The following is a 57,671-nucleotide window of genomic DNA, read 5'->3' as shown; positions in this document are numbered from 1 at the left end:
AGAAGCCGGACTGGATCTCGTCGGCGACGAAGACGATGCCGTGGTCGGCGGCGAACTGGCGCACGGCCGGCAGGAAGCCCTTGGCCGGCTCGATGAAACCGCCCTCACCGAGCACCGGCTCGATGATGATCGCGGCCACGTTCTCCGCGCCGACCTGCTTGCTGATCTGGTCGATGGCCTGCTTGGCGGCCTCCGGGCCCGCGTTCTCCGGGCCGGTCGGCCAGCGGTAGCCGTAGGCCACCGGCACGCGGTACACCTCGGGCGCGAACGGACCGAAGCCGTGCTTGTACGGCATGTTCTTCGCGGTCAGCGCCATGGTGAGGTTCGTACGGCCGTGGTAGCCGTGGTCGAAGACGACGACGGCCGGGCGCTTCGTGTACGCGCGGGCGATCTTCACCGCGTTCTCGACGGCCTCGGCACCGCTGTTGAACAGCGCCGACTTCTTCTCGTGGTCACCCGGCGTCAGCTCGGCCAGCGCCTCGGCGACGGCCACGTAGCTCTCGTACGGGGTGACCATGAAACAGGTGTGGGTGAAGTCGGCGAGCTGCGCGGAGGCGCGGCGTACGACGGCCTCGGCGGACGCGCCGACGCTGGTCACGGCGATACCGGAACCGAAGTCGATGATGCGGTTGCCGTCGACGTCCTCGATGATGCCGCCGCCGGCGCGGGTGACGAAGACCGGCAGCGTCGAGCCCACACCCTGCGCGACCGCGGCGGTACGGCGGGCCTGCAGCTCCTGCGACTTCGGGCCGGGGATGGCGGTGACGACGCGGCGCTCCTGCTCAAGTGCGGTCATGGGGGCTCCCTGGAGAGATCTTGCGTGCGGGGGGCTTGGACGAGGACGGCGTTTTTATGGACGCTTTTCCTTCTTTTCTCGCAGGTTAGGACGGCAGAAGGGGGGTGGGCATGCTCCATGTGGGCGTTGTCGGCACTCGCCGTTGTCCGCGATGGATATAGAAGGGGTGCGGGCCCCGCGGCGCGGTGCGCGGCCACGGGACGGGCGGTTCACCGCACGGTCGGTGAACTCCCTTGGCACGGGCGCTAGATTGACTCGCTGATGGTGGACGGAACCGTGGACGCAACGGCTGGTCAGGGGGCAGGGCAGATGGACGACGGGACGCAGGACGCCCGGAGCGCGCAGCCACGGCACGCGAACCCGGTGCCGCGCCCGGCGGTACCGCGGGACACCCCCGCGCCGCCGCCCCGGCCCGCGCACCCCCCGACCGCGCCGTACGGCGCCCAGCCGCCCCCCGTGCTCCCGCCCCAGCACGCCCCCCGGCCCGCCGTGACCGAGTGGCTCGACACCCCCCGCCCGGCCGCCGCGCCCGGTGTCTGGCGCTTCGGCCACCGGCCGCCCAAGGGCGCCGACACCCCCGGCCGGCTGCCCTCCATCACCGTCGTCGGCCTGCTGATCCCGCTGGTCGTGGCCCTGCTCGTGTGGTCGCTGTGGCGGCAGGGCGCCGTGCCGTACGAGGGCGCGCCGCTCAAGCTGTTCACCCCGGACGACTGGTGGTGGGGCGGCACCGTCTCCCCCAAGGGGATGGAGGGCCGCGAGGCCCGGGTGGTCTACGACGGCCTGTTCTTCGCCGTGCTCGTCTACGCCGTCGGACGGCTGGGCGGCTGGCCCGAGGTGGTACGGCACTTCGTCGGCGGCCGCCCGCAGCCCAGCCGCGCCCTGTTCGCGGCGATCGGCGCCCTCGGTGCGCTCAGCCTCGTCTTCCCGGGCGCCTTCCCGGGCGTGGGCTGGGACCCGCTGCCGGTCGTCGCCCCGGTGTTCTCCCTGGTCGTCCTGGTCTCCGGCGGCTACGACCTGTTCGTCTCCCAGCTGTTCACCGACAGCCTGTACGCGCTGATCACCGCCCTGGTGGTGTGGCCGTTCGCCCGGGTCGGCGGCTGGTGGGCGTACGCGAAGGAGCTGGCCGACCGCCGCCGCGCCGCCGCCGGCCCGGCCACCGCCCCGCCCGCGGCCGACACCCCGCGCTCGCACTGGCCCGAGCTGCGCCAGGCGGGCCAGTACCAGGCCGCCGACCTGCTGACCGGCGAGGTGGCCGGCGGCCGGATGAACGACGTCGACTGCGCCCGCGTCGAGCGGGCCTGGGGCGAGGCCCGGCGCGAGGGGCGCCTGGCCGCCTTCACCGACACCGTGCTGCGGCAGGGCGCCGCCGCCTGGGTCCACCCCTCCGGCGACCGCGACCTGCCCGGCCGCACCGCCCGGCACGACCTGCTGGCCGGCCAGGTCCGGCTGGGCCGGTGGGCACCGGGGGAGCGGGCGCCGCGCGCCTACCACGGCGCCGGCGCGGCCCTCGGCCCCGAGCAGCTCGGCACCTCGCTGCTGCTGGTCGGACCGCCCGGCTCCGGCAAGACCCGGCATGTCGTCGAACCCGTCACCGAGGCGCTCGCCCTCCAGGCGCTGACCGGCCGGTGCGCGGTCGTCGCCGTCTGCGCCGCCGGTACGCCGCTGGGCCGGGACGGCGCGTACGACGTGGTGGTCCGGATCGGCGACCCGGCCTCCGCGCACGACCTCGACCCGTACGCGGAGTCCGAGGACCCCGACGAGGCCGCCGCCTTCCTCGCCGAGGCCCTGGCCGGAGACCTCGACACGGTCGGCAACCAGAGCGCCGCCACCGCGCTCGCCCAGCTCCTCGGCCCCTACCGGGCGGTGCACGGCCACTTCCCGCCGCTGCCGGTGCTGCGCGAACTGCTGGAGGGCGACCCGGGGGCGCTGGCCGCGCTGCGGGCGGGACTCGCGGGCGACGCGCACACCGTGATGCGCCGCGAACTGGACGCCCGGCTGCGGCAGGCCGGCGGCGCCGCCGACGCGGGCCCGGCCCTCGCCGACCGGCTCGCCCTGCTCGACCGGCCCGTCTTCGCCGACTTCTTCGGCAGCGCCGCCACCGGCGGCCATCCCTTCTCCCTGCGCGCCGTCGCCCACCACCCGCTGCGGGTCCGCGTCGACCTGCCCGAACGCGGACACGAGGAGGCGTCCCGGCTGATCACCCGGCTGATCCTGGCCCAGTTCCACACCGTCGTACGCGACACCCGGCGCCCCCACTTCACCTGCCTGGTCCTGGACGACGCCACCGGCACCGTCACCACCGAGTCGGTACGCCGTATCCAGCGGCTGCGCGCCCAGAACGCCGGGGTCGTCCTCGCGCTGCGCGCCATCGCGGACGTGCCCGAGGCGCTGCACGGGCCGCTGCTGGGCGCCGTCGGCTGCCGGATGGCGCTGTCCGGGGTGACCACCTGGGACGGCAGCCGGTTCGCGCACGCCTGGGGCACCGAATGGGTGGAGACCACCGAGGTGGCCAAGCACACCGTCTTCGCGGACCAGCCGATGACCCGGGCCCTCCACGCCCTGCGCAAACTGGTCACCGGCAAGGCCGTCACCACCGACGCGGTCACCACCCGGCAGGTCGAACGGGAGCGCTGGTCCGCCTCCCAGCTGGCCCACGAGCTGCCGCCCGGGCACGCGGTGCTGTCGCTGACCGGCGTGGACGGCGGGCACGCGCCGCCGCTCCTGGTGGACCTGCGGGGCTGAGGCGGCCCGGCGCGGGGGCGGGCGGGGTTCGGGTCTCGCGCGGATCCTCCAGTGAGGCAGAATCGGCAGTGGACGTTCATACGCGACGGCCAAAACAGCACCTCGTCCACCGGATCTCCGCAGACCTGAAGGCCCCATGCCCCCGACGCTCGCCTCGCTCGTCCATCACTCCGCGCTCAAGCTGACCGTGCGCGCCGGTGAGGACCGCCTCGACGTGCCCGTCCGCTGGGCACACGTCAGCGAGCTGGCCGACCCGGTGCCGTACATGGAGGGCGGGGAGCTGCTGCTGATCACCGCGCTCAAACTGGACGCGGAGGACCCCGAGGCCATGCGCCGCTATGTGAAGCGGCTGGTCGGCGCGGGCGTGGTCGGACTCGGCTTCGCCGTCGGGGTGAACTACGACGAGATCCCCGGGGCGCTGGTCGCCGCCGCCGGCGCGGAGGGCCTGCCGCTGCTCGAAGTGCCCCGGCGCACCCCGTTCCTCGCGATCAGCAAGGCGGTGTCGGCCGCGATCGCCGCCGACCAGTACCGGGCGGTCACGGCGGGCTTCGCCGCCCAGCGCGAGCTGACCAGGCAGACCCTGAACGCCGGCCCCGAAGGGCTGCTCGCCGCGCTCGCCGCCCAGGTCGACGGCTGGGCGGCCCTGTACGACGCCTCGGGCGCCGTGGTCGCCACCGCGCCCGAGTGGTCCCTGCGCCGGGCCGCCCGGCTCACCGCCGATGTCGAACGCCTGCGCGACCGGCCCGCGCCCGCCTCCGCCGTGGTCGGCGGCCCGGAGACCGAGGACCGCGTCGAACTCCACTCCATCGGCACCGGCCGCCGCCCCCGCGCCGCGCTCGCCGTCGGCACCGCCGCGACCCTGGGCACCGCCGAGCGCTACGCCGTGCACTCCGCCATCGCCCTGCTGACCCTCACCACGGAACGCTCCCGCTCGCTGCACGCCGCCGAGCAGCGGATCGGCGCCGCGGTGCTGCGCATGCTGCTCGCCGGGCAGCCCGACCACGCCCGGGGCGTCGCCGGGGACCTGTACGGCGGCCTGCTCGACGCGCCCTTCCGGGTGATCGTCGCGGAGTCCGCGTCGGCGTCCGCCGCGCGGGCGCACGCCGACGCGCACGCCCGCGTGCAGGCGGTCAAGCCCGCCTCGGCCGCGCCGCCCGCCGTGCTCGGCGTCGGCGGCGATCCGCTCGTCCGGCTCGCGGAGGTGGCCGAGGCCGCGGCCGCGCGGTCCGGGGAGGCGGTGCTGCTGGTGCCGGACGGGGAGCGCCTCGTGGTGCTGGCCGGGGACGGCAGCGCGGCCGTCACCGCCTGCGCGGAGCACGCCGCCGCCCTGGAGGCCGCCCGGGCCGCCGCCGTACCGGAGCAGCCGGCCGGCGAGACGGACGAACTGGTCGTGGGACTGTCCGCGCCGGCCGGTCCGGTGACCGCCGCCGCCGCGTACCGGCAGGCCGAGCAGGCGCTGTCGGTGGCCCGGCGGCGCGGCCGGGTGCTGGTCGAGCACGAGCAGCTGGCGTCCGGCTCGGTGCTGCCGCTGCTCGCGGACGACGCGGTCCGGGCGTTCGCGGACGGTCTCCTGCGGGCGCTGGTCGAGCACGACGCGACCGGGCGCGGCGATCTGGTGGCCTCGCTGCGGGCCTGGCTCTCGCGCCACGGCCAGTGGGACGCCGCCGCGGCCGACCTGGGCGTGCACCGGCACACCCTGCGCTACCGGATGCGCCGGGTCGAGGAGATCCTCGGCCGCTCACTGGACGACCCGGACGTACGCATGGAGCTGTGGCTCGCCCTGAAAACAACCTCGACCGACCCGGCCTGACCCGCACCGCCGCGCCCCCTTCCCGCGCGTACGACAAACCGGCGCACTCCCGCCCCCCGGCGCTCCACCACGGACAAGCGCCGGTCGGGCGGGCCCGTCCTACCGTTGTCGACGCAAGCACTCACCTCCTACGCGTCCTACGCGGAAGGGCCGGGACTCCTCAGATGACTTCCACCACCGCCTTCTGGCTCGCCGGCCGCCAGGCCACCGGCGAGGACACCTTCGACGTCACCTCCCCGTGGGACGGCCGGCTGGTCGGCAAGGTCAGCGTGCCGACCGACGCCCAGGTCGAGGAGGCCGTGGCCGCCGCGCACGCCGTGCTGGACGAGTTCGCCGCCGCCCCCGCGCACGTCCGCGCCGCCGCCCTGGACCACGTCGGCAAGCGGCTGACCGAGCGCACCGAGGAGATCGCGCAGCTGATCTCCGCCGAGAACGGCAAGCCGATCAAGTGGGCGCGCGGCGAGGTCGGCCGCGCGGTGTCGGTGTTCCGGTTCGCCGCGGAGGAGGCCCGCCGGTTCAACGGCGGCGAGGCCCAGCGCCTGGACACGGACGGCGGCGGCCAGGGCCGGCTCGCCCTCACCCGCCGCTTCCCCAAGGGTGTCGTCCTCGGCATCGCGCCGTTCAACTTCCCGCTGAACCTGTGCGCGCACAAGATCGCCCCGGCCATCGCCGCCGGCGTCCCGATCATCCTCAAGCCGGCCCCGGCCACCCCGCTGTCCGGCCTGATCCTCGGTGAGCTGCTCGCCGAGACGGACCTGCCGGCCGGTTCCTGGTCGGTCCTGCCGGTCGCCAACGACAAGATGCCCGCCCTGGTCCAGGACGAGCGGCTGCCGGTCATCTCCTTCACCGGTTCGGAGAAGGTCGGCTACGCGATCATGGACTCGGTGCCGCGCAAGCACTGCACCCTGGAGCTGGGCGGCAACGGCGCCGCCGTCGTCCTCGCCGACTGGGCGAGCGACGAGGACCTCGACCGGGCCGCGACCCGCATCGCGACCTTCTCCAACTACCAGGGCGGCCAGTCCTGCATCTCCGTGCAGCGCGTGATCGCGGACGCCGCGGTCTACGACCGGCTGCTGCCGCGCATCGTCGCCGCCGTCGAGGCGCAGGGCACCGGTGACCCGTCCGACGACAGCACCGACGTCGGCCCGCTGGTCAGCGAGGACGCCGCCAAGCGCGTGGAGTCCTGGGTGCGCGAGGCCGTCGACGCCGGCGCCGACCTGCTCACCGGCGGCAAGCGCGACGGCGCCTCCTTCGCGCCGACCGTCCTGGCCGGCGTACCGGCCGGTGCGACGCTCGCCTGCGAGGAGGTCTTCGGCCCGGTCCTCACCGTGCAGAAGGTGACCGGCGAGGCCGAGGCGTTCGCCGCGGTCAACGACTCCAAGTACGGCCTGCAGGCGGGCGTGTTCACCCACGACCTGCAGACCGCCTTCCGTGCCCACCGCGCCCTGGAGGTCGGCGGCGTCGTCATCGGCGACGTCCCCTCCTACCGCGCCGACCAGATGCCCTACGGCGGGGCCAAGCAGTCCGGCGTGGGCCGCGAGGGCGTCAAGTACGCGATGGACGACTACACCTACGAGCGTGTGCTGGTCCTGACGGGTCTCGCGCTCTGAGTCCTGTGTGAGTCCATCGGGCGGACCGGCGGCCGGAACCCACTGTGCGGGGGTTCCGGCCGCCGGTCCTTTCCCCGCGACCGCGACGGCGACCGCCACAGTCACCGCGGCCGGGATCGCGTCCGGCCGCGGTGGATCTCCCGTTCCGGGGTAGCCGCACCGCGCAGGACCCCGGCCCGCCACCCCGTGAGCGGTCACCCACACAGGGTGGTGAGGTCGCCCCGTATGGGGTACATACGAACCAGTAGCACCGGTCAGTAACGTACGTACCCGAGATCCCTATTCGCGAGATCCCTTCCTCGCGGGCGAGGTGAGGCCCATGACCGCACCAGCGACCAGCAAACCCACTGTCAGCGAGCGCGAGGCCCGGCAGGTCGCGGAGGCCGCCCGGGAACAGCACTGGCGCAAGCCCAGCTTCGCCAAGGAACTGTTCCTCGGCCGCTTCCGGCTCGACCTCATCCACCCGCACCCGCTGCCCGCCGACGACGACGTGCAGCGCGGCGAGGAGTTCCTGGCCAAGCTGCGCGACTTCTGCGAGACGAAGGTCGACTCCGCCCGGATCGAGCGCGACGCGCGGATACCCGACGACGTCATCACCGGTCTCAAGGAGATCGGCGCCCTCGGGATGAAGATCGACACCAAGTACGGCGGTCTCGGTCTCACCCAGCTGTACTACAACAAGGCGCTCGCCCTGGCCGGCTCCGCCAGCCCCGCGATCGGCGCCCTGCTCTCCGCGCATCAGTCGATCGGCGTACCGCAGCCGCTGAAGATGTTCGGCACCCAGGAGCAGAAGGACACCTTCCTGCCGCGCTGCGCCCGCACCGACATCTCCGCGTTCCTGCTCACCGAACCGGACGTCGGCTCCGACCCGGCCCGCCTGGCCACCACCGCCGTCCCGGACGGCGATGACTACCTGCTGGACGGCGTCAAGCTGTGGACGACCAACGGGGTGGTCGCCGACCTCCTGGTGGTCATGGCGCGCGTACCGAAGTCCGAGGGCCACCGGGGCGGCATCACCGCCTTCGTCGTCGAGGCCGCCGCCGAGGGCGTCACGGTCGAGCACCGCAACGCCTTCATGGGCCTGCGCGGCATCGAGAACGGCGTCACCCGCCTCCATCAGGTCCGCGTCCCGGCCGCGCACCGCATCGGTGAGGAGGGCCAGGGCCTGAAGATCGCCCTGACCACCCTGAACACCGGGCGGCTTTCCCTGCCCGCCATGTGCGCGGGCTCCGGCAAGTGGTGTCTGAAGATCGCCCGCGAGTGGTCGGCGGTCCGCGAGCAGTGGGGCAAGCCGGTCGCGCTGCACGAGGCGGTCGGCTCGAAGATCTCCTTCATCGCGGCCACCACCTTCGCCCTGGAGGCCGTGGTCGAACTGTCCTCCCAGATGGCCGACGAGGACCGCAACGACATCCGCATCGAGGCCGCCCTCGCCAAGCTGTACGGCTCCGAGATGGCCTGGAAGATGGCCGACGAACTGGTGCAGATCCGCGGCGGCCGCGGCTTCGAGACGGCCGCCTCCCTCGCCGCCCGCGGCGAACGCGCCGTCCCCGCCGAGCAGATGCTGCGCGACCTGCGCATCAACCGCATCTTCGAGGGCTCCACCGAGATCATGCACCTGCTGATCGCGCGGGAGGCCGTCGACGCCCACCTCTCGGTCGCCGGCGACCTCATCGACCCCGACAAGTCCCTGCCGGACAAGGCGAAGGCGGGCGCCAACGCCGGTGTCTTCTACGCCAAGTGGCTGCCCAAGCTGGTCGCCGGACCCGGCCAGCTGCCGCGCTCCTACGCCGACTTCCACCCGCGCGGGCACACCGACCTGTCCGGACACCTGCGGTACGTCGAGCGCCACGCCCGCAAGCTCGCCCGCTCCACCTTCTACGCCATGTCCCGCTGGCAGGGCCGGATGGAGACCAAGCAGGGCTTCCTCGGCCGGGTCGTGGACATCGGCGCCGAACTGTTCGCGATGAGCGCGGCCTGTGTGCGCGCCGAACTCCTGCGCGCCCGCGGCGAGAACGGCCGCGCGGCCTACCAGCTCGCCGACGCCTTCTGCCGCCAGTCCCGCATCCGCGTCGCCGAACTCTTCGACCGCCTGTGGACCAACACCGACGACCTCGACCACAAGGTGGTCAAGGGCGTCCTCGGCGGCGCCTACACCTGGCTGGAGGAGGGCGTCGTCGACCCCTCGGACGACGGCCCGTGGATCGCGGAGACACCCCCCGGCCCGAGCGAACAGGAGAACGTCCACCGCCCGATCCGCTAACCGCCCCACCACCGACCCCGGCCCGGCCACCAACCCGCAGGCCGGCCAGCCCGTAGGCCAGCCAGCCCGTGGGCCCGCCAGCCGCTGGGCCCGTCGGCCCCTCCGCCCCCGGCCGGGCGGCACCGCGATCCGTGCCGTCCGCCCCGGGCGGTCCGGCGTCTCGGGTCGCCCGGGCCCCGGCCGACACCCGCCCAGCTCCCATCCCGCACCCGCCCGGCACCCACCCGACTCCCATCCGGGTTCCGTCCGGCACCCACCCTGCACCCGCCCGGGGGACGCGCTGTCCGAAGAGTGGGCCGTTGCGGCCACAATGGGGGGATGAGCGACAGTCCAGCCCCTCTCGCCGACCCGCATCTCGTCTTCGACCCCGTCGCCGGGGACGGCCCCAAGGACGTGGTGGTGCTCGGGTCCACCGGGTCCATCGGCACCCAGGCCATCGACCTCGTGCTGCGCAACCCGGACCGCTTCCGGGTCACCGCGCTCTCCGCCAACGGCGGCCGGATCGGCCTCCTCGCCGAGCAGGCGTACCGGCTGCGCGTGCGCACCGTCGCCGTGGCCCGCGAGGACGTCGTACCGGCGCTGCGCGAGGCGCTGGCCGCGCAGTACGGCAGCGGCGAGGCACTGCCGGAGATCCTGGCCGGCCCCGACGCGGCCACCGAACTCGCCGCCTCCGCCTGCCACACCGTGCTCAACGGCATCACCGGCTCCATCGGCCTCGCCCCGACCCTCGCCGCCCTGGAGGCGGGCCGCACCCTCGCGCTCGCCAACAAGGAGTCGCTCATCGTCGGCGGCCCGCTGGTCAAGGCGCTGGCGAAGCCGGGGCAGATCATCCCGGTGGACTCCGAGCACGCCGCGCTCTTCCAGGCGCTCGCCGCCGGCACGCGCGCCGACGTCCGCAGACTCGTCGTCACCGCCTCCGGCGGCCCCTTCCGCGGCCGCACCCCGCAGGAGCTGGCGACCGTCACCGTCGAGGACGCCCTCGCCCACCCCACCTGGGCCATGGGCCCGGTGATCACGGTCAACTCCGCCACCCTCGTCAACAAGGGCCTGGAGGTCATCGAGGCCCACCTGCTGTACGACATCCCCTTCGACCGCATCGAGGTCGTCGTGCACCCGCAGTCGTACGTCCATTCGATGGTCGAGTTCACCGACGGCTCCACCCTCGCCCAGGCGACGCCCCCCGACATGCGCGGCCCCATCGCCATCGGCCTCGGCTGGCCCGAACGCGTCCCCGACGCCGCCCCCGCCTTCGACTGGAGCAAGGCGTCGACCTGGGAGTTCTTCCCGCTCGACACGGAAGCCTTCCCCTCGGTCGGCCTCGCCCGGCACGTCGGCCGGCTCGCGGGCACCGCCCCGGCCGTGTTCAACGCCGCCAACGAGGAGTGCGTCGACGCGTTCCTGCGCGGCGCACTGCCCTTCACCGGAATCATGGAGACCGTGACACAGGTGGTCGAGGAACACGGCACACCCCCCGCGGGAACTACCCTGACCCTGCCGGACGTCCTCGAAGCGGAGACCTGGGCCCGCTCCCGCGCCCGGGAACTGACAGCGCAGACGGCGACCGCGGAGGCGCGTGCATGACGTCCTTGATGATGATCCTCGGCATAGTCGTCTTCGTGATCGGCCTGCTGGTCTCCATCGCGTGGCACGAACTGGGGCACCTGTCCACCGCCAAGCTCTTCGGCATCCGCGTGCCGCAGTACATGGTCGGCTTCGGCCCGACGATCTTCTCGCGCAAGAAGGGCGAGACGGAGTACGGCATCAAGGCCATCCCGTTCGGCGGCTACATCCGCATGATCGGCATGTTCCCGCCGGGCGACGACGGCCGGATCACCGCCCGCTCCACCTCGCCCTGGCGCGGCATGATCGAGGACGCCCGCTCGGCCGCCTTCGAGGAGCTGCGGCCCGGCGACGAGGAGCGCCTCTTCTACACGCGCGCCCCGTGGAAGCGGGTCATCGTGATGTTCGCGGGCCCCTTCATGAACCTGATCCTCGCGGTCGGGCTGTTCCTCACCGTGCTGATGGGCTTCGGCATCTCGCAGCAGACGACCGCCGTCAGCTCCGTCTCCCAGTGCGTCATCGCCCAGAGCGAGAACCGCGACACCTGCAAGAAGACCGACGCCCCCTCCCCGGCCGCCGCCGCGGGCCTGCGGGCCGGCGACCGGATCGTCTCCTTCGACGGGACCAGGACCCACGACTGGGACCGGCTGTCCGACCTCATCCGCGCCAACCCCGGCAAGCAGGTGCCGATCGTCGTGCAGCGCGGGGGACAGGACGTCACCCTGCACGCGAAGATCGCCACCAATCAGGTCGCCAAGAAGGACGCGCACGGCCAGATCGTCCAGGGCCAGTACGTCAGCGCCGGCTTCCTCGGCTTCAGCGCCGCCACCGGCGTCGTGCGCCAGGACTTCGGCCAGTCCGTGACCTGGATGGGCGACCGGCTCGGCGAGGCCGTCGACTCCATCGCGAGCCTGCCCGGCAAGATCCCCGCCCTGTGGGACGCGGCCTTCGACGGCGCCCCCCGCCAGCCCGACTCCCCTATGGGCGTGGTCGGCGCGGCCCGCGTCGGCGGCGACATCTTCACCCTGGACATCCCGCCCACCCAGCAACTGGCCATGGCGATGATGCTGGTCGCCGGGTTCAACCTCTCCCTGTTCCTCTTCAACATGCTCCCGCTGCTCCCGCTGGACGGCGGCCACATCGCCGGCGCCCTGTGGGAGTCGCTGCGCCGCCACCTGGCCAAGGTGCTGCGCCGCCCCGACCCGGGCCCGTTCGACGTGGCGAAGCTCATGCCGGTGGCCTACGTGGTGGCGAGCGTCTTCGTCTGCTTCACCCTCCTCGTCCTCATCGCGGACGTCGTCAACCCCGTCAAAATCACCTAGCCACCCGCTGTTCAGGCGGCCGGACCCGAGGCCCGTCCGGCCGCCTTCCATCGAGTGGGTTTGCCGGGTGGGATGTGCCGATGATCGGGGCGGTGCCGTAATCTCGAAGCCTGGAGCCCGCCGCCAGAACGGGACCGGATCTTGATCCACGACTTGGGGTTGCACAGCAGATGACTGCGATTTCTCTCGGCATGCCGTCCGTTCCGACCAAGCTCGCCGAGCGCCGCAAGAGCCGGCAGATCCAGGTCGGAAGCGTGGCGGTCGGCGGAGACGCGCCCGTCTCGGTCCAGTCGATGACCACGACCCGTACGTCCGACATCGGCGCCACCCTCCAGCAGATCGCGGAGCTGACCGCGTCCGGCTGCCAGATCGTCCGGGTGGCCTGCCCCACCCAGGATGACGCCGACGCCCTCGCCACCATCGCCCGCAAGTCCCAGATCCCGGTCATCGCCGACATCCACTTCCAGCCGAAGTACGTCTTCGCGGCCATCGAGGCCGGCTGCGCCGCCGTCCGCGTGAATCCGGGCAACATCAAGCAGTTCGACGACAAGGTCAAGGAGATCGCGCGCGCCGCCAAGGACCACGGCACGCCGATCCGCATCGGTGTCAACGCCGGATCGCTGGACCGCCGCCTGCTCCAGAAGTACGGCAAGGCCACCCCCGAGGCGCTGGCCGAGTCGGCGCTGTGGGAAGCCTCCCTCTTCGAGGAGCACGACTTCCGCGACATCAAGATCTCCGTCAAGCACAACGACCCGGTCATCATGATCGAGGCCTACCGCCAGCTCGCCGCCCAGTGCGACTACCCGCTGCACCTCGGCGTCACCGAGGCGGGCCCCGCCTTCCAGGGGACCATCAAGTCCGCCGTCGCCTTCGGCGCCCTGCTCTCCCAGGGCATCGGCGACACCATCCGCGTCTCCCTCTCGGCCCCTCCGGTCGAGGAGATCAAGGTCGGCATCCAGATCCTGGAGTCGCTGAACCTGCGCCAACGTGGCCTGGAGATCGTCTCCTGCCCGTCCTGCGGCCGCGCCCAGGTCGACGTCTACAAGCTCGCCGAAGAGGTCACCGCGGGCCTCACCGGCATGGACGTCCCGCTGCGCGTCGCCGTCATGGGCTGCGTCGTCAACGGCCCCGGCGAGGCCCGCGAGGCCGACCTGGGCGTCGCCTCCGGCAACGGCAAGGGCCAGATCTTCGTCAAGGGCGAGGTCATCAAGACCGTCCCCGAGTCCAAGATCGTGGAGACCCTCATCGAGGAGGCCATGAAGCTGGCCGAACTGATGCAGGACGAGGGCGTGGAGTCCGGCGAGCCCTCGGTCTCCGTCGCGGGCTGACCGTACTGCCCGTACGAGATCACGAGTCCCGTCACCCCTCGGTGGCGGGACTCAGCCGTACCTCCGCCCAGACCGTCTTGCCGGGCCGCCGGGGCGCCACCCCCCACTTGTCGGCGAGCGCCTCCACCAGGATCAGCCCCCGCCCGCCCTCACCGCACGGCACCCGGCGCTCGGGCAGCCGTTCGCCCCGGGTGTCGGAGACCTCCAGGCGTACGACTCCGTCCTCCTGGGCGAGCCGCAGATGGAAGTCCCGCCCGGGCACCCGCCCGTGCCGTACGGCGTTGGCGGCGAACTCGGCGGCGATCAGCGTGACGGCCTCGTTGACCCGGCCGTCGTACGCGTGCCCCCACTCGTCCAGCCGCAGCGACACCAGCCGCCGGGCGAGCCGCGCGCCGCGCGGGGTGGAGGTGAAGCGCATGGCGAATTCCTGGGTGGAGATTTCTGATTTCACGCGGTTACGGTCCCGCACGCTCAGTAGCGTTGAACAGCGGCCGCACCACGACCACCAGGCGCTGTACAAGGGCGGGGTGCCGCTGTACACGAGCGCGCCGTGACCGAGGGTGGCGCAAAGGCATTGGGGGTGTACATGAGCGAGGAAGCACGGGAAGACCAGGATGGCCAGGAAGCGCCGGGCTCGGGCATTCCGCTCGTCTTCGGACGGGTACTGAAGCGGCTGCGCGTCCAAGCGCGCATGGACCGGGCCGAGTTGGGCCGCCGTACCGGTTATTCTGCCGCGACGATCACGTCGTACGAGGTGGGTCGGCGCATCCCGAACGCGAAGTTCATCCGGCAGGCGGACGAAGTGCTGGACGCGGGCGGAATGCTGATCGACTTCATCGAGGACATGGAGAGGGCGCAGTATCCGGCGTTCTTCCAGGATGCGGCGGCGCTGGAGAAACAGGCGGTCGCGTTGCACGTGTTCGCCGTACAGGCGGTACCGGGTCTGTTGCAGACGGAGGACTACGCGCGGGCCGTGTTCACCATGTGGCGGCCGGTGCTGAGCGCGGAGACGATCGAGCAGCGAGTGGCGGCACGACTGGCCCGACAGGAGATCTTCGCGCGTCAACCGGCGCCCACCGTGACCTTCGTACTGGAGGAGTCCGTTCTGTGTAGGCAGTTGGGTGGACTCGCGGTCTGGCGTGGCCAGTTGGAGCAGATCCTGCTGGACAGCCAACGGCGTAACGTTGAGATTCAGGTCATGCCGAACGACAGCGAGGAGCACGCCTCCCTCAACGGTCCGTTCACCTTGATCGAGACGGGGAAAGGACGCAGGATCGCCTATGTACCTGCCTACAAGGCCAGCCGCCTCTTCACCGACCGCGTGACGGTCAGGGAAGTGGAGGAGCAGTACGGTCTTCTGCGGGCCCAGGCCCTGACGCCACGCGAGTCGCTGGCATTCGTAGAGAAGTTGCTGGGAGAGACATGAACGTCGAGAAGCCGTCCAACCTGACGTGGTTCAAGAGCAGCTACAGCAGTGGCGGCGGCGGCGAATGCCTCGAAGTCGCCCTCACCTGGCACAAGTCGAGCTACAGCAGCGGCGATGGGGGCGAGTGCGTCGAGATCGCCACCTGCCCCACCACCATCCACATCCGAGACTCCAAGCAGCACCCCGCCACCGCCCCCACCCTCTCCGTGCCGACCACGGCGTGGCACGCGTTCCTGGGGCTTGTGCAGGCTTGAGAGGAGTACGGTGGCCCGCGCGGCTATAGTGCCAGGACCAGCGCAAACCCCAGGGTGAGGCCCCCGCACTTGTTGACTCAGACCACCTCACGCGTGCTCGAACCGAGCGACCTCGACGCCGCGCTCGCGGTCCTGGACCGCGAGCCGGTGACGAACGCCTTCGTGACCGCCCGCGTCCGGATCGCCGGGCTCGACCCCTGGCGGCTCGGCGGGGAGATGTGGGGCTGGTACGAGGGCGGCGTGCTCACGTCCCTGTGCTACGCGGGCGCCAATCTGGTCCCGATCTGCGCCACCCCCAGGGCCGTACGCGGCTTCGCCGACCGGGCCCGCAGGGCCGGCCGCCGCTGTTCCTCCATCGTGGGCCCGGCCGAGGCCACCGGCCTGCTGTGGAAACTGCTGGAACCACACTGGGGCCCGGCCCGCGAGGTCCGCGCCCACCAGCCGCTCATGGTCACCGACCGGATGCCCGGGGACATCGCTCCGGACCCCTACGTCCGCCGGGTCCGCAAGGACGAGATGGACACGATCATGCCGGCGTGCGTGGCGATGTTCACCGAGGAGGTCGGCATCTCCCCGCTGGCCGGCGACGGCGGCCTGCTCTATCAGGCCCGGGTCGCCGAACTCGTCGGCTCCGGCCGCTCCTTCGCCCGCATCGACGAGCACGGCAAGGTGATGTTCAAGGCGGAGATCGGCGCCGCCACCGACCGCGCCTGCCAGATCCAGGGCGTCTGGGTCGCCCCGGAGTACCGGGGCCGCGGCCTGGCCGCCCCCGGCATGGCGGCGGTCCTGCGGTACGCGCTGGCCGACGTCGCCCCGGTGGTCAGCCTGTACGTCAACGACTTCAACACCCCGGCCCGGCGCACCTACCAGCGGGTGGGCTTCCAGGAGGTCGGGGCGTTCACCAGCGTGCTGTTCTGAACGCGCCGCTCAGAACCGTGCCCCTCCGAACGCGCCGCTCCGGACGCGCTGCGCCGAGGTGACGTTCTGGGGCCGGTGCGGTCCGGGTAGTCTCCCCGGCATGGCGCTCTTTCCCGGTCACGGCCCCGGCGGCCGCTGCGACGACATCGTGATCGGCCCCCTGGACCTGGCGGCCCGGGTCGACGAGGCGCTCGCCGTGCAGGCCGTCGCCTTCGGACTGGGCGCCGAGGAGGTCGCCGTGCGCCGCCAGATCGTGCTGCGCCACATGACCACGCCGGGCGCCCGCGCGCTGGGCGCCACCACCGCCTCCGGACGGCTCGCCGGATTCGTCTACGGCATGCCCAACGACCGCACCCACTGGTGGTCCACCGTCGTCGAGCCCTACCTGCGCGCCGGCGGCCACGAGGACTGGCTCGACGGCTCCTTCGTGATCACCGAGCTGCACGTCCACCCCGGCCACCAGAACCGGGGCGTCGGACGCGCCCTGATCACCACTGTCACCGACGCCGCCGCCGAGACCCGCTCGATCCTCTCCGCGATCGACACCGACAGCCCGGCCCGCGGCCTCTACCACTCCCTCGGCTATGTGGACCTCGCCCGGCTGGTCCACTTCCCCAGCGCCCCCAAGCCGTACGCCGTGATGGGCGCCCCACTGCCGCTGCGCCGCCCCGCGCGACGCGGCCGTTAACCGATTTCCACCGGCCCAGCCCGCCCGGCTAACCTCCTAGCCAACACCTCCCCCCACCCGGTCTCCCCGGGCGCGGGGACCACCATCGGCAGGAGTACGAGAACCATGGCGAACGCACCGGTCCAGCGCATGTCCCAGTTGATGGCCAAGACACTGCGCGACGACCCGGCCGACGCCGAGGTCCTCAGTCACAAGCTGCTGGTCCGCGCCGGTTACGTCCGCCGCACCGCCGCGGGCATCTGGAGCTGGCTGCCGCTGGGCAGGAAGGTCCTCGCCAACGTCGAGCGGATCGTCCGCGAGGAGATGGACGCGATCGGCGCGCAGGAGGTGCTGCTGCCCGCGCTGCTGCCCAGGGAGCCGTACGAGGCGACCGGGCGCTGGGACGAGTACGGCGGCGAGCTGTTCCGCCTCAAGGACCGCAGGGGCGGCGACTACCTCCTCGGCCCCACCCACGAGGAGATCTTCACCCTGCTCGTGAAGGACCAGGCGACCTCCTACAAGGACCTGCCGGTCATCCTGTACCAGATCCAGACCAAGTACCGCGACGAGGCCCGGCCGCGCGCGGGCATCCTGCGCGGCCGCGAGTTCCTGATGAAGGACTCCTACTCCTTCGACACCGCCGACGAGGGCCTCGCCGAGTCCTACGCCCTGCACCGCCAGGCCTACCAGCGGATCTTCGAGCGCCTCGGCCTGGACTACCGCATCTGCGCGGCGACCGCGGGCGCGATGGGCGGTTCCAAGTCCGAGGAGTTCCTCGCCCCGGCCGAGGCCGGCGAGGACACCTTCGCCGACTGCCCGAACTGCGACTTCGCCGCCAACACCGAGGCGATCAGCTACGAGCCGGCCCCGGTGGACGGCTCCGCCGTACCGGCCGCCGAGGAGATCCCGACCCCCGACACCCCCACCATCGAGACCCTGGCCGCCTCCCTCGGCGTCCCGGCCTCCGCCACCCTGAAGAACCTCCTGGTCAAGGTGGACGGCGAGATCGTCGCCGTGGGCGTGCCCGGCGACCGCGAGGTGGACCTCGACAAGGTGGAGGCGCACTTCGCCCCGGCCGCCGTCGAACTGGTCACCGCCGAGGACTTCACCGGCCGCCCCGATCTGGTCCGCGGCTACGTCGGCCCGCAGGGCCTGGACAAGGTCACGTACATCGCCGACCCGCGGGTGGCCCCCGGCACGGCCTGGATCACCGGCGCAAACAAGGAGCACACGCACGCGAAGAACGTGGTCGCCGGCCGCGACTTCGAGGTCGACGCGTACGTCGACGTGGTCGTCGTGCAGGAGGGCGACCCCTGCCCCAAGTGCGGCACCGGCCTCAAGCTGGACCGCGCCATCGAGATCGGCCACATCTTCCAGCTCGGCCGCAAGTACGCCGACGCGCTCAAGCTGGACGTCCTCGGCCGGCACGGCAAGCCGGTCCGCGTCACCATGGGCTCCTACGGCATCGGCGTCTCCCGCGCGGTCGCCGCCCTCGCCGAGCAGCACGCCGACGAGCACGGCCTCATCTGGCCCGCGGAGGTCGCCCCGGCCGACGTGCACGTGGTCGCCGCGGGCAAGGCACTTCAGACCGAACTCGCCCTCGACGTCTCCGGCAAGCTGGCCGCCGCCGGGGTCCGCGTCCTCGTCGACGACCGCGCCGGCGTCTCCCCGGGCGTCAAGTTCACCGACGCCGAACTCATCGGCGTCCCCAAGATCCTCGTCGCCGGCCGCCGCGCCGCCGAGGGCATCGTCGAACTCAAGGACCGCCGCACCGGCGAACGCGAGGAACTGCCGGTCGAGGAAGCCCTCACCCGCCTCACGGCGTGATCCCCGGCCACCCCGCCCGACACACCACCGGCTCCGGCCGGTACCGCGCGGGCGGGGTGGTCCGTTTCCGGACCGGCAAGCGAGCGCGCCCGGAGGCCACCGGCCCCGCGGGACGAGCCCCCGCGGGACGAGCCCCCGCGGGACGAGCCCCCGCAGACAAGCCCCCGCAGGACAAGCCCCCCCCTCAGAGCCACCCGGCGAATTCCAGGAGGAGTTCCGCGTCCTGGGGGCGGCCCACGCGGCGGGCCCGGGTGCCGGATTCGACGGCGCGGAAGAGGGTCCAGCCGCGCAGCCGCTCGCGGTCGACCTCCAGGGACTCCGCGAGCCGTTTGACGCGGCGGCGGGTGGTGGCCGGGCCGGACGGGGAGGCGATGAGGTCCTCGACCCGGTCGCGGACCAGCCGGGCCAGGTCGAAGGCGGTCTCGCCGACCACCGGGTCGGGACCGACGGCCAGCCACGGCATCCGGTCGCCGGCGAGCACCTTGCTCTGCCGGAACGTGCCGTGCAGCAGCCGCCGCTCGGGCGGCGCCGCCAGCAGCTCGTCGCGGGCGGCGAGCGCCGCCTCCACCAGCGGTGCCGTCTCCGGATCGGCGTCGGCGGCCGCCCGCATCGCCTCGGCCTGCCGCCCGGTCCGCTCGGCGACCGTCTCGAAGGGATGCCCGTCCGGCGGCTCGACCCACAGCCGCCGCAGCGTGCCCGCCGCCTCCAGCAGCGCCCGCGCCTCCGGCAGCGAACGCACCGACACGTCCGGGTGCAGCCGCTCCAGCAGCAGCCCGCCCGCGTCCGGCCCGGCCGGCTCCAGCAGTTGTACGGCGCCCCGCCCGCCCCAGTGCGCGAGCGCCGCCCGCTCACCGGCCGGACGGGCCCGCGGCGGGGCCAGCTTGAGCACCGCCGGCGTGCCGTCCGCCGTCCGCACCAGCACCACCAGGCTGCTGCGCCCACCGGGCACCTGCACCCGCTCCACCGTCAGCTCGCGCGCCTCGACGGCCGCCGCGGCCAGTGCGGGCAGCCGCTCCAGCCACGCGGCACCGTCCGGTGCCGTCTCACCGAGCGCCCGCACCAGCCGCTGCGGCGGTTCGAAAGCCATGCGCGAGTCGTTCCTTCCTGGACGCGCGGACGCGTTCCCTGTCTGCGTGCGGCGTCCGAGTGCGGCGTCCGCGTACGGCCGAGCCCCGTCGCGCGGGCGGCCTACGCCGCCGGTGTCGCCGTGGGCGCCGCCGACGGCGTACCGGCACCGGACCGTTCGGCGAGACCAGGGAAGGCTACGCTCCCCCCGCGCCAGCGCACCGCCCGGACCGCCGCCTCGCGCAGCGCCCCGGCGGCCTCCTCGCGCCGCTGCCCGGCGCAGGCCCGCACCGCGTCGGAGTAGACCCCGGCCACCCGGTCCTCCAGTTCCGCGGCGAACCGCCCGGCGGCGGCCGCGTCCGGCACCGCGAACGGCAGCGCGTACCCCGCCGACGCGGCCACCGGCGTGCCGCCCAGGTCCCGTACCTCGCGCGCCAGGGCGTCGCGCCGGGCCCGGTGGGCGTCGTACGCCGCCCGGGCCTCGGCACGCCGCTCCGGGCGGACCCGCCCGCCCACGACGCCGTAGCCGTACACGGCCGCGTGCTCGGCCGCCAGCGCCGCCTGCAGCGCCTGGAGTTCCCGCTGTGCCGCCTCGCTCACTTGTCACCCTCCGTCAGCAGGTACGCGTGCGCCGCCCCGGCCGCCGCCACCGAGGCCAGCAGCCGCGCCAGTTCACCGGGCACCTGGAGCAGGGCGGCCGCGCGCCGGTCGGCGAGCGAGCGTTCCGCGGCGGCGAGCGCGGCGAGCGCGTCCTTCTCGGTCGCCGCGAGGCCGCCCGGTCCCGTCGCTCCGGGCGTCGCCCCGGAAGCCGCGCCGGGCGTCGCACCGGCCGCCGCGGTGGGAGCCGTGGCCGCCGGCGGCGTGGTGGAGGCGGCGGGCGACGCCGTGCCCGCGGCGCCGAACGCGGCCGCGTGCCGCACCACTTCGGCCCGCAGCGGCCCCAGCCGCGGCGCCAGCGCCGGATGCGCGGCGAGCACGGCGTCGTAGCGCCGTACCAGCTCCTGGCTGTCCCCGGCCGCCGCGGCGCGCACCCGGTCGGCGACCGGTGTACCGCCGCCGGCGCCGGAGTCGTCGGTTCCGGCGGAGCAGCCCGCGAGCAGGGCGGCCCCGGCCGCCGACGCGAGCAGACTTCTTCGGCGCGGGCCCGAGTCGGCCCGCGGGGAGGGGGGGAAGGGCACGGCAGACGTCCTCGGGTGCGGATGTACGGAGCGGAGGGGCGGCTCGCCCGTGATCACCGTACCCGCGCGCCCCCCGGACGCGACTCAGCGGCACCGTCCCCGACCAGGTGGACGGCAACACCCCCTGGGACCGGATACCCTTTGACCAGACACGCGAACCGTCCCACAACAGCACACGCGGCCGAGGAGTCACCCGGATGAGCACCACCCAGAGCGAGAGGCTGCGGGAACTGCTGGAACCGCTGGTCACCTCGGAGGGACTGGACCTCGAAGAGATCGCCGTGGACTCCGTCGGGCGCAAGCGCGTGCTGCGCGTCGTCGTCGAATCCGACGCCGGGGCCGACCTGGACGCGATCGCCGATGTGAGCCGCGCGCTCTCGGCGAAGCTCGACGAGACGGACGCGATGGGCGAGGGCGAGTACACCCTGGAGGTCGGCACCCCGGGTGCCGAGCGCCTCCTCACCCAGCACCGCCACTACGTGCGCGCCGTCGGCCGCCTGGTGCGGTTCCAGCTGGCCGAGGGCGGCGAGCTGGTGGCCAGGATCGTCGCGGTCGACGACGAAGGACTGGACCTCGAAGTACCGGGCGTCAAGGGCCGCAAGGCCACCGCCCGCCGGGTCGCCTTCCCGGACGTGGACCGGGCGCGCGTGCAGGTCGAGTTCAACCGCAAGGACAAGAAGGACATGAAGGAAGAGGAGGAGGCGTAGCCGTGGACATCGACATGAGCGCCCTGCGGGGTTTGGTCCGGGAGAAGGAGATCTCCTTCGACCTGCTGGTCGAGGCGATCGAGTCGGCCCTCCTCATCGCCTACCACCGCACCGAGGGAAGCCGCCGCCACGCGCGCGTGGAGCTGAACCGGGAGACCGGGCACGTGACCGTGTGGGCGAAGGAGGACCCCGAGGACCTCGACGAGGGCCAGGCGCCCCGCGAGTTCGACGACACCCCGTCCGGCTTCGGCCGTATCGCCGCCACCACCGCCAAGCAGGTCATCCTGCAGCGGCTGCGCGACGCCGAGGACGACGCGACGCTCGGTGAGTACGCCGGCCGCGAGGGCGACATCGTCACCGGCGTGGTCCAGCAGGGCCGCGACCCGAAGAACGTGCTCGTGGACATCGGCAAGCTGGAGGCCATCCTGCCGGTGCAGGAGCAGGTCCCCGGCGAGACGTACCCGCACGGCACCCGGCTGCGCTCGTACGTCGTCCGGGTGGCCAAGGGCGTGCGCGGTCCCTCCGTCACCCTTTCGCGCACCCACCCCAATCTGGTGAAGAAGCTCTTCGCCCTGGAGGTCCCGGAGATCGCGGACGGCTCGGTGGAGATCGCCGCGATCGCCCGTGAGGCCGGTCACCGTACGAAGATCGCCGTGCGCTCCACCCGTTCGGGCCTGAACGCCAAGGGCGCCTGCATCGGCCCCATGGGCGGCCGGGTGCGCAACGTCATGGGCGAGCTGAACGGCGAGAAGATCGACATCGTCGACTGGTCCGACGACCCGGCGGAGATGGTGGCGAACGCGCTGTCCCCGGCCCGTGTCTCCAAGGTCGAGGTCGTGGACCTGGCGGCCCGGTCGGCCCGGGTGACCGTGCCCGACTACCAGCTGTCGCTGGCGATCGGCAAGGAGGGCCAGAACGCCCGCCTGGCCGCCCGCCTCACCGGCTGGCGCATCGACATCCGCCCGGACACCGAGCAGGCCGGCGAGCAGGTCCGGGAGCGGGCGGGCGAGTAGTCCCGGGGTCGGTCCGGGAGCGGTCCGGGGGCGGTCCGGGGAATAGATCCGGACCGCGGGCCGCTCAGATCACGACAGGTTTGGGTACGGCGACTGTTCGCACCACGCCCCGAAGGGGTGAGGCGCGCGCGGGGAGGTAGACTTGACGGTGTCTGGCCGGACGCAGGCCCGAGCATGCCCTGAGCGCACCTGTGTGGGGTGCCGGGAGCGAGCGGCCAAGACGGATCTGCTGCGCATCGTGGCGATCGAGGGCGAGTGCGCCCCCGATCCTCGCGGTACGCTGCCCGGCCGGGGTGCGTACGTACACCCCGCCCTGGTCTGTCTCGACCAGGCGGTGCGGCGCCGGGCGTTCACGCGGGCGCTGCGCGCCCCGGGAGCGCTCGACACAAAGGCGTTGCGCCACCACGTCGAGCGGACGACAGTTGCCGAACAGGCGACACGGTAAGAAGCATGCCGCGCGGAACCCCCTGCGCGGCCTGGTACCTCGCGAGTCGAAAGCAGGTCGAGATTGCGATGAGCACTCGATGAGTACGCGATGAGTACGCCCATGAACTAGCGACGGTCCGGACGCAACCCGGACCTCAAAGGAGCGAAGTGGCTAAGGTCCGGGTATACGAACTCGCCAAGGAGTTCGGTGTGGAGAGCAAGGCCGTCATGGCCAAGCTCCAGGAACTCGGTGAATTCGTCCGATCGGCATCCTCGACGATCGAGGCGCCCGTAGTACGCAAACTGACAGACGCCTTCCAGCAGGGCAACGGCAGCGGCAGGTCCGCCAAGCCGGGTGCCCCGAAGAAGGCCGCCCCCAGGCCCGCGGCGCCCTCCCCGGCGCAGGCTGGGGGCACCTCCCACGGCGTCAAGCCGGTGGGGGACCGTCCGGCTGCTCCCAAGCCGCCGGCCGCCCCCAGGCCCGCCGCGGAGCAGACGCCCGCGGCTCCCTCGGCTCCCGCGCAGGCCGCTCCCGGCCCGCGTCCGGTGCCGGGTCCCAAGCCCGCCCCCCGTCCGGCCCCCGCGGCGCCGGCCACTCCGGAGTTCACCGCTCCGCCGTCGGCCCCGGCTCCGTCCCCGGCCGCCGGCCAGGGTCCGCGCCCCGGCGGCGCCCGTCCCGGTGCTCCCAAGCCCGGCGGCAGCCGTCCCGGCGGTCCCGGCCAGGGCCAGGCCCGTCCGGGCCAGGGTGCCCCGCGTCCCGGTGGCCAGGCCCCGCGTCCGGGTGCCCGTCCGGCCGGTCCGCGTCCGGGCAACAACCCCTTCACCTCCGGTGGCTCCACCGGCATGGCGCGCCCGCAGGCGCCCCGTCCGCAGGGCCAGCGGCCCGGCGGTCCCGGTGCTCCCGGCGGCGGCCCCCGTCCGCAGGCGCCCGGCGCCCAGGGCGGCGGTCCGCGTCCGCAGGGTCCCGGCGGCCCGCGCCCGACCCCGGGCTCGATGCCGCGTCCGCAGGGCGGTCCGGGCGGTCCCCGTCCCGGCGGCCCGCGTCCGAACCCCGGCATGATGCCGCAGCGTCCCGCTGCCGGCCCGCGTCCCGGCGGTGGCCCCGGCGGCCGCGGTCCGGGCGGCGCCGGCCGTCCCGGCGGTGCCGGTCGTCCCGGTGGCGGCGGCGGCTTCGCCGGCCGTCCGGGCGGTGGCGGCGGCGGTCGTCCCGGTGGCGGTGGCGGCTTCGCCGGCCGTCCCGGTGGCGGTGGCCCCGGTGGTGGCGGCGGCTTCGGTGGCGGCGGTGGCCGTCCCGGTTTTGGCGGCCGTCCCGGCGGTCCCGGTGGCCGTGGTGGCACGCAGGGTGCCTTCGGCCGTCCCGGCGGCCCGGCGCGTCGCGGTCGCAAGTCGAAGCGGCAGAGGCGCCAGGAGTACGAGGCCATGCAGGCCCCGTCGGTCGGCGGCGTGATGCTGCCTCGCGGCAACGGCGAGTCCATTCGCCTGTCGCGCGGTGCCTCGCTCACCGACTTCGCCGAGAAGATCAACGCCAACCCGGCGTCGCTCGTCGCGGTCATGATGAACCTGGGCGAGATGGTCACGGCCACGCAGTCCGTCTCCGACGAGACGCTGCACCTCCTGGCCGGCGAGATGAACTACACGGTTCAGATCGTCAGCCCGGAGGAGGAGGACCGCGAGCTGCTGGAGTCCTTCGACCTGGAGTTCGGCGAGGACGAGGGCACCGAGGAGGACCTGGTCGTCCGCCCGCCGGTCGTCACCGTCATGGGTCACGTCGACCACGGCAAGACCCGGCTGCTCGACGCCATCCGCAAGACGAACGTCATCGCGGGCGAGGCCGGCGGCATCACCCAGCACATCGGTGCCTACCAGGTCGCGACCGAGGTCAACGGCGAGGACCGCGCGATCACCTTCATCGACACCCCGGGTCACGAGGCGTTCACCGCCATGCGTGCCCGTGGTGCGAAGTCGACCGACATCGCGATCCTGGTCGTCGCGGCCAACGACGGCGTCATGCCGCAGACGGTCGAGGCGCTCAACCACGCCAAGGCGGCCGACGTGCCGATCGTGGTCGCGGTCAACAAGATCGACGTCGAGGGCGCCGACCCGACCAAGGTGCGCGGTCAGCTGACCGAGTACGGCCTGGTGGCCGAGGAGTACGGCGGCGACACCATGTTCGTCGACATCTCCGCCAAGCAGGGTCTGCACATCGACGACCTGCTGGAAGCGGTCATCCTGACCGCGGACGCCTCGCTCGACCTGCGGGCCAACCCGAACCAGGACGCGCAGGGCATCTCGATCGAGTCCCGCCTCGACCGCGGCCGCGGTGCGGTCGCCACGGTCCTGGTCCAGCGCGGCACGCTCCGCGTGGGCGACACGATGGTCGTCGGCGACGCCTACGGCCGCGTGCGCGCCATGCTCGACGACAACGGCAACAACGTCGCCGAGGCCGGCCCGTCGACGCCGGTCCAGGTCCTGGGCCTGACCAACGTCCCGGGCGCGGGTGACAACTTCATCGTGGTCGAGGAGGACCGTACGGCCCGCCAGATCGCGGAGAAGCGCGCCGCCCGCGAGCGCAACGCCGCGTTCGCCAAGCGCACGCGCCGCGTGTCCCTTGAGGACCTGGACAAGGTGCTCAAGGCCGGCGAGGTCCAGCAGCTGAACCTGATCATCAAGGGTGACGCTTCCGGTTCCGTCGAGGCCCTGGAGTCCTCGCTGCTCCAGCTCGACGTCGGCGAAGAGGTCGACATCCGGGTCCTGCACCGCGGCGTCGGTGCGGTCACGGAGTCCGACATCGACCTGGCGATGGGCTCCGACGCCATCGTGATCGGCTTCAACGTGCGCGCGGTCGGCCGTGCGCAGCAGATGGCCGAGCGCGAGGGTGTGGACGTCCGGTACTACTCGGTCATCTACCAGGCGATCGAGGAGATCGAGGCGGCCCTCAAGGGCATGCTCAAGCCGGAGTACGAAGAGGTCGAGCTGGGCACGGCGGAGATCCGCGAGGTCTTCAAGTCGTCCAAGCTGGGCAACATCGCGGGTGTCCTCATCCGCTCCGGCGAGGTCAAGCGCAACACCAAGGCGCGCCTGCTCCGCGACGGCAAGGTCATCGCGGAGAGCCTCAACATCGAGGGTCTGCGTCGCTTCAAGGACGACGTCACCGAGATCCGGGAAGGCTTCGAGGGCGGCATCAACCTCGGAAACTTCAACGACATCAAGGTCGACGACGTCATCGCGACGTACGAGATGCGCGAGAAGCCGCGGGTGTAACATCCCACGGCGGCTCGGCACCGGCCGGCGGGACTCTGGTCCCGCCGGCCGGTGCGGCGTGTGCCGGGGCGCGTACGGAGGAAACCCCGTCGAGCCACCGGCAGGATCGCGGTACCGTTCTTGATGTCCCTGCCCGTATCGACGGCAGGACCATCGATCCCGTACCGGCGGGCAACCCGGACACACATGTACGTGGGGACTCTGTCCTTCGACCTCCTCCTCGGCGACGTCCACTCGCTGAAGGAGAAGCGCTCCGTCGTCCGCCCCATCGTCGCCGAGCTCCAGCGCAAGTACGCGGTGAGCGCGGCCGAGGTGGACCACATGAACCTCCACCGGCGGGCCCTCATCGGCCTCGCCGCGGTGTCCGGTGACGCGGCGCACCTGACCGATGTGCTCGACCGGTGCGAACGGCTGGTCGCCGGCCGTCCCGAGGTGGAGCTGCTGTCCGTCAGACGGCGTTTCCACGGCGAGAACGATGACTGACGCGGACTGACGCGGACCGGCGCGGACCGGCACGCGGCGGACCGCGCCGCACCACACCACAGAACGTAGTAGCGAAAAGAACGGGAGACGGACCAGTGGCCGACAACGCGCGGGCGAAGAGGCTGGCGGACCTCATCCGAGAGGTGGTGGCCCAGAAGCTGCAGCGCGGGATCAAGGACCCGCGGCTCGGTTCGCACGTCACCATCACGGACACCAGGGTCACGGGCGACCTGCGGGAGGCGACGGTCTTCTACACGGTCTACGGGGACGACGAGGAGCGGCAGGCCGCGGCCGCCGGACTGGAGAGCGCCAAGGGCATCCTGCGCTCCGAGGTCGGCCGCGCGGCCGGGGTGAAGTTCACCCCGACCCTCGCCTTCGTCGCCGACGCCCTCCCGGACACCGCCCGGACCATCGAGGACCTCCTCGACAAGGCGCGCCAGTCCGACGCCCAGGTGCGCGAGGCGTCCGCGGGCGCCGCGTACGCCGGTGGCGCGGACCCGTACAGGAAGCCGGGTGCCGAGGACGGCGCCGAGGCCGAGGAGACGGACGACACCACCGAATGACCAGCAAGCCCACCCCGCCCGACGGCCTCGTCATCGTCGACAAGCCGTCGGGCTTCACTTCGCACGACGTCGTGGCCAAGATGCGCGGGATCGCCAAGACCCGGCGCGTCGGCCATGCCGGCACCCTGGACCCGATGGCGACCGGGGTCCTCGTCCTCGGTGTGGAGCGGGCCACCAAACTCCTCGGCCACCTCGCGCTGACCGAGAAGGAGTACGTCGGCACCGTCCGGCTCGGCCAGAACACGATCACCGACGACGCCGAGGGTGAGATCACCTCCTCCGCCGACGCCTCCGGGATCACCCGGCAGGCCGTGGACACCGCCGTCGCCAAGCTGACCGGCGACATCATGCAGGTGCCCTCCAAGGTCAGCGCCATCAAGATCAAGGGCGTGCGCTCGTACAAGCGGGCCCGGGAGGGCGAGGAGTTCGAGATCCCCGCCCGGCCGGTGAGCGTCTCCTCCTTCGCGGTGTACGACGTCCGGGAGGCCGTCGCCGAGAACGGCAGCCCCGTGCTCGACCTCGTCGTCTCGGTGGTCTGCTCCTCCGGCACCTACATCCGCGCCCTCGCCCGTGACCTGGGCGCCGACCTGGGCGTCGGCGGCCACCTCACGGCGCTGCGCCGCACCCGCGTCGGCCCCTACAAGCTGGACGCCGCCCGGACGCTGGACCAGCTCCAGCAGGAGCTGACGGTCATGCCGGTCGCCGAGGCCGCCTCCGCCGCCTTCCCGCGCTGGGACGTCGACGCCCGGCGCGCCCGGCTGCTCACCAACGGCGTACGCCTGGAGATGCCCGACGAGTACGCGGGCGCCGGCTCCGTCGCCGTCTTCGACCCGACGGGGCGCCTGCTCGCGCTGGTGGAGGCGGAGCGGGGCAAGGCCAAGAGCCTGGCCGTCTTCGCCTGACCGAGGCTGTCCGTGGAGCGGCGGCCACGGGGACTGCCCCATCCGCCGCTCCACGGTCCCCCCTCGGTTCCCCCACCCCCAGGGTCTATCCAGCCGCCGCCCGCCATTCACCCGACCGTGCGGGCGCTCGGAGTGAACCCGGGGGGCGTGAGGGGGCGCGTTGGCCCCGCGATCTTTCCCGCTGATCAACCCGCGCCTACCGTCGAGGACAGACGACAGAGAACGTCGACGGCAGACGACAGGCGACAGAGGACATGGCACGGCGGTACGGCGGTACGGCGGTGCGGTGCGGTACGCGGGGAGGTCCGGCCATGGCAGCACGGGACGCGCGGAAGCGCGCCGGGGCGGATGCCCGGGACCGCCGCCTGGACAGCGCCCTGGTCCGTGTCCGCGATCCGGCGGGACGCCCCCGCGGCACCGGTTTCGCTGCCGACCACGACGGCACGGTGATCACCAGCCACGAGGCCGTCGCCGGCCTCGCCCGGTTCGTGCTGCACGCGCCGGGCGCGGGCGGCGGCCGCACCTGCGTGGTGACCGCCGACGCGGTGACCCCGCTGCCCGCCCTCGACCTGGCCCTCGTACGCACCGAGGGCCTCGGCGTGGAGCCGCTGCCCGTCACCGCGCGCAACGGCGTGGCGCCGGGCGGCTACGTTCGGATCCCGGCCGGCGGCTGGCGCGAGGCCCGGGTGCTGGGCGAGGCCGCCGTGACCTACCCGGCCGCGGACGGCCACCACCAGCTGGACGGCGCCCTGGAGCTGGCGATCGGCACGGCGGGCCGCGAGGCCCTGCGGCCGGGCGGCGGGGCGGCCGGGGGACCGGTGCTGGACCCGTCGACCGGGGCCGTGGTCGCCGTCCTCGGCACGGCACTGCGGTGCGACGGGCGCGACGCGGCCTTCGCGGTGCCGCTGCCCGTCCCCGGCACCGTCCGGGAGGACTCCGGCCGCGCGGCGGACGCGTTGGCCGGCCTGCTCGTCCGCAACGCGGCCACGGTCCCCGCCTACGGCCCCGACCTCAACCTGGCCGGCGTCCTCGAACTCACCGCCACCGCACTGGCCCAGGACGGCCCCCGGGGAGCTTTGCCGGACCGTACGGCCCGCCCGGCGGCCGAGGCGCTCCGGCCTCTGCCTGTGCCCGCCGCCGGGGCTTCCGGCCCCACCGGCGTCGCGGCCTGTCCGTCCTCGGTCCCGGTTCCCGCCCTGGTCCCGGTGCCGCCGCGCGGCCGGGCCCACGCGGCGGGCCGGGTCCCGGCCGGCCTCACCGTGGTGCCTCCCACCGCCGTCCCCGCCCCCCGTCCCGTCCTTCGCCCGGTCGAACGGGCCGTCGTGGTGCGCGAGGCGGAGGCGTTCACCGAGGGCGGGGCGGCCGTGCTCGGCCTGGTGGGGGCGCCCGGCAGCGGACGTACCACCGAACTCGCGGCGCTGGCCGCCCGCCGCGCCCGGGGGAGCGCGCCCGCGCCCACCCTGTGGCTGCGCGGGGCCGACCTGGACGGCGCCGACGCCTCGGTCGCGGACGCGGCCGGCCGGGCGCTGGACCGGGCCGCCCGGATCGTGTCGGCCGCGCGGGAACCGCTGCCGACGGTCCTGGCCGACCTCACCCCGGAGCGTGCCGCCCGCCTCGCCCGCGCCCACGGCCGGCCGCTGCTGATCCTGGTCGACGGCCCCGAGGAGATGCCCCCCGCGCTCGCCCACCGGCTCGCCGAGTGGACCGAGGCGAGCGCGCGCTGGCTGCGCGGCACCGGGGCCCGGCTGGTGGTGGCGTGCCGGGAGGAGTACTGGGAGGGCGCGGGCGCGCTGTTCCCGCCCGAGCTGCTGCACACACCGGCCGCCTGCCGTTGCGCCGGCGCGCGCTCCTGCGCCCACGTTCGCGGCGCCCACCTGCCGCCCTGCCTGCGGCTGGGCGACCTCCCGCCCGAGGAGGCGCGCGAGGCCCGTGCCCGGTACGGCATCCCGGACGGCGTGCTGACCGACGCCGACGCCCGCCACCCCCTGACGCTCCGCCTCCTCGCGGAGGTGCGCGCGGCCCTGCCCGGGTCCTCCCGCCAGTTGCCCGTCCGTCCCGCGCCCGCGCTCCCGGCGGGCGACGGGAGCGCGACGACGGGCACCGGCGGGCCCGGTGATCCCGAGGGCCCCGGCGTTCCCGGGCGCCCCGGGCTCGACCGCTGCGACGTCCTCGCGGCCCACCTGGACCTGATGTGCCTGCGCGTCGCCGTGCGCCTCGCCGCCGAGAACGACCTGCGCGGCACCGCCGTACGCCGCCTCGCCGCCCGGGTCTGCGGACAGGTGCACGAGGCCGCCCGCCGCAGCCTGCGCCCCGGACGGGGAGAGCTGGACCGGGCGACCTTCGAGGAGGTGTTCCCCTGGGGACCCGCCCCCGCCCGCCTCGGCGGCGGCACCGGCTGGGCGCACGCCGTCCTCGCCGAGGGCCTGCTCGTCCCGGCCGGCGACGGCTACCGCTTCGCCCACGAGGAACTCGCCGACTGGCTCCAGGGCACCCACCTCGACCTGGACGAAGCCCTGCGCGTCCTGGTGCACCGGCGGCACGTCCCGGGCGAACCGCACCGGCCGCTGCCCGTCCCGCACCACCGCATCGGCCCCGTCGTGCACGCCCTGCTCCTGCTGGCCCGCCAGCACGGCACGCGCCGGCTCGCCGTCCGGCTGGAGGAGTTGATCTGCGCCCTGGACGGCGACCCGCACTCCTGGTGGGCGTCCCGGCTGCTCGCCGCCGTCCTGCTGCGGGTGCCCGACGCCCGGCCGTACGCGGGGGTGCTGCGGCTGCTCGCGGACCGCGTCGGCGTCTGGCGCGAGTGCGGCCTGCCCGTGCCGCACGGCTTCGGACCCGGTTTCTGGACCACGCTCCACCTGCCCGCCACCGACCGCTGCGACCTGCTGCGCCGCCTCCTCGTCACGGACGATCCGGCACAGGGGCCGGGAGACCTGGGAGACCTGGGAGACCTGGGAGACCCGGGAGACATGGGCGACCCGGGAGACATGGGCGGCCAAGGGGACCCGAGGGAAGCGGGGGAGCTGCGGGAACCAGGAAGCTCGCCGGACCTCGGCTCCGTACCGAGCCCCCTCGCGCCGCCGCTCCAGACCCGCACCCCGCTTCCGGCCCAGACCCGCGCCCCGCTTCCGGCCCAGACCCGCGCCCCGCTTCCGTCCCAGACCCGCACCCCGCTTCCCTCCCCGTCCCGCACCCCCCTTACCTCCCCGTCCCGCGCCCCGCGCCCGCCCCGGTACCTCGACGCCGTCGCGCAGCTTCTCCTCGCGGACCCCCGCGCCGTACAGCCGCACCTCACCGGCTGGTTCGACGACGAGCGGCCGCTGCCCGCCGCCCCGCACGCCACCATGGCCACCGCCGCGCAGGCCCTGCTCTACGCACACCGCGGTCACGCCCCCGACGACCTCGTCGAGACCCTGGCCGGCTGCCCGCACCCCCGGGCCGGAGAACTCCTGGCGGTGCTCGCCGAGGAGGAACCGGCCGCACTGTGCCGGGCCGTCCACCGGTGGGCGCACGACGAACGCCCCGAGCGCCGGGCCACGGCGATGGCGTACGCGCTGCGCACCACCCCGCACACCCGCGCCGAGACCGGCCGCGACCTGCTGCGCCGCGCCGCCGTCGCCGTGCTCGCCCGCCCCGCCGGCACCGCGGCGCACGGCGGCGCGCTCGCCCTCCTCGTCGCGGACCCGCACACCCGGGCCCACCATCTGCCGAGGGCCCTGCGCCACTTCGCGACCGGCGACGCCCACCTCCCGCCCACGGCCCTGGCCCCCGCCCTCACCACCCACCCCGAAGCGGTCCTCGCCGCCTTCGGTGAGCGGCTGTGGCGCGGCCCCGGCACCGCGCGGACCCTGCGCGTCCTCGTCGACGCCACCACCCCCGCGCTCGCCCGCCGGGTCGCCGCCGTCCTGGGCGCGGCGGTGGCGCGGCGGCCGGACACCGCCGCGGACCTGGCCGCGTGCACCGAACGGCGACTGCGCGACGCATCGGCCCGCGCGGTGCTGTTCCCCCTGGTCACCGGCCTGCTGGAGGGCGGTCCGGCGCAACTGCGGGCAGCGCTGGGCGGCCTGCTCGCCGCGCCCGGGTCCTGGGGGAGAGGACCCGCCCCGGTGGACGGCCCGGCCCCCGGCGCCGCCGCGTCCGCCCGCGCGCTGCGCCGCGAACTGCTCGACTTCCTGCTCGCCCGCGAGGAGGACCCGGCCGTCCTGGAGGCGGTGCTGCGCGCCGCCGCCCCCAGCGCCGACGAGGACCTGCGCCACCTCGTCCGCCGCGTCGGCCTGCGGCTCGCCCGTACCCCGGAAGGCACGGCCGCCTTCGACCGGCCCCTCGTGGAACTGGGCCGGCACCTCCCCGGCCTCGCCGCCCGCATGGCCGGCTGGCTGGCCGAGGCCCCGCACGAGTGGGCCGGAGTGGTGGGCCCCGGCGCCCGCCGCACCATCGAGAACCTGGCGGGCGCGCCGGTCCTCGTCTGACGCCCGCCCGCCTGACACGCCCGCCCGACGCGCGCCCGGGCGCCGCCCGCCGCCCGGCACTCCCCGCCCGGCGGCCTCCGCCCGCCGTCCGGCACGTGCGCCCGGTCACAGCTCCCATGCCGATGCGGGCGGCGCACGCGGGACATGGCACCCTTAGACCTGCGGACACAGCAGCAAGGCAACCAAGGCATACGGACACGGGTTCGACGAGGAGCGGTCACAGTGCAGCGCTGGCGTGGCTTGGAGGACATCCCCCAGGACTGGGGACGCAGCGTCGTCACCATCGGCTCCTACGACGGGGTCCACCGCGGGCACCAGCTCATCATCGAGCACGCCGTGAACCGCGCCCGTGAGCTGGGCGTCCCCGCCGTCGTCGTCACCTTCGACCCGCACCCCAGCGAGGTGGTCCGCCCCGGCAGCCACCCGCCGCTGCTCGCCCCGCACCACCGCCGCGCCGAACTCATGGGGGGCCTCGGCGTGGACGCGGTCCTCGTGCTGCCCTTCACCACCGAGTTCTCCAAGCTGTCTCCGGCCGAGTTCGTGGTCAAGGTCCTGGTGGACCGGCTGCACGCCAGGGCGGTCGTCGAGGGCCCCAACTTCCGCTTCGGCCACCGGGCCGCCGGGAACGTGGAGTTCCTCGCCGAGCAGGGCAAGCTCTACGACTTCGAGGTCGAGGTCGTCGACCTGTACGTCAGCGGTGAGGCGGGCGGCGGCGACCCGTTCTCCTCCACCCTGACCCGGCGGCTGGTCGCCGAGGGCGACGTCAAGGGCGCCCGCGAGATCCTCGGCCGCCCGCACCGCGTGGAGGGCGTGGTCGTCCGCGGCGCCCAGCGCGGCCGCGAGCTGGGCTTCCCCACGGCCAACGTCGAGACGCTCCCGCACACCGCGATCCCCGCCGACGGCGTCTACGCGGGCTATCTGCACGCCCAGGGCGAAATCATGCCCGCCGCGATCTCCGTCGGCACGAACCCGCAGTTCGACGGCACCGAGCGCACGGTCGAGGCGTACGCCATCGACCGTGTCGGCCTCGACCTGTACGGGCTGCACGTCGCCGTCGACTTCGTCGCCTTCGTGCGCGGCCAGGCCAAGTTCGACTCCCTGGACGCCCTCCTCGAAACGATGGCCGAGGACGTCAAGAAGTGCCGCGAGATCCTCGTGGCCGACATCCGGCACGCCTGACCCGCGCACCGCGCCTGTCCCGCGCACCGCGCCTGACACCGCGTATCGCGCGCGACACCGCGTACCGCGCGCGACACCGCGCACCCGAGCCGCTGGGTCCGTCGGCTCAGCCCGGCGGCACCGCCGCCGCACCCCCCGCTGCCCCCGTCCCCGTCCCCGCCTCCGCCTCCTGCTCCGTCAGGGCCCAGTGGCAGGCGACCTGGGCCTGGGCGCCGCCGTTCAGGACCGGCAGGTCCTGGCCGCGGCAGGCGTCCGCGACGCCCGCGCGCCCGGCCTCGCCGCTCGCCAGCACCTGGCAGCGGGCGTGGAAACGGCAGCCGCCCGGGATGCGGGACGGATCGGGCGGCTCACCGGTGAGGACGACCGGAGCGCCGGTGGCCTCCGGCAGGACCGACAGCAGGGCCCGGGTGTACGGATGCCGGGGCGCCGTCAGCACCTGCTCCACCTCGCCGGTCTCCACGATCCGGCCGAGATACATCACGGCGACCCGGTCGGCGATGTTCCAGGCCAGGCCCAGATCGTGGGTCACCACCAGCGCGGCCAGGCCGAGTTCGGTGCGCAGCCGCAGCAGCAGCGCCAGGATCTCGCCGCGCACCGACGCGTCCAGGGACGCCACCGGCTCGTCGGCGACGAGCAGTTCGGGTTCCAGGACCAGCGCGCCCGCGATGACGACCCGCTGGCGCTGACCGCCGGACAGTTCGTGCGGATAACGCAGGAAGAAGCGCTCGGGAGGGCGCAGCCCGGCGCGGGACAGCGCCCCGGCCACCGCCGCCCGCTCGTCGCCCGGGTACCCGTGGATGCGCAGGCCCTCGGCCACCGCGTCGTACACCGTGTGCCGCGGGTTGAGCGAGCCGCTGGGGTCCTGGAGGATCAGCTGGGCCCGCTTGCGGTACGCCTTCAGCGCGCGGGCGGAGCGGTTCAGCGGGGCCCCGTCGAAGGTGACGCGGCCCGCGGTCGGCGGGACCAGCCCGAGCAGCGAGCGGGCCAGCGTCGTCTTGCCGCACCCCGACTCGCCGACCAGCGCGACGATCTCGCCCGGCCGGATGTCGAGGTCCACCCCGTCCACGGCCCGGGCGGCCGGCCCGCCGTGCCGGCCGGGGAAGGTGACGTGCAGGCCCTCGACGCTCAGCAGCGGCGGCGTGGTGGTCGTCATGCGGTACTGCTCCCCACTTCCTCGTCCGGCGCGGACGCGATGCCACCGGACACGGCTCGGCCATGCTCCCCGTGGCTGTCTCCGCCTCCGCCCCCACCCCCGTCCCCGTCCACGTGCACGCACGCCGCCCGCCGGCCCGCGCCCGCCCCCCGCAGCACCTGGTCCTGGGCGGCGCACACGTCCAGCGCGACCGGGCAGCGCGGATGGAACGCGCACCCGGACGGCACCGCCGCCGGGTCCGGCGGATCACCCGGCAGCCCGCGCGGCGCGAACCGCGAGCCCGGGTCACCGATCCTCGGGAACGCCCCCGACAGCGCCCTGCCGTACGGGTGGCGGGCGTCCTCGTAGACCTGCCGCGCCGGGCCCTCCTCGACCACCCGGCCCGCGTACATCACCGCGAGCCGGTCACAGGTGTCGGCGAGGACGGCGAGGTCATGGCTGATCATGATCAGGCCCACGTCCTGCTCGCTCACCAGCGCCTCGATCAGCCGCAGGATCTGCGCCTGGATCATCACGTCCAGCGCGGTGGTGGGCTCGTCGGCGACGATCAGCCGCGGATCGCAGGCCAGCGCCATCGCGATCATCACCCGCTGCCGCTGCCCGCCCGACAGCTCGTGCGGATAGGCGGACGCCCGCGCGGCCGGCAGCCCGACCTGCTCCAGCAGCGCACCGGCCCGCTTCCGGGCGCCCGCCGGGGTCGCCCGGCGGTGCAGCAGAATCGGTTCCGCGATCTGGTCGCCGACGCGGTGCACGGCGTTGAGGGAGTGCATCGCGCCCTGGAAGACGATCGACGCCCCCGCCCAGCGCACCGCCCGCACCCGGCCCCACTTCATCGTCAGCACGTCCTCGCCGTCCAGCAGGATCTCCCCGCCGATCCGGGCCCCGGCCGGCAGCAGCCGCAGCAGCGCCAGCGCCAGCGTCGACTTGCCGCAGCCGGACTCGCCCGCGACACCCAGCTTCTCGCCCGCGGCGAGGGACAGGTCGACCCCGCGCACGGCCGCCGCGCCGCCGGGATAGGTCACTTCGAGGTTCCGTACGTCGAGCAGGCTCAACGCGCCACCCCCAGCCTCGGGTTGAGCACGGCCTCCACCGCACGCCCGCACAGCGTGAACGCCAGCGCGACCACCGCGATGGCGATGCCCGGCGGCACCAGATACCACCAGTCGCCGGAGCTGACCGCGCCCGCCTCCCGCGCGTCCTGGAGCAGGCCGCCCCAGGACACCACGGTCGGGTCCCCGAGCCCGAGGAAGGCGAGCGTCGCCTCGGCCAGGATCGCGGAGGAGATGATCAGGGTCGTCTGCGCGAGGACCAGCGGCATCACATTGGGCAGCACATGCCGGGACATGATGTGCCAGTGGCCGCCGCCGAGCGCCTTGGCGCGTTCGATGTACGGCCGTGACTCCACCGCCAGTGTCTGCGCCCGCACCAGGCGGGCCGTGGTGGGCCAGGTGGTCACGCCGATCGCCAGCACGACCGTGCCCAGCGAACGGGACAGGACGGTCGCCAGCGCGATGGCGAGCACCAGCGTCGGCATCACCAGGAACCAGTCGGTGACCCGCATCATCACCGTGGCGTACCAGCCGCGGAAGTGCCCGCACGTGATCCCGATGAGCGCCCCGATCGCCACCGACAGCACGGCCGCGAGCAGCCCCACGAGGAGCGAGACCCGCGAGCCCCAGATCACCAGCCCCAGCAGGTTCCGCCCGAACTGGTCGGTGCCCAGCGGGAAGTGCCCGCTGGGTCCCTGCAACGGCTGCCCCGGCGCGTCGGTCACGCTCGACACGTCGGAGCCGACGGTCAGCGGCGCGGTCAGCGCGACCAGCGCGAACAGCACCAGCGCGGCGAGCCCGAACACGCCTGCCCGATGCCGGCGGTACTCCCGCCAGAAACGCGCGGCGGAGGCCCGCCGCCGCTGCCACGCCAGAGCGCGTGGACCGGACGCACCGGGTCCCGCACCGGCACCGGGTCCCGCACCGGCACCGGGTCCCGCACCGGCCCCGGCGCCCTCGGCGGCCCCTGCGGCCCCTGCGGCCCCTGCGGCTCCGGCCGAGTCGGGCGAGTCAGCGGTGCCGGTGGTCTCGGCGGTCATCGGCCCACCCTCGGATCGAGCAGCGGATACAGCAGGTCGGCGAGGGTGTTCATGATGATCACCGCCGCGGCGAAGACGAAGAACAGCCCCTGCACCAGCGGCAGATCGGGCACGCTCAGCGCCTGGTAGAACAGCCCGCCGAGCCCCGGCCAGGAGAACACCGTCTCGACGAGGATCACCCCGGCGACCGTCCGCCCCAGATTGACGAAGATCAGGGTCACGGTGGGCAGCAGCGCGTTCGGCACGGCGTGCCGGCGCCGTACGAGATCGTCCCTGAGCCCCTTCGCGCGCGCGGTCGTCAGATAGTCGCCGCCCATCTCGTCCAGCAGCGCCGACCGCGTGACCAGCAGCGTCTGCCCGTACTCCACCGCCACCAGCGTCACCACCGGCAGGACCAGATGGTGGACGACGTCCAGGACGTACGCGAAGCCCTCCTTGCCGCCCGACTCCATGCCCCCGGTCGGGAACAGCCCCGGCACCGGGCCCACGCCGACCGACAGCACGACGATCAGCAGCAGGCCCAGCCAGAACGACGGGATGGAGTACAGCGTCAGCGCAAGCCCGGTGTTGAGCCGGTCACCGAGCCGGCCGTGCCGCCACGCCGAACGGGTGCCGAGGAAGATCCCCAGCGCCGTGTAGAGCACGAAGGCCGTACCGGTCAGCAGCAGCGTGTTCGGCAGCGCCTCGGTGATCTTGTCGAGGACGGGCACATGGAACTGGTACGAGGTGCCCAGGTCCCCGGTCAGCGCCTTGCCGCAGTACTGCGTGAACTGCCGCCACACCGGCAGGTCGAGGCCGAACTCCCGCCGGTACGCGGCGATCTGCTGGGCCGAGACCGGGCGGCCCCCGGTCATGAACTTCACCGGGTCGCCCGGGATCAGCCGGAACAGGAAGAAACTGGTGACGAGGACCGCGAGCAGCGAGACGGCCGCGCCGGCCAGCTTGCCCGCCACGTAGCGCGGATAGCCGGCCAGGGCGCGCGCCCGCGCCGACCGCCCCGCGCCCGCAGGGCCGGAGCCCGCGCCCGCGTCCGCCGGCTCGGACACCACCGGCCCGGCGGCCACGCCCGCCCTACTCACGGTCGTCGGCCGTCGACCGGCGGCGCACCGCGAAGAGCACCCCGAGACCGACCAGGACGACGACACCGGCGGCGATCCCGATCACCACCCCGGTCGACGACGCACCACCGGCGGAGCCGGAGTCCGCCGGGACGGCCGACCACCAGCTCCAGTAGCCGTCCTGCCCGTAGATGTTGCCCGCGGCCGACGGCATGGTGGTGATCGACTTGATCTGGTCCGTGCGGTAGGCCTCGACGGCGTTCGGATAGGCCATGACGTTCATGTATCCCAGGTCGTACAGCCGCGACTCCATCCGCCGGACGATGTCCGCCCGTTTGGCGGGGTCGTACTCGGCGAGCTGCTGGGCGTACAGCTGGTCGTACGTCCGGTCGCAGATGAAGTCGTCCGTGGCCCCGGTGTCCTTGGGGGTCTGCGGGCGGGCCGCGCAGGTGTGGATGGAGAGCACGAAGTCCGGGTCGGGGTTGACGGACCAGCCGTCGAAGGCGAGGTCGTACTTGCCCGCGAGCCACGGGTCGGTCACGTTGTCCAGGCAGTCGAGGCCGACCCCGATGCCGAGCTTGCCCCACCACTCCTGGAGGTACTTGCCGACCGCCTTGTCATTGGGATCGGTGGCGTGGCACAGCACCCGGTAGTCGAGCGGCCTGCCGTCCTTGCCCACCCGCTTGCCGTCGGCGTTCTTCCGGTAACCCGCCTGGTCGAGCAGCTGCCCCGCCTTCACCGGGTCGTACGCCAGCTCCTGGCCGGCCGACGGCTTGAAGAAGTACGGCGTGAAACGCGGCGGGACATACCCCTGGCCCTCGACCGCGTGGCCCTGGAACACCTTGTCGACGATCGTCTTGCGGTCCACCGCCATGAACAGCGCGTGCCGCACCCGCTCGTCCAGCAGGGACGGATCGCCGTCGCCGATCTTCGTGCCGTCCTTGGCCCGCGCGCCCGGGTTGGTGGCGAGGGCGTAGAAGCGGCGGCCCGGGGCGTCGTTGACGTGGATGTCCTTGTCGCCCTTGAGGGAGGCGGCCTGGGCGGGCGTCAGCGACGGCGACCCCGCCACGAACGACACCTCGCCCTTGCGCAGCGCGGCGACCGCGGCGTCCTGGTCCTTGTAATAGCGGAACACCAGCTCGTCGAACTTCGGCGCGCCCCGCCAGAAGCTCTTGTTGGCCTTCAGCCGCACATAGCTGTCCGGCTTGTAGCCGGTGAGGACGAACGGCCCGTTCCCGACGATCGGGAAGCTCTTGTCGTTGTTGAACTTCGAGAAGTCCCCGACCTTCTCCCAGACGTGCTTCGGCACGATCGGCACGTCGAGCGCGGTCATCGTGGCCTGCGGCTTCTTCAGCCGGATCACCAGCCGGGTGGGGCTGGGCGCGGTGACCTCCGCGAAGTTGCCGACGAAGCTGCCGTTCGCGGTGGCGGCGCCGGTGTCGGTCATCATCTTGTGGAACGTCCAGGCCGCGTCCTCGGCGGTGGCCTGCTGCCCGTCCGACCACTTGGAGTCGGTGCGGATGGTGTACGTCCAGGTCAGCTTGTCCGGCGACGACTCCCACCGGGTGGCCAGGCCCGGGACGACGTGGTTGTCCTTGGGGTCGTAGTTCGTCAGGTACTCGTACATCAGCCGGTGGATGCTCGTGCTGACCAGGCGGACCGCGAGGAAGGGGCTGAGCGAGTCGACGCTCTGCGCCACGGCGACGGTGAGGACCTTGTCGCTGTGCTTGCCGGTTCCCGCCGTGCTCTGCGCGGCCGCGGCGGCGGCCGCGGGCTGGGTTTGGGTCCGGGCCTGGGCCGCAGGCGCGGCGATCGCGGACGCGAGGAGCAGTGCGGCGGCGCCCGCGGCGGCGGCCAGCCGTGCGGTCGCCGGGCGGGGGCCGGTACGTCCTCTGCCGTGCTGATCTCGTGTGTTCATGACTCGGTGACCTCGCGTCGTCACGCCCGTGCGGCTGCTGTGCGCTCCGCGCGGAGCGGGCTTGAACAAAAGTGAACAGGCTGGAACGAGCTGGAAGGAGTGTGAACGGGCTTGAACGAGCTTGATCGGATGGCGCCGGCGGAATGAAAAGTGTGTCTATCAGCGGCAGTCTGCGCGCGTCAACGGTATGTCAAACGCCATGTGGCCTGCGGAAATAACAAGTGTGTCGCTCACGTGTCCCCATTGGTGGAGACCACTGACGCCTTCCTGGTGAGAGCGTGACGGCTGATTCCCACCGGTTCTGTCCGCGAACGCGCGAAGGCCCGCGCCGTCGGGGGACGGCGCGGGCCTGGAGTGCGGCGGGCTACTGCCCGCGGCTACTGCTGCGGCGGGGGAGGGGGCGGGGTGGCCTGACCCTCTCCCTGGCCCTGCGGGGGCTGGGGGTGGCCGGGCTGCGGGGGGTAGGGCTGTCCGGGGTGCGGCGGAGGCGCGTACTGACCCGGCTGTCCGGGATGGCCCGGCAGGGGCTGGCCGGGTGCCGGCGGCTGCGGGTAGGGCTGTCCCGGCGCGGGGGCGGGCTGTCCGTACAACTGGTCCGGTCGCGGCTGCGGCTGCGCCTGCGGCGGCTGCGGGGCGAACTGGCCCGGGAACGGCTGGCCTTGAACGGGCTGGCCCGGCTGCATCGGGTGGCCCGGGTCGCCCGGGTGGCCCGGCTGTCCGGGGTACGGCTGGCCCGGCATCGGCTGCCCCTGGGCGGGCCGGCCGGGGTACGGCTGCTGCTGGGCCGGTGCGCCAGGGTAGGGCTGTCCCGGCACGGGCTGCCCCGGGTAGGGCTGTCCCGGGTAGGGCTGTCCCGGCGCGGGCTGCCCCGGATACGGCTGGGCCGGGACGGGCTGGCCGGGCATCGGCGGGGCCGCCACCGGGGGCGGGTTGCCGTCGGAGGTCCACAGGCCGTGCGCCTGCTGGTGGCGGACGAAGTCCTCGGCGACCATGGCCGCGAGGTGGAAGTACGCCTCCCGCACCTTCGGCCGCATCATGTCGAGGTCGACCTCCGCACCGGCGGCGAGATGCTCGTCGAACGGCACCACGACGACACCGCGGCAGCGCGTCTCGAAGTGGGAGACGATGTCCTCCACCTTGATCATCTTCCCGGTCTCGCGCACCCCCGAGATCACGGTGAGGGACCGCGCGACCAGATCCGCGTACCCGTGCGCGGAGAGCCAGTCCAGCGTCGTACTGGCGCTGGAGGCACCGTCCACGGACGGCGTGGAGATGATGATGAGCTGGTCGGCGAGGTCCAGCACCCCGCGCATCGCGCTGTAGAGCAGACCGGTGCCGGAGTCCGTCAGGATGATCGGGTACTGGTTGCCCAGCACGTCGATCGCGCGCCGGTAGTCCTCGTCGTTGAACGTGGTGGACACGGCCGGGTCCACGTCGTTGGCGATGATCTCAAGGCCGGAGGGCGCCTGGGACGTGAACCGCCGGATGTCCATGTAGGAGTTGAGGTACGGGATCGCCTGCACGAGGTCGCGGATGGTGGCCCCGGTCTCCCGGCGCACCCGGCGGCCGAGGGTACCGGCGTCGGGATTGGCGTCGATGGCGAGGATCTTGTCCTGCCGTTCCGTGGCGAGCGTGGAACCCAGCGCGGTGGTGGTGGTCGTCTTGCCGACACCGCCCTTGAGGCTGATCACCGCGATCCGGTAGCAGGACAGCACCGGAGTCCGGATCAGGTCCAGCTTCCGCTGCCGCTCGGCCTCCTCCTTCTTGGCACCGATCCGGAACCGGGACCCGGCGGCGGCCGGACGTCCGCTGCGCGCCTTCTGCTTCTTGTTGTTCAGCAGCCGGTCCGAGGACAGCTCCACGGCCGCCGTGTAACCGAGCGGCGCGGCCCCCGGGTTGGTCGGCTGCCGCTGGTCGTGCTGTATGGGCTGCGGCCAGGCGGCCCCGAGCCGGGGATCGACGGGCTGCTGCGGCACAGCGGGCGCCGGGGCCGGGGCCGGGGCGGACGGCTGGGGTTGGGCCTGGGGCTGGGGCTGGGCGCCGTCCGGCTGCGCGGGCGGCGGCGGGAAGCCGTAACCGCCGGGCACACCCGAAGCGTTCGGTGCGGGCTGAGCCCCGGGCGCGCCCTGTGCCTCCGGTGCGCCGGGGGCCGGGACCTGGGACTGGACCTGGGGCCGCGGCTGCTCCGGGGGCGGCGGGAAGCCGTACCCGTGCTGCGGGGCGTCCGCGGCGGGGCCGGGGCCGCTCGGGGGCTGCTGGGCCTGGGGCGTCTGGGGGAAGCCGTACGCCGGTTGCGGGGCGTCCGTCGCGGGCGTGGGCCCGTTCGGGGGCTGCTGGACCGGGGGCTGCGGGAAGCCGTAGCCGGGCTGGGCGTTCGGCGCGGGGGCGGGGCCGCTCGGGGGCTGCTGGGCCGGGGGCGTCTGCGGGAAGCCGTACGCAGGCTGCGGGGCGGCCGGAGCAGGCGCCGGGGCGGGCGGCGGTGCCGGGGCGGCGGACGGCGCGTTCCAGGCGGTGGGCGCCGGCTGCGGGGGCTGCGGCTGGAAGGGCTGCGGCGGCTGCGGTCGCGTGGGCGGCGCCGGCTCGGGCTGCGGCTGCGCGGGCCACTGGGCCGCCGGTGCGGGCGCGGCAGGCTGGTACGACGGCGGCAGGGGCGGCACCGGTCCCTGGGGCATGGGCGGCGGGGGAGCCCAGGCCGCGGGGGAGCCCTGCGGGGGGCTCGCGGGGGCCGGGGCAGCCGGGGGCACGGCGTCCGACGGCACCGCGTCCTGCGGCTCCGCACCATGGGGTACGGCGTCCTGGGGCACGGCATCCCGGGGCTCGGCGGCAGGGGTGTCGTCCGCTACGGAGTCGTCGTGGACCCCGGCGGCCTCGGGCTGTGCGTCCGCGGCAGCGGGGTCCTCCGGCCTGTCGTCCGGGGCGTCGGTGTCGCCGCTGTCACCGTCCCCCTCACCTGCATCGCCGCCGACGCCCGCCGCCTGGGCCCCGGCCGCACCGGAGCCCGTGTCCGAGGCCGCCTCCGCGTCAGAACCGGTCGACTCGGCGTCGGCCGGAGCGTCGTCCGCCGGAGCGTCATCGACCGGAGTCCCCGCGCCGGTCTCCGCCGCGCCGGTCGGCTCGTCGTCCCCGGCGGTGGCGTCCCCTGCCCCGGCCGTATCCACGTCGGAGGACCCCGCCTCGGCGGCGTCCACATCCTCCGCGGCACCGTCCGCGTCGGCGGCCTCCCGAGCCCCGGCCGCGTGGGCGAGATCCGCCCCGTCCGAACCCTCGGCCGCCTCTTGCTGCGCCCCCTCCGGCGCCGGGTCCTGCTCCTCGGCCCCGGCCCCGGCCCCGGCCTCGGCCTCGGCGGACCCTTCGGCCCCTTCGGACCCTTCCGCGATCGCCCGCCTTAGCGCCACGGCGGAGAACCGCATGGTGGCACCGCTTTCGAGGTCACCGGCACCCCAGTTCGCGTCCTGCTCGGGCTCGGGTGCCGGCGCTTCGGGAGCGGCCGCGTCCGCAGTGGACGGCTCCGTACCCTGCCGCTGCGGCTCGAACCCGCTCCCCACCGGAAGTTTGGGTACGGCGACCGCGCTCCCCGCCACCGGCGGAGGCGGGAAGGCCGCACCGGGCGCGGGAGGAGAAGGCGGCGTGTACGGCGCCCCGGGCGCGGGCGCGGGAGGTGCCGCAGGGGGTGCGAAGGGCGCTCCCGGCGCGGGCGGCACGTAGGGCGCCCCGGGCGCGGGCGACGGCGCGTGCGGAGGCGGAGGGGGCGTGAAGGAAGGGCCCGCCGCCGGCGGCGGCGTGTACGGCGCACCGGTCGCGTGCGGCGGCGGAGTCAGCCCTGGCACCGGCCCACGAGGAGCGACCGGCGGAACAGCACCGGCGACGGGACCACCCGGCCCCGCCGGACTCCCCGCACCCGCCGCCCCGGCGCCACCCCCGGCTCCCGGAGTCTCAGAAGCCCCCGGAGTCCCGGAAGCGCCCGGCGCCCCCGAGCCGTCACTCGCGGCCCCCGAACCATCGCCCGAACCCCCCGGCCCGGCCGACGCGTTCTGCGTGTACCAGGCCGGCGGCGCGTAGTCGATGGTGAACTCGCCCGTCGTCTCCACGGCGGACGCCGCGTCGGGCTGGTCGTCGCCGGGCGTGGCCCAGCCCCCGCGGTTCCCGTCCCGATCGCTGCTCACAGAGTCCTCCTGGTGCGGTCGAGCCCCCTCAACGCCGTGTCGGGGCGACCTTTTCTCTTCGTCCTTGGTCGTTCGAGGTCGTCCGATGCACCGACTCCCCCCGGGACGGCGACACCCGGTCCACGGGTTCTGGCATCGCGCCCCCCTCCCAGCCTAATCACCAGGAGCCGCGCCCAGGCAGGCCCGTCCGCCTCCGAGCCCCTGCCCACTCCCGCACAACCCGGCAGGAATTGCGGCATACGGCACCGCAAGAGGGGCCAAACCGGGCGCATCCATGAGCAATTGGTGACGAAAGCGAGCACCGCCTGTCGGCGCCCGCCGAATGAGCCTTGCCCGCAGCCGCGTTGACCATCCCGGTCCGGACCCGATCCGTACCGCCCCGGAGCCGCCGTGCATAGTGAGGGGCCGTTCCGCCCGCCCCTGAAAGCTCCCTGAACACCTCTGAACACCTTCTGAAAACCTCGTGAACACCCCCTGAGCGCTCCACAGAAAGGGACCCTCCCGCGTGAGCTTCGGCCCACCGCCTTCCATGTACACGCAGTCCGCCCTGGCGGCGGACGGCCAGCGGAAGAAGCGCCGCAAGAACAGGCTGCTGGTACTCGCCTCGATCGTCGTCGTCGCGGCCCTGGCCGTGGCCGGCCTGCTCGCCGTGAACCACGGCAGGAGCCAGGCCGGGGACGACAAGCCGCCGTCCGCCGCCGGTCAGGACCGCCTCGACGTCCGGGAGACGGCCGAGAAGCGGCCCGCGAGCACCAACGGCGTCATGGCCTTCCGTTTCTCGCTCGACGACCTGGGCCCCGGCGAGCACGAGGAACTGCCGGGCATGTGGGCCACGGACAAGATCCTGGCCAAGGGCATCCAGAGCACGCTCGTCGGCCTGCGGATCGGTTCGGACGCCAAGCCGGGCGACGAGGTGTGGCGGCTCCGGCTCCCCGGCCTGATCTGCGGATACACCCGCCATGTGAGCGGCGACAACCGCACGGCCGTCCTGTCCCGGGCGCGCGCGAACGACGCCCAGGCCCCGTGCAGCCACCTGACCTGGGTCGACCTCGACGACGGGCGGAAGCTCTGGGAACAGGACTTCCCCGTCGCCAGGGCCGCCGGCAGCCAGGAGACCCCCAGCGTCACCCTCGCCCACGCCACGGTGGCCGTGAGCTGGGGCGGCGGCGCCGAGGCGTACGACATGGATCTCGGCAAGCGGCTGTGGCGCACCAAGGCGCCCGGGCGGTGCCAGGACATGGGCGTCGCGGGCGGGCAGGCGCTGCTCGACCGGCTCGGCTGCTGGAACGCCGGCGCGGACCCCACCTCGTGGCAGTCGTCCACCTACAAGGTGCGCAAGCTCGACCCGCGCACCGGCCGCGTCCTGTGGACGTACGCCGCCACCCCGGGCATCAGGGACCTGCGCGTGCCCTCCACCGAGCCGGCCGTCCTCGCCGTCGCGGCGGGCGAGACCGGCTACACCGAACTGCTCTCCCTCGACGACCGGGGCGAGAGCCGCGCCACCATGCGCCTCAACAGCGGCAACTACCTGGGCGAATGCTCGGACGACACCGACTACCTCGTCCTCGACGACTGCCCCACCATCGCGGTCGGCGCGGGCCAGGCGTTCGTGCGCAGCAAGGACGCGGGCGGCCTGGAGAACTCCAACTGGGTCATCGGCTTCGACCTGGCCACCGGCAACACGGTCAAGAAGTTCGAGTCCGGGCCGGGCGCCCTGCTGTACCCGGTCCGGATGAGCGGCGACCAGCTCCTCGCCCTGCGCCTGGACGACGACCACATCGCGCCCTCGGCCCTGGTGAGCCTGAACCCCCGGACGGGGGCCGAGACGCCGTACTTCTACTTCGACGTGGCCCAGGAGGCGCAACCGCTCACCGTGCTGGACGCGAGCGACGTCGTCGTGCAGAACGGACGCCTGTTCTTCGGCAGCCACGCCGCGGACGGCCCGTCCGGCAAGCAGAAGCGGTGGACCTGGCTGGTCCTCGGGATCGGCGGCGGCGCCGCCGGCAAGTGATCCGGGCCCCGGACGGCGGATGCCGGCCTCCGGTCTCCGGACGCGGCCTCCGGACGGCGCGGGGGGCGGCACGCGCGCGCGTGCCGCCCCCTTTCACCTGCGTACGCTCCCGTACGCCGGCGTGCGCTTCCGTACGCCCCTCAGCCCTGGTCCAGGCCCCCGTTGTGCGGGGCCGGCTCCAGGTCGAACTCCCCGTCCCGCGCGCCCAGCACGAACGCCCGCCACTCCGCCTCCGTATAGCGGAGCACGGTGTCGTGGTCGAGGGACGACCGCATGGCCACGGCGCCGTCCGGCAGGTAGGCGATCTCGACCCGCTCCTCGTGCTCCTCCGTGCCCGGCGCGCACTGCCACTCCACGCCGGAGATGTCCAGCGCGTACAGTTCGTCGCGCTCCCGCTCCTTGCGTGCCTTGATCTCCGCTTCCGTCTCCGCCATCTCGCAGCGACCCCTTCCCGACGTACGTACACGGTGCCGGGCCAGCGTAGTGGCACGGACGGTCCCGCGCGCGGGGCCCCGGAAACCCCGGGCGGACCGCCCGCCTCCGCCTGGTACCCTGAGTGACGGCCGTTCGTGTACGCACCCCCGGAGCACCGCAGGACACCCTGCGCACCCTGGAGGCCGCGCCCAGCGGATCCCCGCCTCCCGAGTAACGGAAGCTCCCCAGCGACGCAGACCTGGGGCACTCGGTGGCCAGTCACAGACCATGAGGAGTACGCGTGTCGCTCGACGCCGCTACGAAGAAGCAGATCATCTCCGAGTTCGGTACCAAGGAGGGCGACACCGGCTCCCCCGAGGTCCAGGTCGCCCTGCTGTCGCGTCGGATCTCCGACCTGACCGAGCACCTCAAGACCCACAAGCACGACCACCACTCCCGCCGTGGTCTGCTGATCCTGGTCGGTCAGCGCCGTCGCCTGCTGCAGTACCTGGCGAAGAAGGACATCCAGCGCTTCCGCGCGCTGGTCGACCGCCTCGGCATCCGCCGCGGTGCGGCCGGCGGCGCCAAGTAAGACGCCGTGAAGGGAGCGGTTCCCACAGGACTGGGGGCCGCTCCCTTCGCCGTATGCGCGTGCGGCGGCCGCGGAGAACACCGCGGAGTGTCCCGCCGTACGCGGGGAAACATGCGCAGTGTCACTGCCGCTTTGTAATGTGGTAGCAGGACGCATCGTAAATGACACAGCGTGATGGCCCCTGCCCTCGTGCGGACAGGGCCCTCGCGCACCACGAGGAACGAGGAGAAGCGCGCTTCGCCGCCGCCGGTCCTCGGTAGTGGCCCCCGGGCGAACAGGCCCCGGGTGCTTCGATCGAAGACCGGCCCGCACCAGACGAGGCGCTTCTCCACCACCGTCCCCCCGCCACACGGGCGAGGCGGGACGAAAGACGACAAGTAACGGAGAAAACGCTAGTGGAGAACGAGACCCACTACGCCGAAGCCGTCATCGACAACGGCTCCTTCGGCACCCGCACCATCCGCTTCGAGGCGGGCCGCCTGGCCAAGCAGGCCGCCGGCTCCGCCGTGGCGTACCTGGACGACGACACCATGGTGCTGTCGGCCACCACCGCCTCCAAGAACCCCAAGGACCAGCTCGACTTCTTCCCCCTCACGGTGGACGTCGAGGAGCGGATGTACGCCGCCGGCAAGATCCCCGGCAGCTTCTTCCGCCGTGAGGGCCGCCCCTCCGAGGACGCGATCCTCACCTGCCGCCTGATCGACCGCCCGCTGCGCCCCTCCTTCCGCAAGGGCCTGCGCAACGAGATCCAGGTCGTCTGCACGGTCATGGCCCTCAACCCCGACCACCTGTACGACGTCGTGGCGATCAACGCCGCGTCCGCGTCGACGCAGCTGGCCGGCCTGCCCTTCTCCGGCCCGATCGGCGGCGTCCGCGTCGCGCTGATCAACGGCCAGTGGGTCGCCTTCCCGACCCACAGCGAGCTGGAGGACGCCGTCTTCGACATGGTCGTCGCCGGCCGTGCCCTGGAGGACGGCGACGTCGCGATCATGATGGTCGAGGCCGAGGCCACCGAGCAGACCATCCAGCTGGTCAAGGGCGGTGCCGAGGCCCCCACCGAGGAGGTCGTCGCCGCCGGCCTGGAGGCCGCGAAGCCCTTCATCAAGGTGCTCTGCAAGGCCCAGTCGGACCTCGCCGCCAAGGCCGCCAAGCCGACCGGCGAGTTCCCGATCTTCCTCGACTACCAGGACGACGTCCTGGAGGCGCTGACCGCCGCGGTCCGCCCCGAGCTGGCCCAGGCGCTCACCATCGCCGGCAAGCAGGAGCGCGAGGCCGAGCTGGACCGCGTCAAGGGCCTGGCCGCCGAGAAGCTGCTGCCCGAGTTCGAGGGCCGCGAGAAGGAGATCTCCGCCGCGTACCGCTCGCTGACCAAGACCCTGGTCCGCGAGCGCGTCATCAAGGAGAAGAAGCGCATCGACGGCCGCGGCGTCACGGACATCCGTACGCTCGCCGCCGAGGTCGAGGCCATCCCGCGGGTGCACGGCTCGGCGCTGTTCGAGCGCGGCGAGACCCAGATCCTGGGCGTCACCACCCTCAACATGCTCCGCATGGAGCAGCAGCTGGACACTCTCTCCCCGGTGACCCGCAAGCGCTACATGCACAACTACAACTTCCCGCCGTACTCCACCGGCGAGACCGGCCGCGTCGGCTCCCCCAAGCGCCGCGAGATCGGCCACGGCGCCCTCGCCGAGCGCGCCCTGGTGCCGGTGCTGCCCGCGCGCGAGGACTTCCCCTACGCGATCCGCCAGGTGTCCGAGGCCCTCGGCTCCAACGGCTCGACGTCCATGGGCTCGGTCTGCGCCTCCACCATGTCCCTGCTGAACGCCGGTGTGCCCCTCAAGGCCCCGGTCGCCGGTATCGCCATGGGCCTGATCTCCCAGGAGATCGAGGGCGAGACGCACTACGTCACCCTCACCGACATCCTCGGTGCGGAGGACGCCTTCGGCGACATGGACTTCAAGGTCGCCGGCACCAAGGAGTTCGTGACCGCCCTTCAGCTCGACACCAAGCTGGACGGCATCCCCGCCTCCGTCCTGGCCGCCGCCCTCAAGCAGGCCCGTGACGCCCGCCTCCACATCCTCGACGTGATGATGGAAGCGATCGACACGCCGGACGAGATGTCCCCCAACGCGCCGCGGATCATCACCGTGAAGATCCCGGTCGACAAGATCGGCGAGGTCATCGGCCCCAAGGGCAAGATGATCAACCAGATCCAGGAGGACACCGGCGCCGAGATCACCATCGAGGACGACGGCACCATCTACATCGGTGCCGCCGACGGCCCGTCCGCCGAGGCCGCCCGCACCACGATCAACAGCATCGCCAACCCGACGATGCCCGAGGTCGGCGAGCGCTACCTGGGCACGGTCGTCAAGACGACCACCTTCGGCGCCTTCGTCTCCCTGCTGCCCGGCAAGGACGGCCTGCTGCACATCTCGCAGATCCGCAAGCTGGCCGGCGGCAAGCGCGTGGAGAACGTCGAGGACGTGCTCGGCGTGGGCCACAAGGTCCAGGTCGAGATCGCCGAGATCGACTCCCGCGGCAAGCTCTCCCTGATCCCCGTGATCGAGGGCGAAGAGGGCGGCGAAGAGCAGAAGGACGATGCCGCCAAGTGACGTCCCGTAGCTCGAAGGCGACGGCCCGCACCTCCTCGGAGGCGCGGGCCGTCGCCCGTACCCAAACCCTGATCAAGGGCACCGGCGGCATCGGCACCGTCCGCAGGACCACCCTCCCGGGCGGCCTGCGCATCGTCACCGAGACCCTGCCCTCCGTCCGCTCGGCCACCTTCGGCATCTGGGCGCACGTCGGCTCCCGCGACGAGACGCCCGCCCTGGGCGGCGCCACGCACTACCTGGAGCACCTGCTCTTCAAGGGCACCGAGCGCCGCTCCGCCCTGGACATCTCCGCGGCCCTGGACGCCGTCGGCGGCGAGATGAACGCGTTCACCGCCAAGGAGTACACGTGCTACTACGCACGCGTGCTCGACACCGACCTGCCGCTCGCCATCGACGTGGTCTGCGACATGCTCACCGGCTCGCTGATACGGGAGGAGGACGTCGACGTCGAACGCGGCGCCATCCTCGAAGAGATCGCGATGACCGAGGACGACCCGGGCGACTGCGTGCACGACCTGTTCGCGCACACCATGTTCGGCGACAACCCGCTGGGCCGCCCGGTCCTCGGCACCGTCGACACGGTCAACGCCCTCACCGCCGACCGCATCCGCCGCTTCTACAAGAAGCACTACGACCCGACCCACCTCGTGGTCGCCTGCGCCGGCAACGTCGACCACGCCAAGGTCGTACGCCAGGTCCGGGCCGCCTTCGAGAAGGCCGGCGCCCTGCGCGACGCCGCCGCCGTGCCCCTCGCCCCGCGCGACGGCCGCCGCGCCCTGCGCACCGCGGGCCGCCTGGAGGTGCAGAACCGCAAGACGGAACAGGCCCATGTCGTCCTCGGCATGCCCGGCCTGGCCCGCACCGACGACCGCCGCTGGGCCCTGGGCGTGCTCAACACCGCTCTTGGCGGCGGCATGTCCTCGCGCCTGTTCCAGGAGGTACGGGAGAAGCGCGGCCTCGCCTACAGCGTGTACTCCTACACCTCCGGCTTCGCCGACTGCGGCCTGTTCGGCGTCTACGCCGGCTGCCGCCCCAGCCAGGTGCACGACGTGCTGCGGATCTGCCGCGACGAACTCGACCACGTCGCCGAGCACGGCCTGAGCGACGACGAGATCGGCCGCGCCATCGGCCAGCTCCAGGGCTCCACCGTCCTCGGCCTGGAGGACACCGGCGCGCTGATGAACCGCATCGGCAAGAGCGAGCTGTGCTGGGGCGAGCAGATCTCCGTCGACGACATGCTGGCCCGGATGGCCGCGGTGACCCCGGACGAGGTCCGCGAGGTCGCCCGGGACATCCTGGGACAGCGCCCGTCGCTGTCGGTCATCGGCCCGCTCAAGGACAAGCAGGCCGCCCGCCTGCACGACGCGGTCGCGTAACCCCTCGGACGTATCCCCCCTCCGGTCTAAGGAAGCATGAGATGAGCAAGCTGCGCGTGGCGGTCCTCGGTGCCAAGGGCCGGATCGGCTCCGAGGCGGTACGGGCGGTGGAGGCCGCCGAGGACATGGAGCTGGTCGCCGCCCTCGGCCGCGGCGACCAGGTGGAGACCCTGACCGAGACCGGCGCCGAGGTGGCCGTCGAGCTGACCACCCCGGACTCGGTCATGGACAACCTCGACTACTGCGTGGGGCACGGCATCCACGCCGTCGTCGGCACCACCGGCTGGACCGACGAGCGCCTCGCACGGCTGACGGACCAGCTCTCCCGGTCCCCGCAGACCGGTGTGCTCATCGCCCCGAACTTCTCCATCGGGGCCGTGCTGACCATGAAGTTCGCGCAGCTCGCCGCGCCGTACTTCGAGTCCGTCGAGGTCGTCGAACTCCACCACCCCGACAAGGCCGACGCGCCCAGCGGCACGGCCACCCGCACCGCCCAGCTCATCGCCGAGGCCCGCCGCCAGGCCGGCACGGCCCCGGCGCCGGACGCCACCGTCACCGCCCTGGACGGCGCCCGCGGCGCCGACGTCGACGGCGTACCGGTGCACGCCGTGCGCCTGCGCGGCCTCCTCGCCCACCAGGAGGTCCTGCTGGGCGGCGAGGGCGAGACCCTCACCATCCGCCACGACTCGCTCCACCACAGCAGCTTCATGCCGGGCATCCTGCTCGGCGCCCGCCGCGTGGTGACCACTCCAGGCCTGACCTTCGGCCTGGAGCACTTCCTCGACCTGAACTGAGCCCCGACCCCCATGCGCGCGAAGATCACCTACCTCGTCACGGCCGCCGTCCTGGTCTTCTACTTCGTCCTGGTCGGCAGCCGCGGCGTGCTGCTCATCGAGTCCGGCACGCTCGTGACGGTCACCTTCGGCATCGCCGTCCTGATCCTGCCGGTGATCGGACTGTGGTTCCTGTGGAAGAACACCCAGTTCGTCCGCCGGGCCAACGCCCTGGCCACCGAACTCGACGCCGAGGGCGGGCTGCCCGTCGACGAGCTGGAGCGCACCCCCGGCGGACGCATCGACCGCGACTCGGCCGACGCGGTCTTCGCCCGGCGCAAGGCCGAGACCGAGGACGCCCCCGACGACTGGCGCACCTGGTTCCGGCTCGCCGTCGCCTACCACGACGCCCGCGACACCCCGCGCGCCCGCAAGGCGATGCAGCGGGCGATCGCCCTGCACGACGGCAGACCACTCCCGGCTCCCTGAGCCCCGCATCCCTCACACCGGTGGGTCCGGTCCGCACGCCGCGGACCGGACCCACCGGTGCGAGCGGCACCCGCGTCAGCGACCGAGCCGCGACCCGGCCGCCCGCCCCACCGAAGAGCGTTCGCCGGCGAGGAGGATTCTCAGCGCGGCGTGTTCTCCGCGGCCCACGCCTGCACCGCGTCCGCCGCCCGGTCGAACGCCGTGGCACGGCCCAGGAAATCGGCGCCGTGGGTGGTCAGCAGCGGCGGCACGGTCTCCGGGGCCCGGCCCCGGCGCACCATCAGCAGCGCCTGCCCCTGCACCGTGCGCGGCAGCCCGAGCCAGCGCACCGGCTGCTGCGCGGTGCGCAGGCTGACCACCTGCGCCCACGGCGTCGTACGGCTGACCAGGAAGCTCACCTGGCGCAGCCCCCGGGCGCCGACCCACACGCCCATGCGCAGCAGCCGCAGCGCCGCGGCGATGACGGCCACGCCCACCGCCAGGCAGACCGCGGCGGAGGCCGGCTCGCCGGTGAGCGCGATCACCACCCCCGCGAGCAGCACGAACGAGGCGAGCAGCAGGACGAGCGCCGCAGCGCCCACCCGCCACGGACCGGGCCGGTAGGGGCGCCGCCAGCGCTCACGGTCGTCGAAGGGCAGCGCGACGTCGTCCGCTGCGTCGAAGGCACGGTCGGCCGTCAGGAAGGGCAGGGGCACGGCGGGTCCTCACTCGTCCACGCAGGGGCTGTGCCCGGTGAGGCTATCCGTCTGTGTTCTCGCTCACCACTCGCGGGGGGCCGCCCGGGTGGCCGGGCGGTTGGCCGGGCGGTCAGTGCCCGTGCGAGGCCTGCTGCGTCTGCGTGGGGGAGTGCGTGAGCGACAGCGCGGGCATGCCCAGGACCAGGGCGCCCACGATCCCCGCGACGATGGTCAGGCCCAGCAGGCAGCGCCCGGCTATCTGACCGAAGGACGCCCGCCCGGACGGCGGGGGAGTGACATTGCTCCGGAACCGGTCGGCCTCGGCGACGAAGGCGAACGGGACGGGCTCACGCCTGCGGAACATCGCGGGTACGGCTCCCTTCGGGATCGAACGGGGGTGTCTCACCCATACAGACGCACGACTGTCCCGAAAGGTGCCCGCTTCCCCCGAATTCGCAGAACTTCACCGAAGATGTCGCGCCCGGGCACAGGACGCCCCGATGTCACAGGCGGCCCGTAGAGTGGGCGCCGCCCGTCAGACGTGAAGAAAGGGACCCCGCACACCGTGACCGACACCCCCGCCGACGACCAGAAGCCCAGCTTCCGCAGCGACGTCACCGTCGAGCTGGTCAAGCACACCGCGTCGGACGCCGACGTGCTGTTCGCGGCCCGCGTCTCGACCATCGGCGAGCAGTCCCTGGACGAGCTGGACAAGGACCCGGAGCGCTCCAAGGGCCTGATCAACTACCTGATGCGGGACCGGCACGGCAGCCCCTTCGAGCACAACTCGATGACGTTCTTCATCAGCGCCCCGATCTTCGTCTTCCGCGAGTTCATGCGCCACCGCGTCGGCTGGTCCTACAACGAGGAGTCCGGCCGCTACCGCGAGCTCCAGCCCGTCTTCTACGTCCCCGACGCCTCCCGCAAGCTGGTCCAGGAGGGCCGCCCGGGCAAGTACCGGTTCGTCGAGGGCACCCAGGCCCAGCAGGAGCTGGTCGGCCGGGTCATGGAGGACACCTACCGCGAGGCGTACGCGTCCTACCAGGAGATGCTGGCGGCCGGTGTCGCCCGCGAGGTCGCCCGCGCGGTGCTGCCGGTGGGCCTGTTCTCCTCGATGTACGCCACCTGCAACGCCCGCTCGCTGATGCACTTCCTCGGCCTGCGCACCCAGCACGAGCTGGCCAAGGTGCCGTCCTTCCCGCAGCGGGAGATCGAGATGGTGGGCGAGAAGATGGAGGCCGGGTGGGCGAAGCTCATGCCGCTCACCCACGCCGCCTTCAACGCCAACGGGCGAGTCGCGCCGTAACCCTTCTTCGCGCGGGCACCGCGGGGACAGATGTACGGATCAGCCGTGCGAAGTGTCCGTATTGCGGCATTTATGGAAGTTATCTAGCCTGATCGAACGGACCCGGCACTGCTTGAACCCCCGAGCAGGCAGTGCCGGGCTCCACCTTGTCCCCCTTTGTCGCCCGCCCCGAGGGCAGACCCCGCCTGGAGCAGCGAGTAGCGTGTTACCCATGGCTCCGACCTCGACTCCGCAGACCCCCTTCGGGCGGGTCCTCACCGCCATGGTCACGCCCTTCACGGCGGACGGCGCACTCGACCTCGACGGCGCGCAGCGGCTCGCCGCCCACCTGGTGGACGCAGGCAACGACGGCCTCGTCGTCAACGGCACCACCGGCGAGTCCCCCACCACCGGCGATGCGGAGAAAACCGACCTCGTACGCGCGGTCGTGGCGGCCGTCGGAGACCGCGCCCACGTCGTGGCCGGCGTCGGCACCAACGACACCCACCACAGCATCGAGCTGGCCCGCGCCGCCGAACAGGCCGGCGCGCACGGCCTGCTCACCGTCACGCCGTACTACAACAAGCCCCCGCAAGAGGGCCTGTACCGGCACTTCACGGCCATCGCCGACACGACCGGCCTGCCCGTCATGCTCTACGACATCCCCGGCCGCAGCGGCGTCCCGATCAACACGGAGACCATCGTCCGCCTCGCCGAGCACCCGCGGATCGTCGCGAACAAGGACGCCAAGGGCGATCTCGGCCGGGCCGGCTGGGCCATCGCGCGCTCCGGTCTCGCCTGGTACTCCGGCGACGACATGCTCAACCTGCCCCTGCTCTCGGTGGGCGCGGTCGGCTTCGTCTCGGTCGTCGGCCATGTCGTCACCCCGGACCTGCGTGCCCTCATCGACGCCTACACCTCCGGCGACGTCCAGAAGGCCACCGAGATCCACCAGAAGCTGCTCCCGGTCTACACCGGCATGTTCCGCACGCAGGGCGTCATGACCACCAAGGCCGCGCTCGCCCTGCTGGGCCTGCCCGGCGGACCGCTGCGGCTGCCCATGGTCGAGCTGACGTCCGAAGAGACCGAACAGCTCAAGATCGATCTTGCCGCCGGCGGGGTACAGCTCTGACAACGAGACTTCGCGAGATCCCTCGCACCGCCCGGCTCCACCCGGCACCCCGCCGGGCACCGGGCTCCACAACTGAACAAGCACGTCACCCGCGGGCCACCGGTGCCCGCATCCCATGACCGACAACTGCTTCTGCACGAACGTCACGCGCGCCACGTGCCCCACCGGTACGTGGCGCGTGTGGTGAGGAGGGTCTTTTGAGTCATCCGCATCCCGAACTCGCCCCGCCCCCGGCGCTGCCCGCCGGCGGCCTCCGCGTCACCCCGCTCGGTGGCCTCGGCGAGATCGGCCGCAACATGACCGTTTTCGAGTACGGCGGCCGCCTGCTGATCGTCGACTGCGGAGTACTCTTCCCCGAGGAGGAGCAGCCCGGAATCGACCTGATCCTGCCGGACTTCTCGTCCATCCGGGACCGCCTCGACGACATCGAGGGCATCGTCCTCACCCACGGTCACGAGGACCACATCGGCGGCGTCCCCTACCTCCTGCGGGAGAAGCCGGACATCCCGCTGATCGGCTCCAAGCTGACCCTGGCGCTCATCGAGGCGAAGCTCCAGGAGCACCGCATCCGCCCCTACACCCTTGAAGTCGCCGAGGGGAACCGGGAGCGCATCGGCCCCTTCGACTGCGAGTTCGTCGCGGTCAACCACTCCATCCCGGACGCGCTGGCCGTCGCCATCCGCACTCCGGCCGGCATGGTGGTGCACACCGGCGACTTCAAGATGGACCAGCTGCCGCTGGACAACCGCCTCACCGACCTGCACGCGTTCGCCCGGCTGAGCGAGGAGGGCATCGACCTCCTCCTGAGCGACTCCACGAACGCCGAGGTCCCCGGCTTCACCCCGCACGAGCGGGACATCTCCGGGGTGCTGCGCCAGGTCTTCGCCGGTGCCGGCAAGCGGATCATCGTGGCCAGCTTCGCCAGCCACGTCCACCGCATCCAGCAGATCCTGGACGCCGCCCACGAGTACGGCCGCCGGGTCGCCTTCGTCGGCCGCTCCATGGTCCGCAACATGGGCATCGCCCGGGACCTCGGCTACCTGAAGGTGCCGCCGGGCCTGGTGGTGGACGTCAGGACGCTGGACGACCTGCCCGACCACGAGGTGGTCCTGGTCTGCACCGGCTCCCAGGGCGAGCCCATGGCGGCCCTGTCGCGGATGGCGAACCGGGACCACCAGATCCGCATCGTCGAGGGCGACACGGTGATCCTCGCGTCGTCGCTGATCCCCGGCAACGAGAACGCGGTGTACCGGGTCATCAACGGCCTGACCCGTTGGGGCGCCAACGTCGTCCACAAGGGCAACGCCAAGGTGCACGTCTCGGGCCACGCCTCGGCCGGTGAGCTGCTGTACTTCTACAACATCTGCCGCCCGAAGAATCTGATGCCGGTGCACGGCGAGTGGCGCCATCTGCGCGCCAACGCCGAGCTGGGCGCGATGACCGGCGTCCCGCACGACCGGATCGTCATCGCCGAGGACGGCGTGACCGTCGACCTCGTCGAGGGCAAGGCCAGGATCTCCGGCAAGGTCCAGGCCGGCTACGTCTACGTGGACGGCCTCTCCGTCGGCGACGTGGGCGAGCCCGCGCTCAAGGACCGCAAGATCCTCGGCGACGAGGGCATCATCTCGGTCTTCGTGGTGGTCGACTCCACCACGGGCAAGGTCACCGGCGGCCCGCACATCCAGGCGCGCGGCTCCGGCATCGACGACTCCGCCTTCGGCGCGGTGATCCCCAAGATCGCCCAGTCCCTGGAGAAGTCCGCCCAGGAAGGCATCGCCGACTCCCACCAGCTGCAGCAGCTGATCCGCCGCACGCTGGGCAAGTGGGTCTCGGACACCTACCGGCGCCGGCCGATGATCCTCCCGGTCGTCGTGGAGGTCTGACCGGCCGGACGGCCGTCCTACGGCGGCTCGTCCGCACGAAGTGGCAGCGGGGCGCCTCGATTTGCATCGGGGCGCCCCGCTCCAGTACGTTTACGGCTCCGCCAGGACGGGAACCCGAACGCTTCATGCGTACGGAGGACACTCCCGGAGGGGCGGGAAATCCGACTCAGAATCTCTGATAAAGTCGGAACCGCCGGAAAGGGAAACGCGGAAGCGGGAACCTGGAAAGCACCGAGGAAATCGGATCGGAAAACGGTCTGATAGAGTCGGAAACGCA

Annotated in this window: 44 protein-coding genes (1 of these 44 running past the window's edge); 30 read left to right on the top strand and 14 right to left on the bottom strand. The window is 73.2% G+C overall.

The features are described from left to right. Nucleotides 1-796: the 5' portion of a 4-aminobutyrate--2-oxoglutarate transaminase gene (gene gabT / locus ABZ858_RS32595; protein ID WP_361386922.1), read on the bottom strand. Its footprint begins 539 nt before the window's first position; only the first 796 of its 1,335 coding nucleotides appear in the window; the start codon lies at nucleotides 794-796; the stop codon falls past the left edge of the window. Between the two features lie 309 nt (nucleotides 797-1,105). Between gabT and ABZ858_RS32590 the strand changes: the two genes are divergently transcribed. The 7 genes from ABZ858_RS32590 to ispG all read left to right on the top strand — a co-directional run bounded on the left by ABZ858_RS32590 (nucleotide 1,106) and on the right by ispG (nucleotide 13,428). After that, a complete protein-coding gene (locus ABZ858_RS32590) occupies nucleotides 1,106-3,538 on the top strand; it encodes an ATP/GTP-binding protein (RefSeq protein ID WP_361386919.1) in 2,433 nt (810 codons plus the stop codon). Nucleotides 3,539-3,674: 136 nt separating this feature from the next. Further along, nucleotides 3,675-5,348, top strand: coding sequence for a PucR family transcriptional regulator (locus ABZ858_RS32585; RefSeq protein WP_361386916.1), 1,674 nt, complete (start codon nucleotides 3,675-3,677; stop codon nucleotides 5,346-5,348). Between the two features lie 164 nt (nucleotides 5,349-5,512). Further along, entirely contained in the window at nucleotides 5,513-6,958 is a 1,446-nt protein-coding gene (locus ABZ858_RS32580; protein WP_361386913.1) for an aldehyde dehydrogenase family protein, read from the top strand. A gap of 319 nt (nucleotides 6,959-7,277) precedes the next feature. Beyond that, on the top strand, nucleotides 7,278-9,218 hold the full coding sequence (locus ABZ858_RS32575; protein ID WP_361386910.1) for an acyl-CoA dehydrogenase family protein: 1,941 nt from the start codon (nucleotides 7,278-7,280) through the stop codon (nucleotides 9,216-9,218). A 318-nt stretch (nucleotides 9,219-9,536) separates the two neighbouring features. Next, a complete protein-coding gene (gene dxr / locus ABZ858_RS32570; protein ID WP_361386907.1) occupies nucleotides 9,537-10,799 on the top strand; it encodes a 1-deoxy-D-xylulose-5-phosphate reductoisomerase in 1,263 nt (420 codons plus the stop codon). 8 nt (nucleotides 10,800-10,807) lie between these two features. After that, on the top strand, nucleotides 10,808-12,100 hold the full coding sequence (locus ABZ858_RS32565; protein ID WP_361387137.1) for a site-2 protease family protein: 1,293 nt from the start codon (nucleotides 10,808-10,810) through the stop codon (nucleotides 12,098-12,100). A gap of 170 nt (nucleotides 12,101-12,270) precedes the next feature. Beyond that, nucleotides 12,271-13,428, top strand: a complete 1,158-nt coding sequence (ispG, locus tag ABZ858_RS32560; protein ID WP_361386904.1) for a flavodoxin-dependent (E)-4-hydroxy-3-methylbut-2-enyl-diphosphate synthase — start codon at nucleotides 12,271-12,273, stop codon at nucleotides 13,426-13,428. A gap of 31 nt (nucleotides 13,429-13,459) precedes the next feature. Here the strand turns inward: ispG and ABZ858_RS32555 are convergent, their stop codons facing one another. After that, a complete protein-coding gene (locus ABZ858_RS32555; protein ID WP_361386901.1) occupies nucleotides 13,460-13,879 on the bottom strand; it encodes an ATP-binding protein in 420 nt (139 codons plus the stop codon). A 135-nt stretch (nucleotides 13,880-14,014) separates the two neighbouring features. On the opposite strand from ABZ858_RS32555, the gene ABZ858_RS32550 reads away from it, so the two are divergent. The 5 genes from ABZ858_RS32550 (at nucleotide 14,015) to ABZ858_RS32530 (ending at nucleotide 18,520) form a co-directional block, all read left to right on the top strand. After that, nucleotides 14,015-14,854 carry a helix-turn-helix transcriptional regulator gene (locus ABZ858_RS32550; protein ID WP_361386898.1) on the top strand — a complete coding sequence of 280 codons (840 nt, stop codon included), beginning with the start codon at nucleotides 14,015-14,017 and terminating at the stop codon, nucleotides 14,852-14,854. Continuing rightward, complete coding sequence (locus ABZ858_RS32545) at nucleotides 14,851-15,108, top strand: DUF397 domain-containing protein (protein WP_361386895.1); 258 nt, start codon at nucleotides 14,851-14,853, stop codon at nucleotides 15,106-15,108. The genes ABZ858_RS32550 and ABZ858_RS32545 overlap by 4 nt, the downstream gene beginning before the upstream one ends. A gap of 69 nt (nucleotides 15,109-15,177) precedes the next feature. Then, the gene (locus ABZ858_RS32540; RefSeq protein ID WP_361386892.1) at nucleotides 15,178-16,026 is read left to right on the top strand and encodes a GNAT family N-acetyltransferase; all 849 of its coding nucleotides are present in this window, start codon (nucleotides 15,178-15,180) and stop codon (nucleotides 16,024-16,026) included. Nucleotides 16,027-16,126: 100 nt separating this feature from the next. Further along, entirely contained in the window at nucleotides 16,127-16,714 is a 588-nt protein-coding gene (locus ABZ858_RS32535; RefSeq protein WP_361386889.1) for a GNAT family N-acetyltransferase, read from the top strand. 105 nt (nucleotides 16,715-16,819) lie between these two features. Continuing rightward, the gene (locus ABZ858_RS32530; RefSeq protein WP_361386886.1) at nucleotides 16,820-18,520 is read left to right on the top strand and encodes a proline--tRNA ligase; all 1,701 of its coding nucleotides are present in this window, start codon (nucleotides 16,820-16,822) and stop codon (nucleotides 18,518-18,520) included. 184 nt (nucleotides 18,521-18,704) lie between these two features. Here ABZ858_RS32530 and ABZ858_RS32525 read toward each other — a convergent pair whose 3' ends face one another. The 3 genes from ABZ858_RS32525 to ABZ858_RS32515 form a co-directional block, all read right to left on the bottom strand. Continuing rightward, entirely contained in the window at nucleotides 18,705-19,607 is a 903-nt protein-coding gene (locus ABZ858_RS32525; RefSeq protein WP_361386883.1) for an aminoglycoside phosphotransferase family protein, read from the bottom strand. A 101-nt stretch (nucleotides 19,608-19,708) separates the two neighbouring features. Then, entirely contained in the window at nucleotides 19,709-20,185 is a 477-nt protein-coding gene (locus tag ABZ858_RS32520) for a ferritin-like domain-containing protein (protein ID WP_361386880.1), read from the bottom strand. Beyond that, complete coding sequence (locus ABZ858_RS32515) at nucleotides 20,182-20,763, bottom strand: hypothetical protein (RefSeq protein ID WP_361386877.1); 582 nt, start codon at nucleotides 20,761-20,763, stop codon at nucleotides 20,182-20,184. Before ABZ858_RS32515 ends, ABZ858_RS32520 begins: the two co-directional genes overlap by 4 nt. 197 nt (nucleotides 20,764-20,960) lie before the next feature. Between ABZ858_RS32515 and rimP the strand changes: the two genes are divergently transcribed. From rimP to ABZ858_RS32470, 9 genes are all read left to right on the top strand, one after another. Further along, entirely contained in the window at nucleotides 20,961-21,470 is a 510-nt protein-coding gene (rimP, locus tag ABZ858_RS32510) for a ribosome maturation factor RimP (RefSeq protein ID WP_361386874.1), read from the top strand. A 2-nt stretch (nucleotides 21,471-21,472) separates the two neighbouring features. Then, nucleotides 21,473-22,483 carry a transcription termination factor NusA gene (gene nusA, locus ABZ858_RS32505; protein WP_361386871.1) on the top strand — a complete coding sequence of 337 codons (1,011 nt, stop codon included), beginning with the start codon at nucleotides 21,473-21,475 and terminating at the stop codon, nucleotides 22,481-22,483. A gap of 148 nt (nucleotides 22,484-22,631) precedes the next feature. Further along, nucleotides 22,632-22,928, top strand: a complete 297-nt coding sequence (locus ABZ858_RS32500) for a YlxR family protein (RefSeq protein ID WP_361387134.1) — start codon at nucleotides 22,632-22,634, stop codon at nucleotides 22,926-22,928. 149 nt (nucleotides 22,929-23,077) lie between these two features. Further along, nucleotides 23,078-26,170: a translation initiation factor IF-2 gene (gene infB / locus ABZ858_RS32495; protein WP_361386868.1), complete on the top strand. Its 3,093-nt coding sequence runs from the start codon at nucleotides 23,078-23,080 to the stop codon at nucleotides 26,168-26,170. A 186-nt stretch (nucleotides 26,171-26,356) separates the two neighbouring features. Beyond that, the gene (locus tag ABZ858_RS32490; RefSeq protein WP_361386865.1) at nucleotides 26,357-26,653 is read left to right on the top strand and encodes a DUF503 domain-containing protein; all 297 of its coding nucleotides are present in this window, start codon (nucleotides 26,357-26,359) and stop codon (nucleotides 26,651-26,653) included. 95 nt (nucleotides 26,654-26,748) lie between these two features. Beyond that, entirely contained in the window at nucleotides 26,749-27,216 is a 468-nt protein-coding gene (gene rbfA / locus ABZ858_RS32485) for a 30S ribosome-binding factor RbfA (RefSeq protein ID WP_361386862.1), read from the top strand. Continuing rightward, nucleotides 27,213-28,118 (top strand): tRNA pseudouridine(55) synthase TruB, encoded by a 906-nt coding sequence (gene truB / locus ABZ858_RS32480; RefSeq protein ID WP_361386859.1) that lies wholly within the window; start codon nucleotides 27,213-27,215, stop codon nucleotides 28,116-28,118. The genes rbfA and truB overlap by 4 nt, the downstream gene beginning before the upstream one ends. Nucleotides 28,119-28,429: 311 nt before the next feature. Continuing rightward, a complete protein-coding gene (locus ABZ858_RS32475) occupies nucleotides 28,430-32,587 on the top strand; it encodes a trypsin-like peptidase domain-containing protein (protein ID WP_361386856.1) in 4,158 nt (1,385 codons plus the stop codon). A gap of 222 nt (nucleotides 32,588-32,809) precedes the next feature. Then, nucleotides 32,810-33,766: a bifunctional riboflavin kinase/FAD synthetase gene (locus tag ABZ858_RS32470; RefSeq protein ID WP_361386853.1), complete on the top strand. Its 957-nt coding sequence runs from the start codon at nucleotides 32,810-32,812 to the stop codon at nucleotides 33,764-33,766. A 106-nt stretch (nucleotides 33,767-33,872) separates the two neighbouring features. Here ABZ858_RS32470 and ABZ858_RS32465 read toward each other — a convergent pair whose 3' ends face one another. From ABZ858_RS32465 to ABZ858_RS32440, 6 genes are all read right to left on the bottom strand, one after another. Then, nucleotides 33,873-34,919, bottom strand: coding sequence for an ABC transporter ATP-binding protein (locus ABZ858_RS32465; protein WP_361386850.1), 1,047 nt, complete (start codon nucleotides 34,917-34,919; stop codon nucleotides 33,873-33,875). Next, nucleotides 34,916-35,971 (bottom strand): ABC transporter ATP-binding protein, encoded by a 1,056-nt coding sequence (locus ABZ858_RS32460; protein WP_361386847.1) that lies wholly within the window; start codon nucleotides 35,969-35,971, stop codon nucleotides 34,916-34,918. The genes ABZ858_RS32465 and ABZ858_RS32460 overlap by 4 nt, the downstream gene beginning before the upstream one ends. Continuing rightward, nucleotides 35,968-37,008: an ABC transporter permease gene (locus tag ABZ858_RS32455; protein ID WP_361386844.1), complete on the bottom strand. Its 1,041-nt coding sequence runs from the start codon at nucleotides 37,006-37,008 to the stop codon at nucleotides 35,968-35,970. The genes ABZ858_RS32460 and ABZ858_RS32455 overlap by 4 nt, the downstream gene beginning before the upstream one ends. Continuing rightward, nucleotides 37,005-38,072, bottom strand: coding sequence for an ABC transporter permease (locus ABZ858_RS32450; RefSeq protein WP_361386841.1), 1,068 nt, complete (start codon nucleotides 38,070-38,072; stop codon nucleotides 37,005-37,007). Before ABZ858_RS32450 ends, ABZ858_RS32455 begins: the two co-directional genes overlap by 4 nt. A gap of 7 nt (nucleotides 38,073-38,079) precedes the next feature. Then, on the bottom strand, nucleotides 38,080-39,984 hold the full coding sequence (locus ABZ858_RS32445; RefSeq protein ID WP_361386838.1) for an ABC transporter substrate-binding protein: 1,905 nt from the start codon (nucleotides 39,982-39,984) through the stop codon (nucleotides 38,080-38,082). A 377-nt stretch (nucleotides 39,985-40,361) separates the two neighbouring features. Next, nucleotides 40,362-44,147, bottom strand: a complete 3,786-nt coding sequence (locus ABZ858_RS32440; protein WP_361386835.1) for an SCO5717 family growth-regulating ATPase — start codon at nucleotides 44,145-44,147, stop codon at nucleotides 40,362-40,364. Nucleotides 44,148-44,676: 529 nt separating this feature from the next. Between ABZ858_RS32440 and ABZ858_RS32435 the strand changes: the two genes are divergently transcribed. Then, complete coding sequence (locus tag ABZ858_RS32435; protein WP_361386832.1) at nucleotides 44,677-46,158, top strand: PQQ-binding-like beta-propeller repeat protein; 1,482 nt, start codon at nucleotides 44,677-44,679, stop codon at nucleotides 46,156-46,158. Between the two features lie 140 nt (nucleotides 46,159-46,298). Here the strand turns inward: ABZ858_RS32435 and ABZ858_RS32430 are convergent, their stop codons facing one another. Further along, a complete protein-coding gene (locus tag ABZ858_RS32430) occupies nucleotides 46,299-46,592 on the bottom strand; it encodes a DUF397 domain-containing protein (RefSeq protein WP_361386829.1) in 294 nt (97 codons plus the stop codon). Between the two features lie 281 nt (nucleotides 46,593-46,873). Between ABZ858_RS32430 and rpsO the strand changes: the two genes are divergently transcribed. The 5 genes from rpsO to ABZ858_RS32405 all read left to right on the top strand — a co-directional run bounded on the left by rpsO (nucleotide 46,874) and on the right by ABZ858_RS32405 (nucleotide 52,417). Then, nucleotides 46,874-47,164, top strand: a complete 291-nt coding sequence (gene rpsO, locus ABZ858_RS32425; RefSeq protein ID WP_009190990.1) for a 30S ribosomal protein S15 — start codon at nucleotides 46,874-46,876, stop codon at nucleotides 47,162-47,164. A 395-nt stretch (nucleotides 47,165-47,559) separates the two neighbouring features. Further along, complete coding sequence (locus tag ABZ858_RS32420; RefSeq protein ID WP_361386826.1) at nucleotides 47,560-49,779, top strand: polyribonucleotide nucleotidyltransferase; 2,220 nt, start codon at nucleotides 47,560-47,562, stop codon at nucleotides 49,777-49,779. Beyond that, a complete protein-coding gene (locus ABZ858_RS32415) occupies nucleotides 49,776-51,155 on the top strand; it encodes a pitrilysin family protein (RefSeq protein WP_361386824.1) in 1,380 nt (459 codons plus the stop codon). Before ABZ858_RS32420 ends, ABZ858_RS32415 begins: the two co-directional genes overlap by 4 nt. Nucleotides 51,156-51,196: 41 nt before the next feature. Beyond that, nucleotides 51,197-51,949, top strand: a complete 753-nt coding sequence (dapB, locus tag ABZ858_RS32410; RefSeq protein WP_361386822.1) for a 4-hydroxy-tetrahydrodipicolinate reductase — start codon at nucleotides 51,197-51,199, stop codon at nucleotides 51,947-51,949. 12 nt (nucleotides 51,950-51,961) lie between these two features. Continuing rightward, the gene (locus ABZ858_RS32405; protein ID WP_361386819.1) at nucleotides 51,962-52,417 is read left to right on the top strand and encodes a hypothetical protein; all 456 of its coding nucleotides are present in this window, start codon (nucleotides 51,962-51,964) and stop codon (nucleotides 52,415-52,417) included. Between the two features lie 140 nt (nucleotides 52,418-52,557). Here the strand turns inward: ABZ858_RS32405 and ABZ858_RS32400 are convergent, their stop codons facing one another. Together ABZ858_RS32400 and ABZ858_RS32395 are read right to left on the bottom strand one after the other, a co-directional pair. Then, nucleotides 52,558-53,112: a hypothetical protein gene (locus tag ABZ858_RS32400; protein ID WP_361386816.1), complete on the bottom strand. Its 555-nt coding sequence runs from the start codon at nucleotides 53,110-53,112 to the stop codon at nucleotides 52,558-52,560. A gap of 112 nt (nucleotides 53,113-53,224) precedes the next feature. After that, nucleotides 53,225-53,458, bottom strand: a complete 234-nt coding sequence (locus ABZ858_RS32395) for a hypothetical protein (protein ID WP_361386813.1) — start codon at nucleotides 53,456-53,458, stop codon at nucleotides 53,225-53,227. A gap of 201 nt (nucleotides 53,459-53,659) precedes the next feature. Here ABZ858_RS32395 and thyX point away from each other — a divergent pair, with 201 nt between their 5' ends. From thyX to ABZ858_RS32380, 3 genes are all read left to right on the top strand, one after another. Next, the gene (gene thyX, locus ABZ858_RS32390) at nucleotides 53,660-54,400 is read left to right on the top strand and encodes an FAD-dependent thymidylate synthase (RefSeq protein WP_361386810.1); all 741 of its coding nucleotides are present in this window, start codon (nucleotides 53,660-53,662) and stop codon (nucleotides 54,398-54,400) included. Nucleotides 54,401-54,611: 211 nt separating this feature from the next. Next, nucleotides 54,612-55,511 carry a 4-hydroxy-tetrahydrodipicolinate synthase gene (gene dapA, locus ABZ858_RS32385; protein ID WP_361386807.1) on the top strand — a complete coding sequence of 300 codons (900 nt, stop codon included), beginning with the start codon at nucleotides 54,612-54,614 and terminating at the stop codon, nucleotides 55,509-55,511. Nucleotides 55,512-55,708: 197 nt separating this feature from the next. Next, complete coding sequence (locus tag ABZ858_RS32380; protein ID WP_361386804.1) at nucleotides 55,709-57,394, top strand: ribonuclease J; 1,686 nt, start codon at nucleotides 55,709-55,711, stop codon at nucleotides 57,392-57,394. Nucleotides 57,395-57,671: the final 277 nt, after the last annotated feature.

It is taken from the genome of Streptomyces sp. NPDC047017 (assembly GCF_040644175.1).
GTDB lineage: Bacteria > Actinomycetota > Actinomycetes > Streptomycetales > Streptomycetaceae > Streptomyces.
Note: the sequence above shows the minus strand (reverse complement) of the source record. Positions and strands in the feature narration are given on the sequence as shown.

Excerpts from the sequence above, each read along its gene's own strand:
- ABZ858_RS32575 (WP_361386910.1), top strand. The coding sequence starts at position 7,278 with ATGACCGCACCAGCGACCAGCAAACCCACTGTCAGCGAGCGCGAGGCC.
- ABZ858_RS32430 (WP_361386829.1), bottom strand. The coding sequence starts at position 46,592 with ATGGCGGAGACGGAAGCGGAGATCAAGGCACGCAAGGAGCGGGAGCGC.
- ABZ858_RS32550 (WP_361386898.1), top strand. The coding sequence starts at position 14,015 with ATGAGCGAGGAAGCACGGGAAGACCAGGATGGCCAGGAAGCGCCGGGC.
- ABZ858_RS32395 (WP_361386813.1), bottom strand. The coding sequence starts at position 53,458 with ATGTTCCGCAGGCGTGAGCCCGTCCCGTTCGCCTTCGTCGCCGAGGCC.
- ABZ858_RS32525 (WP_361386883.1), bottom strand. The coding sequence starts at position 19,607 with ATGGCTTTCGAACCGCCGCAGCGGCTGGTGCGGGCGCTCGGTGAGACG.
- ABZ858_RS32490 (WP_361386865.1), top strand. The coding sequence starts at position 26,357 with ATGTACGTGGGGACTCTGTCCTTCGACCTCCTCCTCGGCGACGTCCAC.
- ABZ858_RS32580 (WP_361386913.1), top strand. The coding sequence starts at position 5,513 with ATGACTTCCACCACCGCCTTCTGGCTCGCCGGCCGCCAGGCCACCGGC.
- ABZ858_RS32585 (WP_361386916.1), top strand. The coding sequence starts at position 3,675 with ATGCCCCCGACGCTCGCCTCGCTCGTCCATCACTCCGCGCTCAAGCTG.
- ABZ858_RS32435 (WP_361386832.1), top strand. The coding sequence starts at position 44,677 with ATGTACACGCAGTCCGCCCTGGCGGCGGACGGCCAGCGGAAGAAGCGC.
- ABZ858_RS32590 (WP_361386919.1), top strand. The coding sequence starts at position 1,106 with ATGGACGACGGGACGCAGGACGCCCGGAGCGCGCAGCCACGGCACGCG.
- dapB (WP_361386822.1), top strand. The coding sequence starts at position 51,197 with ATGAGCAAGCTGCGCGTGGCGGTCCTCGGTGCCAAGGGCCGGATCGGC.
- ispG (WP_361386904.1), top strand. The coding sequence starts at position 12,271 with ATGACTGCGATTTCTCTCGGCATGCCGTCCGTTCCGACCAAGCTCGCC.
- truB (WP_361386859.1), top strand. The coding sequence starts at position 27,213 with ATGACCAGCAAGCCCACCCCGCCCGACGGCCTCGTCATCGTCGACAAG.
- ABZ858_RS32455 (WP_361386844.1), bottom strand. The coding sequence starts at position 37,008 with ATGACCGCCGAGACCACCGGCACCGCTGACTCGCCCGACTCGGCCGGA.
- ABZ858_RS32545 (WP_361386895.1), top strand. The coding sequence starts at position 14,851 with ATGAACGTCGAGAAGCCGTCCAACCTGACGTGGTTCAAGAGCAGCTAC.
- rimP (WP_361386874.1), top strand. The coding sequence starts at position 20,961 with ATGAGCACCACCCAGAGCGAGAGGCTGCGGGAACTGCTGGAACCGCTG.
- ABZ858_RS32475 (WP_361386856.1), top strand. The coding sequence starts at position 28,430 with ATGGCAGCACGGGACGCGCGGAAGCGCGCCGGGGCGGATGCCCGGGAC.
- ABZ858_RS32530 (WP_361386886.1), top strand. The coding sequence starts at position 16,820 with ATGGCGAACGCACCGGTCCAGCGCATGTCCCAGTTGATGGCCAAGACA.
- ABZ858_RS32405 (WP_361386819.1), top strand. The coding sequence starts at position 51,962 with ATGCGCGCGAAGATCACCTACCTCGTCACGGCCGCCGTCCTGGTCTTC.
- ABZ858_RS32445 (WP_361386838.1), bottom strand. The coding sequence starts at position 39,984 with ATGAACACACGAGATCAGCACGGCAGAGGACGTACCGGCCCCCGCCCG.
- ABZ858_RS32465 (WP_361386850.1), bottom strand. The coding sequence starts at position 34,919 with ATGACGACCACCACGCCGCCGCTGCTGAGCGTCGAGGGCCTGCACGTC.
- ABZ858_RS32565 (WP_361387137.1), top strand. The coding sequence starts at position 10,808 with ATGATGATCCTCGGCATAGTCGTCTTCGTGATCGGCCTGCTGGTCTCC.
- ABZ858_RS32535 (WP_361386889.1), top strand. The coding sequence starts at position 16,127 with ATGGCGCTCTTTCCCGGTCACGGCCCCGGCGGCCGCTGCGACGACATC.
- dxr (WP_361386907.1), top strand. The coding sequence starts at position 9,537 with ATGAGCGACAGTCCAGCCCCTCTCGCCGACCCGCATCTCGTCTTCGAC.
- dapA (WP_361386807.1), top strand. The coding sequence starts at position 54,612 with ATGGCTCCGACCTCGACTCCGCAGACCCCCTTCGGGCGGGTCCTCACC.